At 58.2% G+C, this 51,813-nt stretch carries 43 protein-coding genes, 1 rRNA gene and 1 riboswitch (1 of these 45 cut by a window edge); of the genes, 27 read left to right on the forward strand and 17 right to left on the reverse strand.

Features of this window, described 5'->3' with window-relative positions; genetic code table 11:
* The 3 genes from glmS to J0X19_RS17505 form a co-directional block, all read right to left on the reverse strand.
* Positions 1 to 1,610: the 5' portion of a glutamine--fructose-6-phosphate transaminase (isomerizing) gene (gene glmS, locus J0X19_RS17495; RefSeq protein ID WP_206985721.1), read on the reverse strand. It extends 226 nt beyond the left edge of the window; 1,610 of the gene's 1,836 nt are visible here — the first part of the coding sequence; its start codon is at positions 1,608 to 1,610; its stop codon lies beyond the left edge, outside the window.
* Between the two features lie 105 nt (positions 1,611 to 1,715).
* Positions 1,716 to 3,284, reverse strand: a complete 1,569-nt coding sequence (locus J0X19_RS17500; protein WP_206985722.1) for a DUF4270 family protein — start codon at positions 3,282 to 3,284, stop codon at positions 1,716 to 1,718.
* Positions 3,268 to 4,086 (reverse strand): glycogen/starch synthase, encoded by an 819-nt coding sequence (locus J0X19_RS17505; protein WP_206985723.1) that lies wholly within the window; start codon positions 4,084 to 4,086, stop codon positions 3,268 to 3,270. The genes J0X19_RS17500 and J0X19_RS17505 overlap by 17 nt, the downstream gene beginning before the upstream one ends.
* Positions 4,087 to 4,207: 121 nt before the next feature.
* On the opposite strand from J0X19_RS17505, the gene panC reads away from it, so the two are divergent.
* The 7 genes from panC (at position 4,208) to J0X19_RS17540 (ending at position 10,438) form a co-directional block, all read left to right on the forward strand.
* Positions 4,208 to 5,056, forward strand: a complete 849-nt coding sequence (gene panC / locus J0X19_RS17510) for a pantoate--beta-alanine ligase (protein WP_206985724.1) — start codon at positions 4,208 to 4,210, stop codon at positions 5,054 to 5,056.
* Between the two features lie 132 nt (positions 5,057 to 5,188).
* Entirely contained in the window at positions 5,189 to 5,536 is a 348-nt protein-coding gene (gene panD / locus J0X19_RS17515) for an aspartate 1-decarboxylase (RefSeq protein WP_022825546.1), read from the forward strand.
* Between the two features lie 102 nt (positions 5,537 to 5,638).
* Positions 5,639 to 6,691 (forward strand): lysylphosphatidylglycerol synthase transmembrane domain-containing protein, encoded by a 1,053-nt coding sequence (locus J0X19_RS17520; RefSeq protein ID WP_206985725.1) that lies wholly within the window; start codon positions 5,639 to 5,641, stop codon positions 6,689 to 6,691.
* On the forward strand, positions 6,678 to 7,160 hold the full coding sequence (rfaE2, locus tag J0X19_RS17525; RefSeq protein ID WP_206985726.1) for a D-glycero-beta-D-manno-heptose 1-phosphate adenylyltransferase: 483 nt from the start codon (positions 6,678 to 6,680) through the stop codon (positions 7,158 to 7,160). The genes J0X19_RS17520 and rfaE2 overlap by 14 nt, the downstream gene beginning before the upstream one ends.
* A gap of 88 nt (positions 7,161 to 7,248) precedes the next feature.
* Positions 7,249 to 7,947 (forward strand): zinc metallopeptidase, encoded by a 699-nt coding sequence (locus tag J0X19_RS17530; RefSeq protein ID WP_206985727.1) that lies wholly within the window; start codon positions 7,249 to 7,251, stop codon positions 7,945 to 7,947.
* Positions 7,948 to 8,197: 250 nt separating this feature from the next.
* Positions 8,198 to 9,358, forward strand: coding sequence for an acyl-CoA dehydrogenase (locus tag J0X19_RS17535; RefSeq protein ID WP_206985728.1), 1,161 nt, complete (start codon positions 8,198 to 8,200; stop codon positions 9,356 to 9,358).
* Positions 9,359 to 9,514: 156 nt separating this feature from the next.
* Positions 9,515 to 10,438, forward strand: a complete 924-nt coding sequence (locus J0X19_RS17540; RefSeq protein WP_022825541.1) for a helix-turn-helix domain-containing protein — start codon at positions 9,515 to 9,517, stop codon at positions 10,436 to 10,438.
* Between the two features lie 96 nt (positions 10,439 to 10,534).
* Here the strand turns inward: J0X19_RS17540 and J0X19_RS17545 are convergent, their stop codons facing one another.
* Genes J0X19_RS17545 through J0X19_RS17555 form a run of 3 tightly spaced genes read right to left on the reverse strand, consistent with a single transcriptional unit; the run spans position 10,535 to position 12,422 of the window.
* Positions 10,535 to 11,299, reverse strand: coding sequence for a geranylgeranylglyceryl/heptaprenylglyceryl phosphate synthase (locus tag J0X19_RS17545; protein WP_206985729.1), 765 nt, complete (start codon positions 11,297 to 11,299; stop codon positions 10,535 to 10,537).
* Positions 11,277 to 12,029 carry a hypothetical protein gene (locus J0X19_RS17550; protein WP_206985730.1) on the reverse strand — a complete coding sequence of 251 codons (753 nt, stop codon included), beginning with the start codon at positions 12,027 to 12,029 and terminating at the stop codon, positions 11,277 to 11,279. Before J0X19_RS17550 ends, J0X19_RS17545 begins: the two co-directional genes overlap by 23 nt.
* Before the next feature lie 6 nt (positions 12,030 to 12,035).
* Positions 12,036 to 12,422, reverse strand: a complete 387-nt coding sequence (locus J0X19_RS17555; RefSeq protein ID WP_206985731.1) for a phage holin family protein — start codon at positions 12,420 to 12,422, stop codon at positions 12,036 to 12,038.
* A gap of 148 nt (positions 12,423 to 12,570) precedes the next feature.
* Between J0X19_RS17555 and J0X19_RS17560 the strand changes: the two genes are divergently transcribed.
* A complete protein-coding gene (locus J0X19_RS17560) occupies positions 12,571 to 13,752 on the forward strand; it encodes a J domain-containing protein (RefSeq protein WP_206985732.1) in 1,182 nt (393 codons plus the stop codon).
* Positions 13,753 to 13,877: 125 nt separating this feature from the next.
* On the opposite strand, the gene J0X19_RS17565 is transcribed toward J0X19_RS17560, so the two are convergent.
* The 4 genes from J0X19_RS17565 to J0X19_RS17580 all read right to left on the reverse strand — a co-directional run bounded on the left by J0X19_RS17565 (position 13,878) and on the right by J0X19_RS17580 (position 19,136).
* Positions 13,878 to 14,450, reverse strand: a complete 573-nt coding sequence (locus J0X19_RS17565) for a fasciclin domain-containing protein (RefSeq protein ID WP_206985733.1) — start codon at positions 14,448 to 14,450, stop codon at positions 13,878 to 13,880.
* A 422-nt stretch (positions 14,451 to 14,872) separates the two neighbouring features.
* Positions 14,873 to 15,145: a hypothetical protein gene (locus J0X19_RS17570; RefSeq protein WP_157530825.1), complete on the reverse strand. Its 273-nt coding sequence runs from the start codon at positions 15,143 to 15,145 to the stop codon at positions 14,873 to 14,875.
* Positions 15,146 to 15,301: 156 nt separating this feature from the next.
* The gene (locus tag J0X19_RS17575; protein WP_206985734.1) at positions 15,302 to 17,794 is read right to left on the reverse strand and encodes a DUF5686 and carboxypeptidase-like regulatory domain-containing protein; all 2,493 of its coding nucleotides are present in this window, start codon (positions 17,792 to 17,794) and stop codon (positions 15,302 to 15,304) included.
* Between the two features lie 199 nt (positions 17,795 to 17,993).
* Positions 17,994 to 19,136 carry a PA14 domain-containing protein gene (locus tag J0X19_RS17580; RefSeq protein ID WP_206985735.1) on the reverse strand — a complete coding sequence of 381 codons (1,143 nt, stop codon included), beginning with the start codon at positions 19,134 to 19,136 and terminating at the stop codon, positions 17,994 to 17,996.
* 367 nt (positions 19,137 to 19,503) lie between these two features.
* Positions 19,504 to 19,615: riboswitch (SAM riboswitch) on the forward strand.
* 70 nt (positions 19,616 to 19,685) lie between these two features.
* On the opposite strand from J0X19_RS17580, the gene metH reads away from it, so the two are divergent.
* The 10 genes from metH to J0X19_RS17630 all read left to right on the forward strand — a co-directional run bounded on the left by metH (position 19,686) and on the right by J0X19_RS17630 (position 31,027).
* Positions 19,686 to 23,411: a methionine synthase gene (gene metH, locus J0X19_RS17585; RefSeq protein ID WP_206985736.1), complete on the forward strand. Its 3,726-nt coding sequence runs from the start codon at positions 19,686 to 19,688 to the stop codon at positions 23,409 to 23,411.
* A 166-nt stretch (positions 23,412 to 23,577) separates the two neighbouring features.
* Entirely contained in the window at positions 23,578 to 23,988 is a 411-nt protein-coding gene (locus J0X19_RS17590) for an endonuclease domain-containing protein (protein WP_206985737.1), read from the forward strand.
* A gap of 74 nt (positions 23,989 to 24,062) precedes the next feature.
* On the forward strand, positions 24,063 to 25,019 hold the full coding sequence (metF, locus tag J0X19_RS17595) for a methylenetetrahydrofolate reductase [NAD(P)H] (protein ID WP_206985738.1): 957 nt from the start codon (positions 24,063 to 24,065) through the stop codon (positions 25,017 to 25,019).
* A 105-nt stretch (positions 25,020 to 25,124) separates the two neighbouring features.
* The gene (locus J0X19_RS17600; RefSeq protein ID WP_206985739.1) at positions 25,125 to 25,595 is read left to right on the forward strand and encodes a tetratricopeptide repeat protein; all 471 of its coding nucleotides are present in this window, start codon (positions 25,125 to 25,127) and stop codon (positions 25,593 to 25,595) included.
* Positions 25,596 to 25,850: 255 nt separating this feature from the next.
* On the forward strand, positions 25,851 to 26,435 hold the full coding sequence (locus J0X19_RS17605; RefSeq protein ID WP_206985740.1) for an energy transducer TonB: 585 nt from the start codon (positions 25,851 to 25,853) through the stop codon (positions 26,433 to 26,435).
* A gap of 74 nt (positions 26,436 to 26,509) precedes the next feature.
* Positions 26,510 to 27,049, forward strand: a complete 540-nt coding sequence (locus tag J0X19_RS17610; protein ID WP_206985741.1) for a hypothetical protein — start codon at positions 26,510 to 26,512, stop codon at positions 27,047 to 27,049.
* Positions 27,050 to 27,123: 74 nt separating this feature from the next.
* Positions 27,124 to 28,659, forward strand: coding sequence for an N-acetylmuramoyl-L-alanine amidase (locus J0X19_RS17615; RefSeq protein WP_206985742.1), 1,536 nt, complete (start codon positions 27,124 to 27,126; stop codon positions 28,657 to 28,659).
* Between the two features lie 273 nt (positions 28,660 to 28,932).
* Positions 28,933 to 30,336, forward strand: a complete 1,404-nt coding sequence (locus J0X19_RS17620) for an L-lactate MFS transporter (RefSeq protein ID WP_206985743.1) — start codon at positions 28,933 to 28,935, stop codon at positions 30,334 to 30,336.
* Positions 30,337 to 30,369: 33 nt separating this feature from the next.
* Positions 30,370 to 30,510 carry an MFS transporter small subunit gene (locus J0X19_RS17625; RefSeq protein WP_206985744.1) on the forward strand — a complete coding sequence of 47 codons (141 nt, stop codon included), beginning with the start codon at positions 30,370 to 30,372 and terminating at the stop codon, positions 30,508 to 30,510.
* A gap of 97 nt (positions 30,511 to 30,607) precedes the next feature.
* Positions 30,608 to 31,027, forward strand: a complete 420-nt coding sequence (locus J0X19_RS17630; RefSeq protein ID WP_206985745.1) for a putative signal transducing protein — start codon at positions 30,608 to 30,610, stop codon at positions 31,025 to 31,027.
* A 108-nt stretch (positions 31,028 to 31,135) separates the two neighbouring features.
* Here J0X19_RS17630 and J0X19_RS17635 read toward each other — a convergent pair whose 3' ends face one another.
* Together J0X19_RS17635 and J0X19_RS17640 are read right to left on the reverse strand one after the other, a co-directional pair.
* Positions 31,136 to 34,912, reverse strand: a complete 3,777-nt coding sequence (locus J0X19_RS17635; RefSeq protein ID WP_206985746.1) for a LamG-like jellyroll fold domain-containing protein — start codon at positions 34,910 to 34,912, stop codon at positions 31,136 to 31,138.
* 226 nt (positions 34,913 to 35,138) lie between these two features.
* Complete coding sequence (locus J0X19_RS17640; protein WP_206985747.1) at positions 35,139 to 36,218, reverse strand: acyltransferase family protein; 1,080 nt, start codon at positions 36,216 to 36,218, stop codon at positions 35,139 to 35,141.
* Between the two features lie 345 nt (positions 36,219 to 36,563).
* On the opposite strand from J0X19_RS17640, the gene J0X19_RS17645 reads away from it, so the two are divergent.
* Positions 36,564 to 37,040, forward strand: a complete 477-nt coding sequence (locus J0X19_RS17645) for a hypothetical protein (RefSeq protein ID WP_206985748.1) — start codon at positions 36,564 to 36,566, stop codon at positions 37,038 to 37,040.
* 77 nt (positions 37,041 to 37,117) lie between these two features.
* On the opposite strand, the gene J0X19_RS17650 is transcribed toward J0X19_RS17645, so the two are convergent.
* Positions 37,118 to 38,347: a molybdopterin molybdotransferase MoeA gene (locus tag J0X19_RS17650; protein WP_206985749.1), complete on the reverse strand. Its 1,230-nt coding sequence runs from the start codon at positions 38,345 to 38,347 to the stop codon at positions 37,118 to 37,120.
* Positions 38,348 to 38,526: 179 nt separating this feature from the next.
* Between J0X19_RS17650 and moaC the strand changes: the two genes are divergently transcribed.
* From moaC to J0X19_RS17665, 3 genes are all read left to right on the forward strand, one after another.
* Positions 38,527 to 39,015: a cyclic pyranopterin monophosphate synthase MoaC gene (gene moaC / locus J0X19_RS17655; RefSeq protein WP_206985750.1), complete on the forward strand. Its 489-nt coding sequence runs from the start codon at positions 38,527 to 38,529 to the stop codon at positions 39,013 to 39,015.
* On the forward strand, positions 39,005 to 40,180 hold the full coding sequence (locus J0X19_RS17660; RefSeq protein ID WP_206985751.1) for an NTP transferase domain-containing protein: 1,176 nt from the start codon (positions 39,005 to 39,007) through the stop codon (positions 40,178 to 40,180). Before moaC ends, J0X19_RS17660 begins: the two co-directional genes overlap by 11 nt.
* Before the next feature lie 114 nt (positions 40,181 to 40,294).
* Positions 40,295 to 42,544, forward strand: coding sequence for a S41 family peptidase (locus J0X19_RS17665; protein WP_206985752.1), 2,250 nt, complete (start codon positions 40,295 to 40,297; stop codon positions 42,542 to 42,544).
* Positions 42,545 to 42,574: 30 nt separating this feature from the next.
* On the opposite strand, the gene J0X19_RS17670 is transcribed toward J0X19_RS17665, so the two are convergent.
* On the reverse strand, positions 42,575 to 43,030 hold the full coding sequence (locus J0X19_RS17670; protein WP_242582854.1) for a molybdenum cofactor biosynthesis protein MoaE: 456 nt from the start codon (positions 43,028 to 43,030) through the stop codon (positions 42,575 to 42,577).
* Positions 43,031 to 43,057: 27 nt separating this feature from the next.
* Positions 43,058 to 43,300, reverse strand: a complete 243-nt coding sequence (locus J0X19_RS17675; protein WP_206985753.1) for a MoaD/ThiS family protein — start codon at positions 43,298 to 43,300, stop codon at positions 43,058 to 43,060.
* A gap of 198 nt (positions 43,301 to 43,498) precedes the next feature.
* Between J0X19_RS17675 and moaA the strand changes: the two genes are divergently transcribed.
* A complete protein-coding gene (gene moaA / locus J0X19_RS17680; RefSeq protein ID WP_206985754.1) occupies positions 43,499 to 44,509 on the forward strand; it encodes a GTP 3',8-cyclase MoaA in 1,011 nt (336 codons plus the stop codon).
* Positions 44,510 to 44,534: 25 nt separating this feature from the next.
* Here moaA and J0X19_RS17685 read toward each other — a convergent pair whose 3' ends face one another.
* Positions 44,535 to 45,704 carry a putative sulfate/molybdate transporter gene (locus J0X19_RS17685; RefSeq protein WP_206985755.1) on the reverse strand — a complete coding sequence of 390 codons (1,170 nt, stop codon included), beginning with the start codon at positions 45,702 to 45,704 and terminating at the stop codon, positions 44,535 to 44,537.
* Positions 45,705 to 45,758: 54 nt separating this feature from the next.
* Positions 45,759 to 46,865, reverse strand: a complete 1,107-nt coding sequence (moeB, locus tag J0X19_RS17690; RefSeq protein ID WP_206985756.1) for a molybdopterin-synthase adenylyltransferase MoeB — start codon at positions 46,863 to 46,865, stop codon at positions 45,759 to 45,761.
* Positions 46,866 to 47,041: 176 nt separating this feature from the next.
* Here moeB and fdhD point away from each other — a divergent pair, with 176 nt between their 5' ends.
* The 4 genes from fdhD to J0X19_RS17710 all read left to right on the forward strand — a co-directional run.
* Positions 47,042 to 47,929 (forward strand): formate dehydrogenase accessory sulfurtransferase FdhD, encoded by an 888-nt coding sequence (fdhD, locus tag J0X19_RS17695; protein ID WP_206985757.1) that lies wholly within the window; start codon positions 47,042 to 47,044, stop codon positions 47,927 to 47,929.
* 41 nt (positions 47,930 to 47,970) lie between these two features.
* Positions 47,971 to 48,303 carry a DUF7009 family protein gene (locus J0X19_RS17700; RefSeq protein ID WP_206985758.1) on the forward strand — a complete coding sequence of 111 codons (333 nt, stop codon included), beginning with the start codon at positions 47,971 to 47,973 and terminating at the stop codon, positions 48,301 to 48,303.
* Between the two features lie 54 nt (positions 48,304 to 48,357).
* Entirely contained in the window at positions 48,358 to 50,934 is a 2,577-nt protein-coding gene (locus tag J0X19_RS17705) for an FdhF/YdeP family oxidoreductase (RefSeq protein WP_206985759.1), read from the forward strand.
* Positions 50,935 to 51,654: 720 nt separating this feature from the next.
* Positions 51,655 to 51,813 (forward strand): 16S ribosomal RNA (locus tag J0X19_RS17710); the annotation flags it as partial.

Genomic DNA, 51,813 nt, shown 5'->3' on the forward strand with positions numbered 1-51,813 from the left:
TGGATGTTGCTTACCACTTTCTCGTACGAGCTGTCCTTGGTAGCAATAACTACCACTGGCATGTTCTCGTCGATGAGGGCAATCGGGCCGTGCTTCATTTCGGCGGCCGGGTAGCCTTCGGCGTGGATGTAGCTGATTTCCTTGAGCTTCAGCGCGCCTTCCAAAGCCACTGGAAAGTTGTAGCCCCGGCCCAGGTACAGGAAGTTCGGCACGTCTTTGAACGTCTCGGCAATTACTTCGATTTCGTCGTTGAGCAACAGGGCCTTCTCTACTTTGGCCGGAATGCTGTTGAGCTCCACCATCAGCTCCCGCAGGCGCGTGTCGGAAAGGGTGCCGCGCTTGTGGCCTACAATCATGGCCAGGATGGTTAGAACCGTAACCTGAGCAGTGAAGGCTTTGGTGCTGGCTACCCCAATTTCGGGGCCGGCGTGAGTATAGGCACCAGCGTCGGTGGCGCGGGCAATGCTGCTGCCCACCACATTGCAGATACCAAAGATGGTAGCACCTTTGCTCTTGGCTAGCTCAATAGCCGCTAGCGTATCGGCAGTTTCGCCACTCTGCGAAATAGCAATTACAATGTCGCGCTCCGTAATTACCGGGTTGCGGTAACGGAACTCTGAGGCGTATTCCACTTCCACCGGAATGCGGGCCAGGTCTTCGAGCAGATATTCCGCCACCAAACCGGCGTGCCAGGAAGTACCGCAAGCTACAATTACAATCCGGTCGGCGTTCATGAACTTGCGCTCATAAGCCCGAATGCCACCCATGTTCAAGTGGCCAGCTTCCAGTTCCAAACGGCCACGCATGGAGTCGAGGATGGAACGAGGCTGCTCGAAAATTTCCTTGAGCATGAAATGCTCATAGCCACCTTTCTCAATGCTGTCCAGCTCCATTTCCAGGTGCTGGATATAAGGGGTCTGGTGTACGTCTTCTTTGCTGCGAATGTCGAGCTTACCGTCGCGGATGATGGCAATTTCGTAGTCGTTCACATACACCACTTCGTTGGTGTACTCGATGATGGGCGTGGCATCGGAAGCAATAAAGAACTCGTCTTTGCCCACCCCAATTACCATCGGCGAGCCTTTACGGGCTGCAATCAGCTGATTGGGCTCGTCGCGGCTCAGCACTACAATGGCGTAGGCGCCTACCACTTCGTGCAACGCCAGCCGTACGGCTTCTTCCAGCGTGCAGTGGTTTTGCTTCTGGATCTCCTCAATCAGGTTCACGAATACTTCCGTGTCCGTATCGGAATGGAATACGTGGCCTTGCTGCGTGAGGTGTTGCTTCAGCGCCGCGTAATTCTCAATGATGCCATTGTGGATGATGGCAATTCGCTCGGAGGTGGAGTAGTGCGGGTGAGCGTTGGTGTCGTTGGGTTCACCGTGAGTAGCCCAGCGGGTGTGGCCCATGCCCACGTGGGCGTGGGTGTCTTTTTCGGCAATGAAGCTTTCAAGCTCAGAAACCTTACCCTTCTTCTTATATACGTTCAGGTCGCCGTTGAGCAGCGCTACGCCTGCCGAGTCGTAGCCCCGGTACTCTAGCCGGTGCAGACCTTTAAGAATGATGGGACAAGCTTCCCGATGACCGATATAAGCAACAATTCCGCACATAGTAGTAAGGAAAGCAAAAATGAATTTCGTGGAAAAATCGATAAGCCGCGGCTGGCAAATGCCGTACCGCGGCTTTCGACGCAATGACTTAATTGAAATGCAAGTTTAACGCAACTTGGAATAGTAAACGCGCAACCGGATGTTTTTACCGTCGAGTGCGGCTCTTTCCAGGCCCAATGCGTTGGAATTGCGAAGTATTGGGGAGAATAGGAAAGCGGCTGGAGTAGTTCCGCTTAGCTTATCGTATACATAAGCCTGCACGTAACTCGTCATCAGCAACCCATAGTAGCGGTTGACATCCGAAACGGCGAGGGGCGTTGCAGCGGCGGCATTCTGATAATAGCCGAGATTCTGCGCGTTGTTCTCAATAGATGTTAGGCCGATACCTAACTGGTTCAATCCATCTCTGAGTATAACGCGCTCTACCCGGCTGTTCAAAAACACTCGCCGCAGTGGCTCGTTGTTGGCGTTTACCTCATACAGATAGCCATTGGCAGGAAGGGCAAAAAGCAAATTAGAGGAGGGTTGTACTTGAACCTGCAACTCTGCGCGGTTGATGGCAATAGAAGGGCTGCCGCCAGTGGCTTGTGGCTGAGCCAGTTGCTTCAATTCTGCCAGCCCCGGAATTTCCAGCTTAGCCACAAAGCCGCTACCTGCCTGCATGTAAGCAATGTCGCCGCTGGCGCTGGAAGGAACAGAGCGGGCCGAGTTACTGGCTCCCTGCAACTGATTGAATGGTGCCGCTGGCTCCGTAACAATGCTAGTGAAGTAGCGCGGCGCATTGGCTTTGGTTGCGTAAGCCGCCTGCGTACCAAACGGAATGCTGTAAGTACCCTTAAGCGTACCAGTACCTACTTTCTTGTTGTAGTGGTAGTAAAATACAGCACTCGATACAGAGCCAATAGAAGCAAAGCCAACTACAGCGCTATTGAAGTTGCTTGTCGGCTGTATCATCAAGCCCTTCCAAGCCGCATCTAATTGCGACTGGCTGAAGGAAGTGTTCTTGAGTAACCCGAATACATTGGTAAGCAAGCTATTGCTTGCATTCAGCTTCAGGCGTACAGTCCGGTTTGGCTCCGACAACTTAAAAGTGGAAGTGTCGGTGCTGCTGCTTGGGTCATTGCGCTGCCGTACCGTTCTGGTGCCGTTGAGCCGGGCTGCTACACCCGTGCCAAGGGCGCCAGCCATATCGGCGGCGGCAGTAGAAGCCGAGTTATACACGCCTTGCTCATCAAGCGGAGCCGTCAGCGGATACACATCAACGCGCAGCGGGCTGGCCGCCGAGCCATAAATGGCGGCGGGGGCAAACGGCATTACCAACACCACCGAATCCAACTGCGCATTAGGATTCGTGCCGAGCACGTTAGCTGGCAGCGTATCAGAGGCACTAGGGCTGATTTTCAGGTTGAAATAGCCCTTAGCCGTTGTCGTGCCCAACGCATTGTCGCGCACCCGGCCAATAAGGTAGCTATTGGCCTTCAGGGTGTTAATCGAGTCCTGCAACACCGTAGATGCCGTAACTGGAAAGTCGCGGTACTCGGTGCTGGTGGCGTTGGTGCCGGGCAGTTCCACGCCCAAGTCGCTGGCTTCCTCGCAGCTGGTAGCCGTGAAAAGCAACGCAGTGGAAAGTACAGAAGCCGAAGCCAGTCGGCGGGCGCTAGTTGGCCAATTCATTATAGAGCGCGTAGTAAGAAGTCAGTAGGTTTTCGTCGGCGCCTACTTGCCCGAGCTGTTTGCTGCGCGAGTACTCCGTAAACAACGAGTTTAGGTTGTCGCTGAAGTCTTCGTCGGATTTCACCACGGCGTCGGCATATTCCATGCCTACTTTGATGAAGCCCCCGAAGTCGGCCGTTTTCAAGCAAGCCAACATGTCGTCATCAATGTCCAGCATCTTGGCCTTCTCAATGATGTCGCCCTGGAATTTGAAGTCGAACTCGTTGTTGTAGATAGTGAACACCGATTTAGCGTCCTTGAAAATCGGGTCCTTCTTGTAGGTCGTTTTCAGGTACATCGGAATCAGGCCCGTCATCCAGTCGTTGCAATGCACGATGTCGGGAGCCCAGCCTAGTTTTTTCACCGTTTCCAGCACACCCTTGCAGAAGAAGATGGCGCGCTCGTCGTTGTCGGCGTGAAACTTGTCGTTTTTGTCTACCAGCACCGATTTGCGGTGGAAGTAATCTTCGTTATCAATGAAGTAAACTTGTAGCTTCGCGTTCGGAATGGAAGCTACTTTAATGATAAGGGGCTTTTCGTCTTCGCCAACAGCAATGTTGATACCGGACAGGCGCACCACTTCATGCAAGCGGTTTTTCCGCTCGTTGATGATGCCGAAGCGAGGAACGAAAATGCGAATTTCCATCCCCATCTCCTGCATGCCCTGCGGCAGGCGCCGCAAAAATTCCGCTACTTTGGTGGTTTGCAAAAACGGATCAATTTCCGTGGCCGCGTAGAGGATTCTCAACTTAGAGGAGGACATAGTGCTCGGAAAAAGGGTGGTTAAGATAAGGCAATGCGTTGGGGTGCACAAAATTAAACAAATTTGAGGGAAAATTCAATCAAACTCGTCTGAACCCCCTTTAAGCCGGGTCAACACACCTATGGAGATACTGCACACGGCCGCTACGTTGCAAGCGTATACAGAAACTTGTCGCCGCGCGGGCCAGCGCATTGCACTAGTGCCCACCATGGGCGCCTTGCACGAAGGGCACCTGCAATTGGTACGCGCCGCCGCTACGGCCTGCGACGTGGTGATAGTGAGTGTTTTCGTGAATCCTACGCAGTTCAACAACGCCGAAGATTTTCGGCTGTACCCGCGCCTACCGGAAGAGGATGCCGCTTTGCTGGAACCGGCGGGCTGCACGGTGCTTTTCCTGCCCACCGTAGAAACCATGTACCCGCAGCCGGCGGTGCTACACTTTGATTTTGGGCCGCTGGAGCGCGTGATGGAAGGAGCACACCGGCCGGGCCATTTCAACGGAGTGGCTACGGTGGTCAGCAAATTGTTTCACCTGAGCCGGCCGCATCAGGCCTATTTCGGGCAGAAGGACTGGCAGCAGGTAGCAGTAGTGCGGCAACTGGTAGCCGATTTGTCGTTCGATTTAGAGCTAGTGTCATTCCCCACGGTGCGCGAAGCGGACGGGCTGGCTATGTCGTCGCGGAACCGGCGGCTGTCGGCGGCGGCGCGGGCCGTGGCGCCGCGCCTGCACGAGGCGTTGGAACGGGCCGCCCAGTTAGTGCGGCAAGGCACTCAGTCGCCGGCCGAGGTGCAGCAGGCCGCCGTGGAGCACATTGCCGCCGAGCCGGCTTTCCAGCTGGAATACTTCGAAGTAGCCGATGCACACACCCTGCAACCATTAGCGGAATGGCAACCTAACCGGCCCGTGGTGCTATGCTTGGCCGCGTACCTGGATGGCGTACGCCTGATCGACAACGTAGTGGTGAAATAGTGAGGTGGTGAAATGGTGAGTTGACGTTCTAATGTTGCTATTCACGCAACCAAAACGTCAACTCACCATTTCACCACCTCACTATTTCACCTTGCGTATCTTCGTGCCCTTATTTAACCCCACCCTTTCGTAATGCACATCGAAGTTTTAAAGTCTAAAATTCACCGGGCGAAGGTCACGCAGGCCGAACTGCACTATGTAGGGAGCGTCACCATCGACGAGGACCTGCTGGATGCGGCCAATATGGTGGAAAACGAGAAGGTGACGATTGTGAACGTGAACAACGGGGAGCGTTTCGAAACCTATACCATCCGGGGCGAGCGGGGCTCGGGCATGATTTGCCTGAACGGCCCGGCGGCCCGGCGGGTAGCTGTTGGCGACATTGTTATCATCTTCTCTTACGCTCTCATCGACTTCGCAGAAGCCCGGGCGCACAAGCCCACACTGGTTTTCCCCGATCAGCACAACCGCCTGGTATAACTTACATTGTAGCGCCTTTTTTCGGTTGTCGCCTGTATATTGCCTCTATTCAGGAAAAAATAGGATTTACAACCGTCAATCGACAGCTGATTATTACCGTTCGTGAAGCAACTTCTCACTGTATTGAAGTATGCCCTGCTGCTGGCAGTTTCGGGCCTATTGATGTGGTACGCCTTGCGGGGGCAGGATCTGAGCCGGGTGGGCCAATATATGCGCAGCGCCAACTACTGGTGGCTGGGCCTCACCATCCTGATTTCGGCCATGGGTTACTTCAGCCGGGCCTACCGCTGGAAGATGCAGATTACGCCTACCGGCTACAACCCTGGCTATTGGGCGGTGTATCACGCCATGATGGTGGGGTACCTCGCCAACTTAGTGCTGCCGCGCATGGGCGAGGTAATCCGGTGCTCGGTGCTCCAGCGCAGCAGCAAAGTGCCCGTGCAGGTGGCGCTGGGTACTGTAGTTACGGAGCGGGTAATTGACGTGCTGGTGCTTTTAGGCGTGCTGAGCGCCACGTTGCTGCTCGACTTCAACCGGTTCTGGACGTTTGTAACCGACAAGATTCTGGGCGGACAATACGATGCGCTGGCCCGCAACCGCACGCCGCTCCTGATAGCCGGCGGAATTGCGCTGGTGCTATTGCTGGGCGTGGCGTACACGGTGTTCCGCAACCTGGAGCGCCTACGGCAGAATGAGCTGTTCAACAAGTTTGTGGCACTGGTGAAAGGCTTGCTGGCGGGTGTGTTCAGCGTGCTGAAAATGGAAAACAAGGGCCTGTTTCTGCTCCACACGTTCTTCACGTGGCTGGTGTACTACCTCATGGATTATCTGGCCTTCTTCTGCTTTCCCGAAACCTATGATTTGGGCATGCGGGCAGCCCTGGCCGTACTCACGTTCGGAGCGTTTGGCATGGCGGCGCCGGTGGCCGGCGGTATTGGGCCGTTCCACGTGATGGTGCAGGCCACGTTGCTGGCGTACGGGGTGAGCATGGAGGCCGGTATTGCGTACGCCCTAGTGGTGCACGGCGCCCAAACCCTGCTGGTCGTGCTGATGGGCGGCATCAGCTTTTTAGTAAGCATGGCCAGCTCGGGCCGCAAAGGGCAACTAGACCTGAGCCCAATGGCCGTTTCGATATCCAACGATGCAGTGGAGTAAAGACAAGATTTACGACCGGCCGGCCCTAATTGCGCAGGTGGCTGCCTGGAAAGCGGAAAACCGCAAAGTGGTGTTCACCAACGGCTGCTTCGACCTGCTGCACCTTGGCCATGTGGATTACCTGGAGAAGGCCCGGCACCTCGGCGACGTGCTGGTAGTGGGCGTGAATACCGACGCTTCGGTGAGCTGCCTCAAGCCCGGCCGGCCGCTGCAAGACGAAGTGTCACGCACTCGGATTCTGGCCTCTCTTTTGTTTGTAGATGCCGTAGTGCTCTTCGATGAGCAAACCCCGCTGGCCCTGATAGAAGCCACCGTACCCGACATCCTGGTGAAGGGCGACGACTACACTGTCAGTGGAATTGTGGGCCACGAAGTGGTGTTACAGAACGGTGGGCAGGTGCTTACCGTACCATTGGTAACCGGCTACAGCACCACGCGCATCGTCGAGCGTATTCTAAAAGGAAGCTAGCTACTTGTTTCTGGTTACCGTTGCCTGCGAAGGCAGCGTTGCTGGAGGCAGGAAAACTAGCCGCCAGAAACAAAAACCAGAAACTTCCATGTACTACAATTCGAGTCCTATTTACTTCATCGTCATTTTGGCGATGCTGGTTAGTTGGTTCATTCAGTGGCGCTTGCGTAGCAAGTTCGAGCAATATTCGCAGATCGGCTTGCAGTCCAACCTATCGGGCAAGCAGATTGCCGAGCTGATGCTGGCCGACCACGGTATTACCGATGTGCGGGTTATCAGCACCGAAGGCCGCCTGACCGACCACTACAACCCCGCCGACAAAACCGTCAACCTCAGTGAGTCTGTGTATGCCGAGCGCAGCGCCTCCGCGGCGGCCGTAGCGGCCCACGAGTGCGGCCACGCGGTGCAGCACGCCACGGCCTATGCCGCACTACAGTTCCGGTCGGCTATGGTGCCGGCCCTGAGCAACGTGTCGCGCTTTATGCCCTGGATTTTGCTGGCTGGTGTGCTGATGATCAAAACCACGCTGATTCCGCTGGGAGTAGGTATCGTGCTGTTCTCGCTTACTACCCTCTTCTCGTTCGTTACGCTACCGGTTGAGTTCGATGCCTCCAAGCGCGCCCTGGCCTGGATTGACCGCCGTGGCATCGTGACGCCGCAGGAGCACGCCATGGCGAAAGATGCCTTGTGGTGGGCCGCCATGACGTACGTGGTAGCGGCTATCAGTTCTCTGGCTACGCTGCTGTACTATGTGAGCATCTTCATGGGTAGCCGCGACCGGCGCTAATAGTTCTTTAAGTGCTTTTTCTGAAAGCAAGCCGCCGCTTCACTTGGAGCGGCGGCTTTTTTTAGTGGCTACCACGCCATGCTTGAAACGTTCCGGCTGGTTTTTCGCTTAACCTGCTGACAGGCAAACCAGCAGTTGCCGGTCCCGATAAAAAATAATGGCTTCCACGAATCTATGCTGTATGCCGCGTAAATTCGTGTCATAATCCCCGCAGTTCCATTCCAGGCAACTGGTTAATTCCCCCACTCACATGCTCACTACCACGCAGTCCTCTATTTTTCAGCTCACTGAAGAGCAACTGGCCGTACAGGCCGCCGCGCGCGACTTTGCGCAGTCCGAACTTTGGGCTGGCGTAATCGAGCGGGACGAACACCAGAAGTTTCCGGCCGAGCAAATCAAGAAAATGGGCGAGCTGGGCTTTATGGGCATGATGGTGAGCCCCGAGTACGGCGGCGGCGGCATGGACACCGTGAGCTACGTGCTGGCCATGGAAGAAATTTCCAAAGTGGATGCGTCCTGCTCAGTTATTATGTCGGTGAACAACTCGTTGGTTTGCTGGGGCTTGGAGAAGTATGGCACCGAAGAACAAAAGCGGAAGTACCTGCCCGGCCTGACTTCCGGCGCCATCATTGGCGCCTTCGCCCTCTCTGAGCCGGAAGCCGGTTCCGATGCTACCAGCCAGCGCACCACCGCCGAGGATAAAGGCGACTATTATCTGCTGAACGGCACCAAAAACTGGATTACCAACGGTACCACGGCTTCGGTGTACCTGGTTATTGCCCAAACCAACCCCGAACTCAAGCACCGCGGCATCAACGTGCTGATTGTAGAGAAAGGCATGGATGGCTTCCAGACCGGCCCCAAGGAAAACAAGCTGGGCATCCGGGGCTCCGACACCTGCTCGTTGATGTTCAACGACGTGAAGGTGCCCAAGGAGAACCGCATTGGCGAAGACGGCTTCGGGTTCAAGTTTGCCATGCAGGTGCTGGCCGGCGGCCGCATCGGCATTGCGTCGCAGGCGCTGGGCATTGCTTCCGGGGCCTACGAGCTGTCGTTGAAATATGCCAAAGAGCGTAAGGCCTTTGGCGTGCCGATTTCGCAGCACCAGGCCATTCAGTTCAAGCTGGCCGATATGGCAACCAATATTGACGCTGCCCGCCTGCTGTGCTTGCAAGCCGCTTATGATAAAGACATGCACCAGGATTATGCCAAATCCGGCGCAATGGCCAAGCTGTTTGCTTCCAAAGTAGCCATGGATACCGCCGTAGAAGCGGTTCAGATTCATGGGGGCTACGGCTTTGTGAAGGAGTACCACGTAGAGCGCCTGATGCGTGACGCCAAAATCACGCAGATTTACGAGGGAACCTCTGAAATTCAGAAAATTGTAATCTCGCGGGAAATCCTGAAATAGCCGTAAGTAGCCTAAAAGATGGATTTGTTGCACAAAACCCAGTCAATATTTGGCTGGGTTTTCGTTTTTGTGAATTTTTATATCTTAATTTGCATTACATCAGCTAGGCCGCTCCGCGTCCTTGGATAATCTAAGACCACAACCACCCTTAGTCCAATGGAAGATTATAATAAAGTGATAGAATCGCTTGGTGTGAGATACATCAAAGCGAAGAATCTGGTGCTACAACAGCCCTTTACAGTTCGCAATAACTATGACGTAGGCAACAATCTTATCCTGTTGCATAAGGGCCGTATTACCTTCGGCGAAGAAGAGCAGGTAGTGGAAGAAGGCGAAATGCTGTTCATTCCCGGTGGCCGCGCTACTAAGGTAAACTACGGAGGATCAACGGGTAAGGTCATCACCAACGATGACCTGATCAGCAATAAAGACAAGTTTTTTCATTCTAACTCCGACCTCGACCTAATTGGCGACGCTGAAGAGAGCCACTCTTTTGTGAGCTTTGAGGCCAAGGTGTTCGATTCGGTGAACTTCTTCGCGTCGTTGGACGTGCCGGCGTTCCTGATTGCCAACAACTCCAAGCTGGGCAACCTCATCATCAAGGTGGTGGAGGAGAGCTTGCAGGAGCTGCCCGGCCGGGAGCGGCTGATTACGATTTACACCGAGAATATTGTGGTGGAAATCGTGCGCTACATCCTCAAGAACAAGATGTTTGTAGAGCAGCTGGCTACTAACAGCACCTACTTCAAGGACCCCCGCCTCATCGACCTGTTCAACTACATCAAGGAGAACATCGGTGGCGACCTGTCCAACAAAGTGCTGAGCAACGTGGCCAACGTGAGCGAAGACTATGTAGGGCAGTATTTCAAGATGCTGACCGGCATCAACCCCCAGGACTACATCGAATACCAGCGGATGGAACGCGCCGTGTTCCTGCTGCGCACCACCAAGAAAAGCATCCGCGACATCGGCAAAGAAGTGGGCTACAAAGACACCGCTTATTTCTGCCGCCGCTTCAAGATGATGTTCGGTATTCCGGCCGGTAAAATGCGCCGCCGCGAATCCGCCATGAACATCTAGTGTAGCGCAAGCTGCCGATAAGTACAGCATATAAAAAGCCCCGTGTTGCCTTGAGTGGCGGCACGGGGCTTTTGCTTTGGTAGGCGGTTGTTTTGCCTAGGCTACACTTACCTGATTGAAGCGCTGAACGGCTTTGGAAACCTGTCCCAGAAAGTTGGGGTCTTTCTCAATCTGGTTGCCGATAACTACCACGTCGGCGCCGGCGCTGAGGGCGCTGTGCGCTTTCTCTACGGTATTGATGCCGCCACCAACGATGATGGGCGTTTCCACGGCTTGCCGCACGGCCTGAATCATGGCCGGTGACACGGGGTGCTGGGCGCCGCTGCCACCATCCAGGTACATGAGGCGCAGACCCAGCATTTCGCCGGCCATGGCGGTGCAGGCGGCAATGGTAGGCTTATCGTGGGGGAGGGGCGTAGTGCCGCTCATGTAGCTGGCGGTGGTCTGGCGGCCGGTATCCACTAGCATGTAGCCAGTGGGCAAAATCTCCAGGTTGCTTTGGCGCAGCAGCGGCGCCGCTACTACGTGCTGGCCAATCAGGAAATCGGGGTTGCGGCCCGAAATGAGCGACAACAGCAGGATACCATCAGCCTGCGAATCGAGGTGCAGGCTGTGGCTGGGGAACAGCAACACGGGCACCGCCGAACGGCTCTTCAATAAACGAATGAGGGCAGCCTGGTGAGAGGTCATCACCAAGCTGCCACCCACAAAAAAGTAATCCACTACGTGCTGCGTGCTCAACTGAATGATGTGCTGGCAGCTGGCTTCGTCCAGATTATCGGGGTCGAGGAGGACCGCCAAGGACTTGTGCCCGTGCTTACGGCGTTCGGTTAGAGCATCATAGAGGCTGGTGAGGCGCATGCGCTTCGTCGTGGTGGTAAGTAAAGTCGATGTCCCGGGTTTCCGGCTCCTGCGAAGGAGAGGTTGCAAGGTCGGGATTTTTGAACATCGGCAAATACTCTCCCACTTTTTTAGCCACTACTGCCATCAATACCGCTGTGGCCTGCGCTACCAGCATCTTGCCGGTATCCGACTGCAAAAACGAGCGGAAAGCATCGGCAACAATAGAGGATGCCTCACTGGTATCGTCGGGAGCGTACTGCTGTTGAGCGCGGTGGTTGCGGGCTGGCACTGGCCGGGGCGAATCGAAGCCAAGCGGGCGGAACGGGTCGGTATCCAGGTCGGCGCTTTCGGTGTGGTACACGTCGGGCGCAATGTGGGCCCGCTCCGAGGCGGCTGGCTGCGCGCCCCGGTCGTTGTGGTGGCCGTGGCTGCCTAGCCCCAAGTCGTCGCCCAAGGCTAAATCGGCATCGGAAGTAGTGGGCTTGCGCAGGGCGCGGCTTGCCCGGCGGCTACGTGCGCCTAGCTCCCGGTCGTGCTGGGGCTTGTATTTCTTTTTGCCCCCAAACAGTTTAGACAGCGCCCAAACTCCGGTGAGCACACCCGCACCAATGGCCACGTACTTGCCAATTTGCTGGGTTTTCTCTTTAATTTCTTCTACCTCGCCCAGTAGAGCGCGCTCATATTCCAGCTTCTGGCGTTCCAGAAACTCTTTTTCGTCCTCGAACAAAGGATTCGTTGGTTCGGCCATGTCGGATTAGGCTTGACGTTTATCGGATTTGTAAATCGTGTTGTTGAGCATCTTGTCGGCCAGGCCCTGGAACAGCTTCTTATCGACGCCCACTGCAAAGATGACAAGCAGCACCAGATAAAACGCCGCTACAATGCCGAAGCCCCAATAGGCGCTGTCGAGCACATCGTTGAGTAATAACGCCACGAACAGGTTTAGGAAGACAAAAAACATCAGCCCGATGGCAGCCATCGACACGCCGTGCAGCGTACCAATGAAGCCGGCTTTCACTTTTTCCTGGGTTTCCAGGCGCACCAAATCGATACGCGTATCGAGGTAGCCTTTCAGGTTGCCGAAGATATTATCGGTGCGGGATGTTTTCGTTGAGTCGTCTTCGTCGTTGAAAAGGCTCATATGGAAGGAGAAGATTTGCGGAAAATCGTGTTAGCAGAGTAAGTTTCGAAAACAGCTGCCGGAGCGAGGTTTTCGGATAGCACATTCATACGGGAAAGGCGGCTTCTTGTCTGAAATCTGCCGTACTTTTACGTACTATCACCATCCCTTGAGTCAGAATCATTATCAAGTTCTCGGAGTGCCGGCCACTGCCACCGCTCTTGCTATCAAGCTGGCTTATAAGAAGTTGGCGGTTCAGTTGCATCCGGATAAGCACGGCGGTAGTCCTATATATGAGGAGCGGTTCAAAGCCGTGGCCGTCGCCTACCAGATTCTTGGCGACCCCGCCCGCCGCGCCGCCTACGACTACCAGCTGCGGCAAGTGGAGCAGCGGGCCGCCGAGGCGCAGCGGCAGCAGGAGTACCGGCCGCAGGGGCAGCACATCTACGGCGTGCCCATGCCGCCCCCAGCGCCGCTGCGCACCCGCCGCCCCGCCGGCTCGGCTGAGCGGTACTACCGCAACATCCCGAAACAGCGCCGGTTTACGCGGCGCGACTACCTGCTGACCTTCGGGTTTTTGGCGGCGCTGCTGCTCTTCATGGGAACCGTGAAAGTGGTGATGGACCACGTAACGGCCGTGAGCAACTACGAGGACGGGCTGCGAGCCTACGGCCGCCGGAAATGGGAAACGGCCCATGCCTATTTCACGGAGGCCTTGCACTTCAAGCCAACCTACAAAGAGGCGCTAAAGCGGCGTGGCGAAATCGAACAATTAATCAACCGCAATTACGAGCAAGCAGGCCTCGACTACACTGCCGCCCTGCGCGAAACCGAGCAGCCCGCCGACCGGGCTACCTTGCTATACCGGTTGGGGCAGTGCCAAACGGAGCTAGGCCAGATTGCCAACGCCGAGCGCAACCTAAGCACGGCCGTAACGCTGGACTCCACGCAAAGCGGGGCCTGGCTGACGCGCGGAGCCATCCGGCTGTTCGAGCAGCAGCAGTTTGAGAAGGCCATTCACGATTTTTCGGTGGGGCTGCGTCAGCGTACCACCACCGGTAAGCCGGTGCCAGTGAAATACCTGACGTATCGGGGGCTGGCGTACTACAAGCTCGATGATTTGCTGCAAGCCCGCCAAGATTATCGGCAGGTGCTGGAAGCCAGCCCGAGCAACGGACAAGTGCATTTTCTGTTGGGGCGAATAGCGCAACGGGAAGGCAATGCCCCCGCCGCCTGCGAGTTTTTTCAGCGCGCCCTGCGGCTTGGGTACCTGTATGCCGCCGCCGCCCAGCAGCAAAACTGCCCGCCCCATGTGGCCCCACCAGTAATAGAACTCAGCCCGGAAGAGTAAGTGGCAGGGATACAGACACGTTTACTACCGGTAGTAGCCTAGTCAAAAGGAAAAAGCGCCTTCCCAATTGGAAAGGCGCTTTTTAGTTGTGGTGAAGTAGTACAGAGCTGAACGAGAACTGCCGGTTAGGGCATCAATACTTTGTCGATTACGTGAATCACGCCGTTGCTCTGGATGACGTCGTAGGTGGAGATGGTGGATACGCCGCCTTTCTCATCCACGAGTACCATGTTTTTCGGGCCGTTCATCATGGCCTTCAGGGTACCGCCGCTTACGGTTTTCAGGGTAGCAGTGCCTTTACCGGCTTTAATGGCCGCCATGATTTTGTCGGCAGTCATGTTGCCGGCTACCACGTGGTAGGTCAGGATTTTGGTGAGGGTGGCTTTGCTTTCAGGCTTCACCAGCGTCTCAACGGTACCAGCAGGCAGGGCGTTGAAAGCGGCATTGGTGGGCGCAAATACTGTGAAAGGACCTTTGCCTTGCAGTGTTTCTACAAGGCCGGCAGCCTTCACGGCGGCTACCAATGTGGTGTGGTCGGCCGAGTTAACGGCGTTTTCCACAATATTCTTATTCGGGTACATAGCCTGGCCGCCTACTTGCACGGTGCCGGGCGTCATGGTGGCTTGGGCCGAAGCTGATGTAACTGAAGCGGCACCCAAAAGGGCTACGAAGGCGAAAGAAAGCAGATTTTTCTTCATGACTAAGTTGAGAGGAGGGGATAGTGAAGTTATTTGAAGGCATCTACGCCGCCACTCAATCAACTGGATTTATTGTACCTAAAAAATATTTTGTGCCAACTATTATAACCAGGATACCATGCCCTAAATGGCCTTGCCGAGGACGTTAAAGAATTATTGCCAATCAGCTAGAGCGGTTTCAGGGTCGGGGTACAGGATGCACGCGGTAGGGGCGGGGACAAGCTCCGCCCCGACGCCGGCGCTTTTCACCAAGTCCGTTCGATGACGGGCGGAACCAGCCCCGCCCCGACCTCCAAAACCGCTTTAGTTGCGTAGGTCGCTCAGCCATTGGGCACCCCGAACCAGAGCGGCATGACTACACAGAAACGCCCGGCCTGCTCATGGCAGACCGGGCGCTTGCAGCTTTTATAAGACTCAATGCGTTAGTTCAGCCAAACCGTGAGCAGCACTTCAAAGCGGTGCGGCGCGAAGGCATTGTAAAAGGGTGCTTCGCCCTGAAAGCCCAGCACGTGCACCAAAGCAATGCCTTCGGTGCGCGAGTCAACCACCCGTACGGGGTAGAGCTGGTCTTGCTCGGGCCAGTCGCCTACGTGGTTGAACGGGCGCTGGCTGTTGTCTACGCAGCGGGCGTAATCAACGAATGGGGCGTGCCGAGTGGCTTCGGCGAGGGTCAGGTTATCTACTTCGTATGCCATAGTCTCTTCTACAAAAAGCGACAAGATTTGATTCAGGAACAAGCCGGAAAGCTACCGGACAGTTGCGGCAAGTACACCAGGCAAGCCTTGAAAATGTGCCTGTATGGTTGACCTGCCGCGCGTATTCATAGCCTCCTAAGTCCGCAGTTTACGAAATCAAAGTTTAAATTGAAAACTAAATTTCACGCCGAAGTTGCTGGCACCCGGCGAATTACGATACGTAAGCCGGTGCAGAAAGTCGACGCGTACCACCCGGAAGATATTTTCCACCCCGTAGCCAATTTCGGCGTAGGGCAGGCGGCCCAGCGGCTGAAACCGGGGCAGCGGCTCCCCACTCTCGGGGTCCAGCTCCGGAATGATGGCATTGTTGGCCTGATCGACGCTGCCGTAGAGTGCGTTGCCGGTAGCTACTAAGCGCCAGTTCAGCTTCTTGAGCGCGGGTACCGAGTTCAGCAGGAAGCCTTCAAAATGGTGGTCGAAGCGCAACCCTACGTACCGGTCACTCACAAACTCGAAGTAGCGCATCAGGTTGTAGGCCCCGGCGTTGTAGAACGGCGACTGGTTGCCGAGGTGCGCCTTGAGCACCGGATACGGTACCGTGCTCGGAATGTAACCGGCATCAAGCGTATAGTCGGTGCGGCCGAACTGGCCGAGGCGTACGCTCTGCGTTACCAGCAGATTGAGCTTGTGGTACTGGAAGTCGCCGCCCAGAAACTTGTTGAGCCCCAAGGTGTAGCGCACCGTGAATACCGGCAGCCGCTTGAGGCCAATAGCCGAGCGGTAGTTTTGGGTCTGGCTCTGCACCAGCACTTCGTCGGGCGCGTAGCGCGACTCTACCACCAGCTCCGATACTGCAAAATTGTCGTTGGTAGGCGCCCCTAGCCGGGCCTCGTTGGTGTAGTAGGCAAAATCGTACAGCGGCCGGAACTGCTGCTGCCGGACGGTTACTTTCTGCGTGAAACCCCGAAACAAGTCCGTTTGAAACGACACCGAGGTTAAGTCGCGCAGCAGGGGCCGGCCGTTGTTGATGTTGCCCACACTGGCGGCGGCTTCAAACAGCGGATTTTCCAGCGCGTAGTCGTTGTCAAGAAGCGCCACCTGGTCGATGTCGTGGCGGTGCTCGAAACCGATGGTGGTCCAGGTGCGGCGGTCCAGGATTTTGCTGGTGCGCAGGCCGTACTTGAGGCGGGTATCGCGCAGGCCGTACGCCACGTACACGCGGGCCATCCAGTTGCGGCTGACGTCGGGCGTAGTACGGAAGCCGATGCGGGGCCTGAGCCCCTCAATGTTGTTGTAGCCGAGCGTGGCCAGCACCGGGCCTACGTCAATCTTGCCCACCCGGTAGTAGCCCGTAACCGCCACCGTAGCCAACTCCAGGAAGGACTGCACGGCCGGCAGCTGGCGCACTGTATCGAGTACCGTGAGCGTGGTTTGCTCCTGCACCGACAGCGAATCAGGCCGGTTTCTGTCGAAGAAGGTAGGGTCGCTTTTAAACGCATCGGCGGCCGTTGCCATCGGCACATCGTAGAACTCCAGCGGATGGTACTTGCCGGGCTCGAAGTTGGAGTTGACGGTAGTGAAGCGGGCCATTACCCCGGTGCTTTTGCTGGTAGGCCGCACGCTCACCAGCACGCGGGTGCGCAGCGGTAGCCACGGCCCGGCGGCAGTCGGCGTCAGCTCCTGCCATACCTTAATCTTATCCACGAAGTTGAGGTTGGCATCGGGACTAACGCTCAGGTCGAGGCGGCGCAGGGCGTAGCCGTCCTTGGTAATCCAGATGGTGCCGGTGAAAGCCAGGTCCTGCGGGCGGCGCGGCGTAACGGCCAGCTGGTAGCAGAAATCCTCGCCGATGTACACCGAATCCTGCAGCTCATACTCGTAGGTGAACTTCCAGCCGTCGGCAATCGGCGAAATAAAATCCTTGCCCAGCAGCTGCTGCCAGTTCGGGTAGAAGTCCCAGTCCTGAAACGAGGAGCCCATAATCTGCGACACCACCGAGCCCTCGCGCGGGGCCATGCCGTGCATCTGGTTGCGCTTGATTTCCTCGCGCCGCCGCAACGGCCGCTGGTGCGCGTAGTACCTCGACAGCATTTCGGAGGCGAAGATGGGTACCACGGGCTTGCCGTCGGCCCCGCGTTCTAGGCCCAGGCTGTCGGCCACGGCTATCATCTCGCGCAGCACCTTGCGGCCACTCACCTGCTTGGGCAAGTTGTTGATGCTGATTTCGGTGCGGTTGTAGCTGTCGAACTCGAAGGCGTCGAGGCGCTGCTTGTCGTTGCGGGGCTTGTTCTGCTGCACTCGGCGCATAATGGCGTAGGCCGGGTTTTCGGTGGGGCGCACCACCACTTCGCCCAGTGATACGCCGCTGCCACCCAAGGCAAAGTTGAGGGTTTGTTGCGGGGCCTGGCGGTTGAGTGCTTTCTTGATGGCCTTGAAGCCCATGGCCGAGGCCACAATAGTATCGGCGGGGGCGGTGCTGAGCGTGTAGCGGCCGGCATCGTCGGCGGTGGTGCCGGCAGTGGTGCCCGGCACGAAGATGGAGGCAAACGGTACCGGCTTACCACTAGCCGCCTCCGTGACCTGGCCTTTCACGAGTAGCTGCTGGGCTTGGCTACGCTGCACGCCCGCCAGCAGCAGTACGTGCAACAACAGTAAGTATCGAATAGAAAAGCGCAAGAGTCAGGAACCGATAAACACGTACAAATCAGCGGAAAGCACAGCCCGAAGCCGTAAGATACAGCATACGAGCGGGCCCCGGCAACAGGTTGAGCCGATAAGCTTAATTTAATCCGGAGAGTTCAAGAAGCTCTCAGAAGGTTGCCAATACCCCGCAGATTACCGCTCACTTCTACTGCACTACCACTTCCACCCGGCGGTTGCGGGCCCGCTGTTGCACGTCGCGGTTATCGGCTACCGGGCGCGCCCCGCCGTAGCCGCGGGCCACCAGCCGCACCGAGTCGATGCCCTGCTGCATCAGGTACTGCCGCACCACGCGGGCCCGCTGCTCGGAGAGGCGCAGGTTCAGGGCGGCGTCGCCTACGTTGTCGGTGTGGCCGGCTATTTCCAGTTGCATAGCAGGCTGCTCACGAAGCAGGCGGGCCAGCGCGTTCAGAGTAGGGCGCGAGATGGGCAGCAGCGTGGCCGTACTCTGGGTGAAATACAGATTAGGTAGCGTTACGGCGGCTCCTTTGCTGAATTTGGACGCATCGGGCAACGCCGCCGCCTGAGTGCTTGTGTCCGTTGCAGAAGCAGGCGTAGGTGGTAGCTGGCGAGCTGGTTTCGGCGCTACCCGAACAGGGCGAGCTACTGCCGGTTTTGGTGGCTTAACCGGAGCGGCGGCCGGAGCAGGGCTCGGCTTCGCTAAAACGGGAGGCGTTGCGGCCACTACAACTACCGGAGCAGCAGGAGTAACCTCCTCCTCGTCAGGTATTGGCTTGGCCGTAGTGGGTAAGTTAGTGTAGAGGTACGACGCAGGAATGGGGGCCAGTTCATTGCTGGTTTCCGGTAGTTGCCACTCCAGCGTGGCGCGGGAGTCCCGGCCGGACTGGTAATACTCCACCCGGATGGGGTAGTAGCGCCCGGCCGTCAGAACCAGTTGCGCCGTGTGTTTGCTTACGGCCTGATCCTGCCAGGAATTGAGAATGCGCTGCCCGCCCACCCACACCCGCATGCCGTCGTCGGTGGTAATCTGGAATTTATACGCGCCAGTTACGGGAGCATACACGTGGCCCACCCAGCGCACCGAAAAATACTCACCCGGCACGCCCGGCCCCGGCGACACAAAGTGGTTGCCATCGGGCCCGATAGTCCAGTTGAAATCAATGGTCGGGTCGGTGCGGGTGAGGGCCAGCTTCTCGAAGTTCGTGCCGTTGTAATACTGTGCCCGCAAGCCGGTGCCGAGCGTAACGGGCTTCGGCTGAGCCCCGGCCGAGCCCGTAAGTAACAGCAGACACAGAAGGCAAACCAGGGGAAGGGAAGCAGGCGTTTTCATGGCGGCGAGGGTAGGCTTTCAGGCAGTGAGCAGCGGGCGGCAGTAGCGAAGCAGATAAGTACTGCACCAACTTTATTCATTGAATAAGCAGCTATGCTTCAACGAACTATCGTGCGCCGGCTATATAAGTAGAACTGGAAATTATTGTAGAGCTGCGACACTTGGCTCTGCCGACCTTCGGTTCGCGTATTGGCCTTGCTGACGTTGTTTACTTAGGCAGATCGAACGGCGTGGACGCCAAGACGCGAACCGAAGGTTGGCAGAGATAGGTGTCGCGGCGCTACAATCAAGTTGATAAGGCGCCGCCTGCATAGCAGTATGCAAGGATAGAATTGAAATTCGGAGTTTCCTGGTGTATCTTCGCTGTTACTTATCCAGAAAGACCGAGGGATTGGGCCCTACGACGTCTTGGCAACCTGAGTAAAACAAGGTGCCAACTCCCATTTTGCCGCTACTGTAGCCGCGAAAGAAGATAAGTACGGAACCTGCCCTCGCAGTTTTCTCTTTCTGGATGAGCTAGTTTAACGCCCGCATTCCGAAGGAGAAACCATGAAAACGCACCGCCCCGACTCGCCCCTCTACGATATTCTGGAACGCCGCCTCCTCATCCTGGACGGCGCCATGGGCACCATGATTCAGCGCCACCCGCTGACCGAGGCCGACTTCCGGGGCACCCGTTTCGCCGACCACTCGCACCCTTTACGCGGCAACAACGACCTACTCAGCCTCACCCGCCCCGACATCATCAAGGGCATCCACGCCGAGTACTTCGCCGCCGGGGCCGACATGGTGGAAACCAACACGTTCAGCGGCACCACCATTGCCCAGGCCGACTACGCCTTGGAGCACGTAGTATATGAGCTGAACTACGAGTCGGCGCGGTTGGCCAAGGAAGCCGCCGACGAGTTTACCGCCCAGAACCCCGCCAAGCCGCGCTTCGTGGCCGGCGCCATTGGCCCCACCAACCGTACCGCCTCCCTCTCGCCCGATGTAAACCGCCCCGGCTTTCGTGCTGTGACCTTTGATGAGCTGGCCACTGCCTACCACGAGCAGGTGCGCGGCCTGATTGACGGCGGCTCCGACGCGCTGCTCATCGAAACTATCTTCGACACGCTCAACGCCAAAGCGGCGCTGTACGCGGTGCAGAAGTTCTTCGACGAAGGGGGGCGGGTGGTGCCCGTTATGATTTCGGGTACCATTACCGATGCCTCGGGCCGCACGCTTTCGGGGCAGACGGTGGAAGCCTTCTGGAACTCCATCCGCCACCTGCCGCTGCTGAGTGTGGGGCTGAACTGCGCCCTCGGGGCCGACCAGCTCAAGGTGTACATCAAGGAGCTGAGCCGCATTGCCGACGTGCATATTTCCGCTTACCCCAATGCGGGTCTGCCCAACGCTTTTGGCGGGTATGATGAGTCGGCGCAGGAGTTTGCGGGGGTAGTGGAAGGCTATTTGTCCGACCGACTGGTGACAGTGGTAGGCGGCTGTTGTGGCACCACGCCCCAGCACATTGCCGAGCTGGCCAAGCTAGCCGAGAAGTACGAGCCGCGCCCCTTACCGGAAGTACCGGTTGCCACCCGTTTGAGCGGGTTGGAGCCCTTTGGCATCACGGGAGAAAGCCTGTTTGTGAACGTGGGCGAGCGGTGCAACGTGACCGGCAGCCGCGCCTTTGCTCGCCTCATCCGGACCGGCGCCTACGAGCAGGCTCTGCAAGTGGCCCGCGACCAAGTGGAAGGCGGCGCCCAGGTGATTGACGTGAACATGGACGAAGGCATGCTCGACTCGGAGCAGGCCATGACTACGTTCTTGAACCTGATTGCCTCGGAGCCTGACATTTCGCGGGTGCCGATTATGATTGATTCCTCGAAGTGGAGCGTACTGGAAGCCGGCCTGAAATGCGTGCAAGGCAAGAGCATCGTCAACTCGATTTCCCTCAAGGAAGGCGAGGAGGTATTCAAGCAGCGCGCCCGCACCGTGCGCCAATACGGCGCGGCCGTGGTCGTCATGGCCTTCGACGAAAACGGCCAGGCCGACAGCTACGAGAAGCGCATCGAAATCTGCCAGCGCAGCTACGATATTCTGGTGAACGAAGTCGGCTTTCCGGCCGAGGACATCATCTTCGACCCCAACATCCTGACCGTGGGCACCGGCATGGAGGAACACCGCAACTACGCGCTGGACTTCATCGAGGCCGTCCGCTGGATCAAGCAGAACCTGCCCGGCGCCCTCACCAGCGGCGGCGTCAGCAACATCAGTTTCTCGTACCGCGGCAACGACGTGGTGCGCGAAGCCATGCACTCATCGTTCCTCTACCACGCCATCCGGGCCGGCCTGGACATGGGCATCGTGAACCCCAGCCAGCTGGCCGTGTACGACGAAGTGCCCAAGGACCTGCTGGAGCTGGTAGAAGACGTGCTGCTCAACCGCCGCCCCGACGCCACCGAGCGCCTCGTGGACTTCGCCGACAGCATCAAGGACAAATCAACCAGCAACCAACAATTAGCCACCAACAACCAGGAATGGCGCAGCTTGCCGGTGAAAGAACGCCTGCAACACGCGCTAGTAAAAGGCATTACTGAGTTTATCGACCAGGATACCGAGGAAGTTCGGCAGCTGGTAGGCCGGCCGCTGGAGGTGATTGAGGGCCCGCTGATGGCCGGCATGAACGTGGTGGGTGACCTGTTTGGCGCGGGCAAGATGTTCCTGCCCCAGGTGGTGAAATCGGCCCGCGTGATGAAGAAAGCCGTGGCCTACCTGGAGCCCTACCTGCTGGCCGACAAGCAAAGCGGCGACCGGCAAACCGCTGGCAAAATTCTGCTGGCCACCGTGAAAGGCGACGTGCACGACATCGGCAAGAACATCGTGGGCGTGGTGCTGGCCTGCAACAACTTCGACATTGTGGACCTGGGCGTGATGGTGCCGCTGGAGCGGATTCTGGATGAAGCCCAAAAGCAGCAGGTAGACGTTATTGGGCTGAGCGGCCTGATTACGCCGAGCCTGGACGAAATGGTGTACGTGGCGCAGGAAATGGAGAAGCGCGGTCTTAAAACGCCACTGCTCATCGGGGGGGCTACCACCTCGCGCCTGCACGCCGCCGTGAAAATTGCGCCCAACTACAGCGGCCCCATCGTGCACGTCAACGACGCTTCACGCTCGGTGGGGGTGGCGGCGGCGTTATTGGGCTCGGCCGATGTGGAGTACGCCCGCACCGTGCGCGAAGAATACCGCCAGCTCCGTGAGGACTACGCCGGCCGCCAGCGCGACAAAAACTACCTCACCATTGAGGCCGCCCGCGAGAATGGCTTCAAAGCCGACTGGGAAACCACCCCCATTGTGAAGCCGACTTTCCTCGGTACCAAAGCCCTGGAAGACTACGACTTGGCCGAGCTGGCCGAGTACATCGACTGGACGCCGTTCTTCCAGACCTGGGAGCTGAAAGGCCGCTACCCGCGCATCCTCACCGACGAGAATGTGGGCGAAGCCGCCACCCAGCTCTTCCACGACGCCCAGAAGATGCTCAAGCAAATCATCGACGAGAAGCTGCTCACGGCCCGCGCCGTAGTCGGCTTCTGGCCCGCCAACACCGTCGGCCACGATACCGTGCAGGTGTTCAAGGACGATACCCGCCAGGAAGTAGCCACCGAGTTTTTCACGTTGCGCCAGCAGAGCGAAAAAGCGGCCGGCGTGCCCAACCTCGCCTTCTCCGACTTTGTGGCGCCGCGGGAAACCGGCCGCGCCGACTACATCGGGGGCTTTGCCGTGACGGCCGGTATCGGCATCGAGAAGCACCTGGAAAGGTTTGAGGCCGAGCATGATGACTATTCCAGCATCATGATGAAGGCCCTGGCCGACCGCCTCGCCGAAGCCTTTGCCGAGCGCCTGCACCAGCGGGTGCGGGAAGAGTTTTGGGGCTACGACCCGGCCGAAAACCTCACGAACGAAGACCTCATTCAGGAGAAATACAAAGGCGTGCGGCCCGCGCCCGGCTACCCCGGCTGCCCCGACCACACCGAGAAAATCACCTTGTTTGAGCTGCTCGACGCCGAAACGGCTACCGGTATCCGCCTCACCGAAAACCTGGCCATGTACCCGGCTTCCTCGGTAAGTGGCCTGTACTACGCCCACCCCGACTCACGCTACTTCGGGCTCGGCCGCATCGGCCAAGACCAGGTAGCCGATATAGCGGAGCGCAAGAACATGCCATTGCCGGAGCTGGAACGCTGGCTGATGCCTAACCTGAACTACGAGCCCAGTAGCGTGCCCGTTACGGCGCTGTAGTTGCCTCACCCCCTAGCCCCCTTCCCCTGCTTGATGCGCAGCATGAGGGAGAGGGGAACTAGCTTATGGTTTTCTAGCTCTAACCTCTATTTATTACTTAATGTCACCCAAAGGAAAGCTTGAACGAAAGCCAGCGTTAGAGTTAGAAACTAGTCCTCCTTCTCTTTTGGGAAGGGGGCTAGGGGGTGAGGCAATCGACGCCCGCCTTACCGCCGATAAAACCAACTGGTACCGCCACTTGAAAGGCTTCAGCGCCGAAATGCGCCGCCACCCTACAGAAGCCGAAAATACGCTCTGGCAAGCCCTGCGAAACCGCCAACTGGCTGGTGTCAAATTCCGGCGCCAGCACACCATCGGCCGCTACATTGTCGACTTCGTCAGTACTGACTATCACCTCATTATCGAAGTAGACGGCTGCGTGCATCTAGAAGAAGGCGCGGCAGAATACGATGCTGGTCGGACTCACGACTTGCAGGAGAAAGGCTACCGAACCCTGCGGTTTTCTAATGCACAGATAATAGCCAGATTACCAGACGTTCTGACGCAGATTCAACAAGTCCTTACTGCCACCCCATAAACCCTTAGTTGCTCCCCAGCCGTCAGGCTCCCCCTCTCCCCCGGAGAGGGGGCCGGGGGGTGAGGCAACCACTGATGAAAGTAACCGAACATATAGAGCGTGCCAACGGCAAAACCTTGTTTTCGTTCGAGGTGCTGCCACCCCGCAAAGGGGAGAACATTCAGAACCTGTTCAGCAACATCGAGCCGCTGATGGAGTTCAAGCCGCCGTTTATCGACGTGACGTACCACCGCGAGGAGTACGTGTACCGGCAGCACCCCAACGGGTTTCTGGAAAAGAAAACGGTGCGCAAGCGGCCCGGTACGGTAGGTATTTGCGCGGCCATCAAAAACCGCTTCGATGTGGACACCGTGCCCCATCTGATTTGCGGCGGCTTCTCGAAAGAGGAAACCGAAAACGCCCTCATCGACCTGCACTTCCTCGGCATCGACTCGGTGCTGGCGCTACGCGGCGACCCAATCAAATCGGAAGGCACGTTCAAGCCGCACGAAGACGGCCACGCCTACGCTTCCGACCTGATTGGACAGGTAAAGTCTTTAAACAAAGGCGAATACCTCGATGAGAAGCAGGACGACACCTGGGCCACCAACTTCTGCATCGGTACGGCCGGCTACCCTGAAAAGCACTTCGAGGCCCCCAACTACGGTGCCGACATCCGCTACCTGCGCCACAAAGTGGACCGCGGCGCCGACTACATCGTGACCCAGATGTTTTTCGACAACGAGCATTTCTTTAAGTTCGAGAAAAGCTGCCGCGACGCGGGCATCACCGTGCCCATTATTCCGGGCCTGAAGCCGCTCACCACCAAAAGCCAACTCACCATGCTGCCCCGCACGTTCTTCTTGGACTTGCCCGAGCCGCTGGTAGAAGCCATCAGCCAGTGCCGCGACAACGAAGCGGCCCGGCAAGTCGGCATTGAATGGTGCATCAACCAAAGCAAGGAGCTGATGGCCCACGGCGTGCCCAGCCTGCACTACTACAGCATGGGCAAGTCGGAAAGTATCCGGCGGGTGGCGTCGGAGCTGTTTTAACAGTTCGGTTTTTCGTTGCTGGTTTTTCGTTGGTTGAGAGCAGCAGGTTGCCCAACTTTCTTCGGCGTGTAACGAACAACGAAAAACCAGCAACGAAAAACGAATATGACGACCCTTGATGAGCTGTTCGTGCGGCTGCGCGAAGCTACCACCCCCACCGAAATAGAGAACCTGCAAAACGGCATCTGGCAAATCTGGCTAACTACCGGCGACCTGCTGCTTGATAAGCACTTAGAGGCAGGCATGCGCGCTATGGCCGCCGGCAACTACACCCAGGCCATTGCCGATTTCACTGCCCTGATTGAGTTGCAGCCCGCCTATGCCGAAGGCTGGAACAAGCGGGCTACGGCTTATTACCTGCGCGGCGAGTACCGCGCTTCCCTCGATGATGTGCGCGAAACGCTACGCCGCGAGCCGCGCCATTTTGGGGCGCTGGCCGGCTGGGCCAACATGCTCCGCGCCATTGCCGACGACCGAGGCACCCTGCGCGTGCTGCTCCGGCTGGAAGCCCTGTGTCCGCATTGGCCGGGTTTACAGAGCCAGTTGCGCGAGGTACGTGACCAATTGGGCGAGTAGGGGGAGTAATAGGGTGGGAGTTGTATTTTTAGTTTAATAGGTTAGTTGTATATTTCCGAAGATTAACCGTGCATCTGGTTGCTTTGAAATACGCTTTTTTTGCTCATGTTATTGTTTTGAAGCTAAAAGGGCCTTGAAGAGCAGGATTTTCTGGATTAAGGTTGACTGAGTATTAATTGTATTTAATTAATAAAAAATTACCCTCCGTAGTTCGGCTGTTCCCCCCACAGTCACTACCGCGAGGCCCCACCTTCTATGAAACACTTGTATGCAGTAGTGGTGCTTGGCGCTATGCTTGGGCTTAGCCCGGCGGCACAGGCACAAAAACAACGCACCACCGACACTGAGAGCGGAATGCTGGAGAAAGGCAAAAAAGTAGGTGTCTGGGAGTATTTCAGCCACACCCGCGACGGCCGCCAAGTGCTGGTGCAGCGCTACGACCATACCACCAACAAGCTGGTGTACTACCGGCCGATTGAGGATGTTCCTTACAACGCCGAGGTGACACCCGGCCAGTGGACCCGGACCAATGTGCAGCAGCCCCCGCTTTATATTGGCGGCGAAGCGGCACTGGCCGGGTATATGAGCAAAATGAACTACCCGCAGGCTGCCCAAAACCGTAACATTCAGGGCAAGGTGCTGATTACCTTCATGATTGATACATTGGGCCAGGCTTCCAAACACAAAGTGCTCAACAGCATTGGGGGCGGCTGCGACGAAGAGGCGCTGCGAGTCTGCCAGAGTATCCCGTCGCAATGGGTGCCTGCGCGGTTAGCGGGCCGGGCTGTGCCGGTGATGTACGAGCTGCCGTTCACGTTCCGGTTGCAGAAAGCCAACTAAGCGCACAAGCTACGCTTGAAGCGAGGCGGGTTGCCGGGTAACCTCAACTTGCGGGGCTTGCGTACATTGGGGGCATGAACCCGACTTTTGTTTTCCGCTCCCTGGCAGCCGCCTCGCTCGGCGCCTTTCTGCTGACAGCCTGCGACTCTACGCCGCGTGAGCGGCAGGAGATTGTGCGCGAAGAAGCCCGCAAGCTCGATACGGCCGCCAGCCGGGCCGCCGCCAAACTGCGCGTGGCCGGCCGCCGCGCCGCCCGCTTCGATTCGGTTTCGCGGGCTCGTACCCGCCAGCCGCTCGATGAGGCGGCCAGCGCCACGTTCACCAGCCAATTGCTCGGGACGTATGCTGATGTGGAAAAGCTGACGCCAACTACCATCGAGCCGGCCTTTGTGCAGTTTATGCAGCAGGTGCGGGCCAAGCGCCGCGCCTGGACCCAGCGCGACTGGGACTACGCCACTGCCATTAGCCGCCGCCTCAATGCCCAGTTCCGCGCCATCCGCCTCGATATTAAAGGCCGCGACGAGCTGCACATCCGGGCTCTGCAAACCGAGTTTACCACCCTGGAAACGAGCCGCGACGTGAAAGACCTCGGCCAGGCCATGAAGAAACCGTAAGCAGCACACACTTTGTTATTAGCCCCGCCCTCGTGCGGGGCTTTTGCGTTAAGAGGGCCTATTTGCTGATGTCTATGCTGAAACGCTTGCAGAATTTACTACGGTTGGGGCTGACTGGCACGATGTTGAGTTTTCTGGCGCTAGGTGCCCGCGCCCAAACAACGCCACTCATTTCCACCGTGGAAACCGTACCCGCCCTCGACCAGTGGCTAAGCCCCGGCGACCGGCTGCAAGTGCGCCTGGTGGGCCAGCCCAACGCCCGCGTCACGTTCCTGAACGGCCAACCTCTAACCGAGCTAACACCCGCCCAGGCCAAGGGGCAGGCAGGTGTGTACCAGGATACCTACGTGGTGCAGCCCGGCGACACGCTCAACAACCGGCCCGTTGAGGTGCAAGTCCTTACCGCCGATAGTGTGTTGTCGGTGGGCTTTACCCAGAACAAGGTGCGGTTCTTGAACCCCGGCCAGCCTCAGTTGGCTCGCACGCGCACCTCGTTGGCCTACCTCAACTACGGGCTGGGCGAAGACCGGCTGGGCGGGGCCAAGCTCGGCTACCTCGATTCGTTGGTGGTGTTGCACCTGACGGGCCGGGTGGGGGACAAGTATCGGGTGCAACTGGCGGCGGGGCAGGTGGCGTGGGTGCCGCAGGAGGTGGTGCAACTGCTGCCGCCCGGCGGCTTTGTGCCCACCTCCCTCACCAGTTCCTGGAGCGTATCCGGCGACTCGCTCTACGACTACGTGCGCATGCCCCTCACTGAGCGGCTGCCGTATCGTTCCCAGCTGCTACAAAATCCGGCGCGGCTGGTGGTGGATGTGTTCGGGGCCACTTCCAATACCAACTGGATAACCCAGCGGACCGGGCTGCAAGAGCTGGGAGCCGTGTACTACGAGCAGCCCCAGCCCGACGTGTTCCGGATGGTGCTGCCGCTGCGGCACCGCCAAAGCTGGGGCTACCATATTCGGTACCAAGGCAATGCATTGGTGGTGCAAGTGGCGCGGCCCCCTGCCAAACTGCGGCTGCGTGGCCTGCTGGTAGCTGTTGATGCCGGGCACGGCGGCACTAACGTGGGAGCCGCCGGCGCCAGCGGTGCCCGCGAAAAAGACCTGACCCTGGCCATTGCCCAAAAGCTGCAACAAGAGCTAAAGAAAGCCGGTGCCCAAGTGGTAATGACCCGCGAAACCGACGCCACTCTGGAAATCAGTGAGCGGGTGAACTTGCTGCGGCAGCGGCGGCCGGCACTGCTGGTGAGCATTCACGTCAACTCGGCGGGCAACACTACGGTACAAGGCACTAGCGCCTTTTATCGGTACGTGGCGTTTCGGCCGCTGGCGGCGGCGCTGTACCGGCAGATGCAGGGAACGGGCCTGGTTGGCTGGGGCTTGGTGGGTAACTTCAACTTCGGCCTGAATGGTCCGACTGAATTCCCGAATGCCCTGGTGGAAACGGCCTTCGTCTCCAACCCTGAAGATGAAAAACGCCTCACCAACCCAACTGCTCAGCAGCAAATGGCTAAGGCTATGACCCAGGGTATCAAAGACTTTCTGAAAGCAACCCGCGCCAAAGGCCCGCGCGGCTGGCTCTTGAAACAGCCAGCGCGGGAAGAAGAGTAGCTAACGGCAGGCAACCAGAATAGAAACAGGGTTTTAGGAAAAAAACTGTAGCTACATCTTTTCTGTGGCAAGCCCGTTTACAGCATCTGGTGCAAGGTAGTGGTGCCGTATCAAGCCAGCTATAGCAAGTTAGCTGAAAATAGCTGCCGCCAACTGTTGTGCCCGTAGGTTAGTCCCGTACCTTCCAGATACTTGGCTCGTAGAGCTTCGTTATAGCACCGGCCAAGCAGTTGGCCGTCTCGTTCTTTCTCCTACCCAATTCCCCGTTCGCGCATGGCAAACACCTCCTTTCTTGACCGCAGCCGCACCGTTGCTGGTCCGGGCTACAACCGCTGGCTGGTACCGCCCGCGGCGCTAGCCATTCATCTGGCCATCGGCCAGGCCTATGCGTTCAGCGTGTTCAACAAGCCGCTGGGAGCCCTCATCAGCGGTGACGTAAACAACCCCGCCCCCGACGACTGGACGCCCACCCAAATCGGCATTACCTTCTCCATTGCCATTGTGTTGCTGGGTTTGTCGGCGGCGGTTTTTGGGAAGTGGCTGGAACGAGTGGGGCCGCGCAAGGCCATGCTGGCGTCGGCGTTGTGCTTTGGGGGCGGCTTCCTGATTGGCTCTTTGGGGATTCATCTGCACAATATCTACCTGCTGTATTTCGGGTACGGTTTTGTGGGTGGTATCGGGCTGGGTATCGGGTACATTTCGCCGGTGAGCACGCTCATCAAGTGGTTCCCCGACCGCAAAGGCGTGGCTACCGGCATGGCCATTATGGGTTTTGGGGGCGGCGCCATGATTGGCTCGCCGCTGGCCAACAACCTGATGGGGCAATTCAAGGATTCGGCCCCGCTGGGCGTGGCGCCTACGTTCATTGTGATGGGTGTTATCTACCTGCTGTTCATGCAGTTTGGGGTCTGGACCATTCGGGTGCCGGCCGACGACTGGAAGCCTGCCGGTTACGTGCCCAGCACCGAGCATAACGTGATGATAACCACCGCCAACGTATCGGCCGACAACGCCATCAAAACGCCGCAGTTCTGGCTGCTGTGGGTGGTGCTGCTCACCAACGTGACGGCCGGTATCGGGGTGCTCGAAACGGCCTCACCGCTGATTCAGGAAACATTTTCCGACAATGCAATGGGTGCCGGCCGGGGCGTAACGGCGGCGGCGGCGGCAGGCTTTGTGGGCTTGCTGAGCTTGTTCAACCTGCTGGGCCGGTTCTTCTGGTCGTCGGCCTCCGATAAGCTGGGCCGCAAGGTGACGTACGCCATTTATTTCGGGTTGGGCATCCTGCTTTACGCCTTGGTACCCACGCTGGGGCACGGCGCCCGCCTGACGCTGTTTGTGGTGGTAGCCTGCGTGATTATCAGTATGTACGGCGGGGGCTTTGCTACCATTCCGGCCTACCTCTCCGATATGTTTGGCAAGTACCAGGTGGGTGCTATTCACGGGCGGCTGCTCACGGCCTGGAGCACGGCCGGGGTGCTGGGCCCGCTGATTGTGCACACCATTCATGAGCACGCCAAAGAGCAGGGCCTCAAAGGGGCCGATGCGTATGAAAACGTGTTCTACACTATGGCTGGCGTACTGGTGCTGGGGCTGCTGGCCAACCTGGCGGTGCGCCCCGTAAAGGAGCAGTACTACGAAAAAGGCCCGGTTACCATCGAAGCGGGTGGCCATTAGCCGTCCATTCTCACCCTTCACACTACCTGATTTATGAGCACTACACCCGCTTCCGCAACCACTCCAGAGCCAAGTACCAGCGGCTCGGCTATTTTGGCCTGGCTATATGTTGGCATTCCGCTGGCCTGGGGCGTTTCCCAAACATTCATTAAAGCCCTGGCGCTGTTCAAATAGAACAACTGCTTGGTAGTTGACGGCATTTTTTTATTGCCACTAGAGAGAAGCACCTATTTAGGTGCTTCTTTTGTTTGGTTGGAAACCAAGCCGCCCCATGTCCCACGAATCTGCCGACGAAGCCATTGTTCAGCTGGCTTCTTTCGCCAACTCTATATCGGCACACCTGGCCAAAAACCAGTTGGAAGCTGCTGCTATTCCCTGCTTCCTGAGCAACGAGAACCGGCCCTACGGCCCAATTTCCGGCGGGGTGCGCCTGCACGTGCGGCAGCAGGATGTAGCGGCGGCGCAAGAGGTGCTGCACGCCAGCCAGGTATCTATGCAAGCCCTGCCCACTACCGACGACGAAGCCGCTACTCCTACGGCCCGCTGCCCCCGCTGCCACCACACCGACATCGTCTGCCGCCAACTGCCCGAGCCCAACGACACGCTCCTTACTAAGCTCCGCCTCTGGATATTAGCCCCCGAAAAACCCCAGTGCCACTGCTTCCACTGCGGCCTTGACTTTGAAGGATAATCAGGGTATATAAAACGACTTGTAGCGCGGAAGCCACAGGTACTAAATAGAACGGCCGCTGCACCAATGGTACAGCGGCCGTTTCTGGTTTCAAGCCTGATACGTCGGCTACTTGACAATCAGCAAGCGGGTGGTTTTGGTGGCGCCGGCCGCACGCAGCTGGCACGAATACACGCCGCCGGGCAGCGCGTGGCTGTCGAGCGTAAACTGGTAGCGCTGCTTGGCCTGTACTGGACCTTCGTAAAGGGTGGCTACCACGCGGCCTAGGGTGTTGTATACCAGCACCTTCGCCGGACCGGTCTTCTCGGCTTCGAAGGTGAGCGTGGCTTGTTCGGTGGCTGGGTTTGGATACACCTGCAACTCTTGGGCATCGGCGGAAGCGGCGCCTGAACTGCCGGCTGCCAGACGAGCGGCTGGCTGGCAACTAGCATCTCCGCTTACCATCACCGTCACGGTTTGGGTGCTTACGTTGCCGGCGTTGTCCACGCACCGCAGCGTCACCGGGTTTGGGCCGATGTTGGCGCAGGTGAAGGTTCTGGGGCTGATGCTCATGGACGCAATACCACAGTTGTCGGTGCTGCCATAATCCACATCGGCGGCCTCAATCGTGCGGGTGCCATTCACCAGGTTCACCCCAAAGCCACTAGCCAAAATGGTTGGGGCCGTGTTGTCTACCACCATCACCGTCACGGTTTGGGTGGCTACGTTGCCGGCGTTGTCGGTTACCGTCAGCGTCACTTGGTTGGCACCCATGTTGGCACAGGTGAACGTGCTGGGGCTGATGCGCATGGAGGCAATGCCGCTGCACGCATCGGTGCTGCCGTAGTCTACGTCGGCGGCCTCAATGGTACGCGTGCCGTTGGCTTCCAGCGCCACCATGAAACCGGCGGCTAGTACCACAGGCGGCGTGGTATCGGTGGTGCTGGCCGTAACGGTGAACTGCTGCGTGGCCGTCGCCTGGTTGGCATCGGTAACGGTTATTGAGTACGAGCCGGCCGTGAGGTTGCTTAGGTCTTCGGTGCTGGCCGTGAAGCTGTTAGGGCCGGTCCAGGCATAGCGGTAAGGGGCCGTGCCGCCCTGCACCGTCAGGTTGATGGCGGCGGGCGTGCCACAGGCTGCGTTGGTTACATCGGCCGTGAGCTGGAGGCGAGGCGTAGTATTGAGCAGGGCCGTTATTTCGTCTGGCGTGAGGGCGTAGTTGTACACCCGCAGCTCATCAAGCGCACCCCGGTACGGGGCCGGTGCATTGGTGGAAGTCAGGAATTCCAGCTCTCCGATGTTGCCCACAATCAAGTCACTGGCTTCACCGATGCCCAACGCTTTGGTCCCCATTTCCTTCACCATCACCCCATTCAGGTACACCTGAATTTTCTTGGTAGTCACGTTGCGCAACGCAACCACGTGCACCCATTGTCCGGTGAAGAACGGCGCCCCACCGATTTGCAGCTCGTCTTTGTTTTTGTCGTCGTCGATGGCAAAGCGGAACTGCTTGTTCTTGAACTCGATGTTGAAGCGCTTGCCCGTGGCCCCCGTCACGGTGTTGCGGGTGATGGAGCCTTTGCACAGCAGGTAGGCGCTGGTGTTGTTGTCCTGGGGCAGCAGCGCGGCCCCGGCTTTCATCCAGAAAGACAGCGAGAAAGAGCTCTGGTCGAGGTAGAGCTGGTCCTGGTGCGGAATGCTGACCACGTAGCGGTTTTGGTCGGCGGTAGCAAAGTCGAGGGCGTTGTTGAGCTTGCCGGCCACCCGGATGCTTTGGTCGTCGTCGTCGAGGCCCAGTACGCCGTGATTGGCGTACGTGGATTGGTCGATAATCTGGGTGCCGTCGGCCACGGTTTCATCGAAGCCCCAGTGGCCCACCAGCTGCGGCGGAATGGTGCCCGCCGTCCGGAACGACCACACCGGCCCGTCGGCGGTGCCGCGGTTATTGATAGCCACCACGCGCCAGTAATACGTGGTGGTATCCGTCAGGCCGGTTATCTGGTACGAAGGCGCGGCGGAATACGGCACATCGGCCCGTTTCGTGAGCGTGGTTGGCGAGGTGCCGAAATACACGGCGTACGTGGTGGTATTGGCGCTGCCCGTCCATTTCAGGGCCAGGGCGCCGGCGGTCAGCTCGGCGTATTGCAGGCCATCGGTAGGGGTGGGGGTGGTTACCACGGCCGGGGCCGAGGGCAGGGCCGGCGTTTTGACGGAAACCGGCTGGCTGAACGACGATTCCTCGGTACCCGTCACGGCCTTGAGGCGGTAGTAGTACGTGGTGTTGGGTTGCAGGCCCGCGTTGTCGGTGTAGGTGGTGGCGTTGGCAACGGGCTGGGCAATAGCCGTGTACGCCACACCATCGGCGGAGCGCTCCAGCACAAAATGCGTTTCGTTGGTGGAGTTATCGGTCCAGGTGAGCACCACGGTGCTGCCGGGCGTGGGCAGCTCCACGGTAGTAGCCGAAAGCTGCACGCCAGACGGTGGCTTCACGAAGGCCGGTGGCGTGGTTTTCATCAAGGAGTTGATGTACACCTCGATGTTCAGGTAGGCCGGGGCAGTGGTGCTGTAAGCCACGGCATCGGCACGGTTGTTTTTGTTGAGGCCGTGCGTGTCTTCCCAAGCGTCGGGCATACCGTCCTGGTCGGTATCGAGGGGGGCGGGGGCACCGAATACGTTGCCGAGGCCACCATTGCCGAACGGCAAATCCGACTCGTTGAACACGTAGTAGCCCTGGGTGCCACGGGAACGAACCTCGTCAATCATCAACCCATCCACCTGGTCGCGGCGCGGGTAAGCAGCTCCCACACTGTCGATTACGTGCTGGTAGGCTTGCAGCGCGGTGCGAACGGGTGTGGCGTTGGGGTAGGCAAACGGCTGGCTACGGAAGCCGGGTCCCACAATGCCGGGGTAGCCCACGGTGTCGTAGGGCACCAGGGTGCCGTCGAGCACGCCGTTGCGGTTGTTGTCGAAGTAGTTGCCGCTGCCAAACAGGTTGAACGTGCCGGTGCCGCGCGAAAACGGGGTGGTTTTGTCGGGGGGCGTGAGCGGGCCGCCCACAAAATAGTTGTTGATGATGTTCACCTCCGACACGCCCGCTGAGCCGCCCATAATGTAGGCGTCGCCCGACCAGCCATAGTTCATTTGGTCGCCCAGGCGGTTGCCGTTGCCCCAGTCGTACACCACGTTGTTCACAAACTCGTTCACGCCCTTCACTTTGGGGTTGCGCGTTTTGTTGCTGATGTAGAGGTTGCCCACCAAACTCACTTTGCCGCCATCGGGCGTCTGAATCAGGCCGCCCGCCGAGTGGTTGGCGCGGTGCAGCCCCTGCCCGATAATGGAGTTCTGCACGGTGATGTTGTCGGGCGCAGTGCCTTTGCCGTCCCAGTTGATGGAAAACACCTCATCCATACCCCAGGAAACCGACATGTGGTCGAGGATGATATTCGAGCCGTTGGATAAGCCCGAGGCGTCGTTGCCTTGGTTGCCGGTGGCGCCCAGCCGCACCCGCAGGTAGCGGCAAATGGTATTGTTGGAGCCCGTAAACGTGATGCGCTTGTTGAAGAACACCACTCCGTCGCCGGGGGCGGTTTGGCCGGCAATGGTGGTGTTGGGCGCTACCTGCACGTTGCTTTGCAGCGTGATGATGCCGCCCACCGCAAAGGTCACGAACCGGCCGGGCTGGCTCACGGCGTCGCGGAACGAGCCAGGGCCGGCGTCGTTGAGGTTGGTTACCACGTACACTTGCGGGGTGCTGGCGCCGCGGGCCCCGGTGGCAAAGCGCCCAAAGCCCCCAGCCCCCGGAAAGGCTACGGTTTGGGCCTGCGTGGGCGCCGCGGTCAGCAGCCCCAGGCCTAGTGCAAAGCCTGCCGCAAGCCGGCGGGCCATACCAGAAGTAAAAGTTCTCATAGAAGAATAGAAGGGTGGAAAGTCGGATTACTGCGCTGAAAGTAACGGCTCACTCACTTTTCACTCTCCTGTAGCGTACTGCTTTGTTCTTGCTAATGAGTTGTTTATAAGTTCAGTGCTAGCTTCTTGAATAAATGAAAAAACGTCTTTGTCTTGTCTGATATGGACGCCTAGCAGCTAGTAACAGAAAAGAGCCGTTGCTCATCAAGCTTCCAACTGGCTTCCACTAGCGGGTACGCGTCAGGAACCGGTAAGCCGGCTGCTCTACCCACTTGTGCACCACTACGGCCAGCAGCAGCGTGACACAGAAGATGGGAAAGCCGTACCACTGCTGGCCGGGCGCAAGCTGCTGGCGCTCCAGCAAGGTTTCTTCGGCCATGAACAGCGGCAGCTGCACCACATAAAAGCAGTAGCTGATGCGGCCGGCGTACACCAGCCACGGATGCGCCAACAGCTTCACTACCTTGGTTTTCTCGGGTTGCACAGCTACGGCCAGCAGCACTACCACGGCAGGTACCACCAGCCAGTTGTGCACCACAAACCCCAGCAGTTTCGACCCGAAAAACACGATGTACCCCACGGCCAACGCCACTATTAGCAACGCCTTCCATTCCGCAGGTCGCCAGTTAAATCGAAAAACCAATATGCCCGCTACCACCCCGCTGACGAACTCCGACACCCTGAACAGCGGGTGGCTGTACATCAGCACATACGAAACGTGTTCAGGCCAAAGCGTATAAGCCGCCCCGCCCAGCGTACCTACCAGCACCACCACGGCCAGCACCACCCACAGCACGGCCTGGCGCCGGATACGCAGCAGCAACGGTAGCAAAAACGGAAACACCAGATAGAAGAACACCTCCACCGCCACCGACCAGGCCCCGTTGCTGTACCACAGCATTGAAATGGAAGGGAAAAGCACCTGCGTCATGGTAAGGTTGGTAACCGCCAGCACGCCCATATCGGGGGGCCAGCTGTGCTGCACGGTGCATACCAGGGCCGTAAGCAGCATACCCACCAGGTACACCGGATAGATGCGGGCAAAACGCTTGCGCATAAACGCGGCGTAGGAACCAACACTGGGGTGCCCGGCAGCCGTGATGGTGCGCAACTGGCTGTAAGTAAGCACAAAGCCCGATAGCACGAAGAAGATGGTAACCCCGAAAGCGCCGTGCGAAAACACGTTATAAAGCGGCCCGAACTGCCACAGAAAAGTAAGCGGCGTGCGGAGGTCAACGTGAAACCAGAACACCAACAATGCCGCCACGCCACGCAGCCCGGTCAGGGCCAATAATTCGTTTTTCAATAGGGATAATCGGCTCAGCCGGCAGTATATACCCGGCGAAGATAACCAGAATCGATGGAGCATGAGGTAGCCTTGAGCTGCTACCGCGTATGATAGTAAACAAGCTGAACAGTACCTGTAGCGAAGCTACCTGCCAACCTGTACTTTTGCCACTGGCCGCTTACGTAGCGCACCACGTAGCCTTGCACTTGAAATGACTTTGGCTGCTGGGCAGAATAGCGCAGCAGTTGAAATCATAAACTTTGCTATTGTCGTACGTAAGCACGCCGCACCGTTCTATCCTACCTCGGCCAACAACCTTGCTTTCTGAGCTTGCTGGCCAGCCACACCTGGGCTTTTTCAGCCGTGATTTTCCGCACCATTCCCGATTTCTGCTTGCAGTATGACGAACCGTTGGCTGTACTCCGCATGGAGTGGGTGGCCGGCCCCGACATGCGCTGCCTCCGCACCAGCGCCAGCCAGCTGATGTCGCTCATCGGCGAGTTGGGCGTCCTCCATTTACTGCTCGATATGGACAGCGTGCCCGAATTGCCGGTGGCCGACCAATGGTGGCTTGGCGAGTACTGGATGCCGCAGCTGGTGGCACTGCCACTGGAGCGGCTGGTATTAGTTATTGCCAGTAGCCAGGTGCACAACCAATTAGCCATTGATGCCCTCCACACCTTGGTGCAGCCCACCATCCGCTTCGACGCCCAATACTTCTCCGACTCAGCTTCGGGCATGGACTGGCTCATCGACGGCTCGGAGCGGCTGCCTGCTCTGGAAGTGGAATGGGCCAACCGGCACGAAGCAACCCCTGATTCCTATGCCATAAGCTACTAGCTGTTATTCCGCTTCCAGTGGAGCTAAAGCCAAAAAACGTAGCGCGGAAGCCACAGTGTATGCAGGGGTGAGAAATACTACCGAAACCGCCACGCGGGCAGCACCGAGCCCGCCGGGAAAAGGTCGGTTTCAGGGGGAAGCTCCAGGAAGGCGTTGCTGGTCAACAGGCTAGCTAAGTCGCCGGAACCGCCGGCCCGCTCGGGGTACGCCAGCAGCCGGCCTTCGGCGGAATATGCTAAGCGCACCAGCAGGAAGTGCGTGAGCTTAGGCCGGAAATTGACCTCGGAGGCCAGTACGGCAGCAACCGCCCCGGCTTCCGGCAACGTAGTGCCACTGGGTTGCTGCACGGCCAGCAGCCACGGCCGGGCGTAGCGCTGGAAGTTCACAAACGTGGAAACCGGATTGCCGGGCAACGCAAACACCACCGCGCCGCCCGCCAGCTGCCCAAACCAGAACGGCTTGCCGGGCCGCTGCTGCACCTCATGAAACACCTGCTCCACGCCCAACTCACGTAGCACTTCCGGCAGAAAATCGGCCTTGCCCTTCGATACGCCCCCGCTCAGAATAACGGCGTCAAAATCAGCCAACAACGGCTGCAAGCCCCGGCGCAACACAGTTACGTCGTCGTTGAAATGGAAGGCCTGGGTGATGGCGCCGGTAGCATCGGCGGCGGCTTGCAGCATCAGGGCGTTGGAGCGCCGGATTTGGTGGGGGAGGGGCTGCTGGCTAATGGGCACTAGCTCGTCGCCGGTGCTCACCACGGCCACCCGCGGGCGGCGCGTGACGGCTACGGTGCTGGCCCCAACGGTGGCGGCCACGGCCAGCTCGGCGGCGCCCAGGTGGGTGCCGGCCGGTAGCAGCAAGTCGCCCTGCTGGCGGTCGGCGGCGCGGGGGTGCACATTGAAGCCTGCTTGGGGGGGCACTACCTGCACGGTGGCCAGGCGCTGGCCGGTACCAGCGTCGGTACGAAACGTCAGGTCTTCGTACCGAATAACGGTATCGGTGCCCGGCGGCAGCATGGCCCCCGTCATGATTTCCACGGCCGCCTGCGGGTCGGTGAGTTCAAGGGGGGCTTGGCCGGCAAACTGGGTGTGGGCCACCGGAAACTCGCGCTGCCCAGCTTCCAGCGCGGCAAAACGTACCGCCATACCATCCATAGCCACCCGGTTGAACGGCGGAAAGTCCCGGTCGGCGTAGAGGTTTTCGCGCAGAATACGACCCGCTGCCAAGGGCAAAGTCAGAAACTCGGCTGACAAAGGACGAACGGTGGCCGCTACGCGGCGGGTGGCTTCTTCAACGGGGAGCATAGCAAGGCGAAATCTGGAGGAGCGGCGCAACTTTGCGCCAACTGGTTGGCGTGCCTACGCGGGAAGCGGCAGGAAAAGCCATAACCAAGAAAGCAAAGTTGAAACCTAGTGGTTTGTTGAGCAACGGCAACAACCCGGCGCAAATATGCGTCTCTAGAGCCTTGCAATCCTTTCTGCTGATGTCTGATTCTTCTAAACTTACCCACCTCAACGCGGCCGGCCAGCCCGCTATGGTGGATGTGGGCGCCAAAACCGCCACCCGCCGCGTAGCCCGAGCCCGCAGCCGCGTAGTACTCGGCCCCGAAATTCTGGCTTTGGTGCAAGACGGCGACCTGCCCACCCGCAAAGGTCCCGTGTTCCAAACCGCTATTCTGGCGGGCATCATGGGGGCCAAGCGCACTTCCGAGCTGATTCCGCTGTGCCACCCCCTCGGCCTCGACGACTGCCAGGTGCGCATTGAGGTGGAAGGTCCCGACGCTGTGTTGATTGAATGCACGGCCAGCGTAACCGGCAAAACCGGCGTGGAAATGGAAGCCCTAACCGGCGCATCGGTGGCGGCACTTACCATCTACGATATGTGTAAAGCCCTGTCGCACAACATTGTGATTCAGGAAACCCGGCTGCTCAGCAAAACGGGCGGCAAACAAGACTTCCACCATGCCGACTAACATTCCCGCCACCCCGTACCGCAAGCACGCCCAGCTGGCCCGCCCCGCCGTGGGTGAGTTTCACCGCCACGAGCTGGCTATTTTAGGAGCGCCCTGCGGCAAGATAAAGGAGCTGGTAACGCGCCTGTTGCCCCACCTGGAGCCCGTATTGCGCGTGGCCTACGTGGATGCCGACCACGCCGCCGGCGACGACGCGGCGCAAGGCGGAGCAGGCGGGCAAGATGCCATTCTGCAAGCCGGTGCAAGCGCCGAGCTAACCGACAAAATCACGTTCACGCGGCTGGACCTGAAACGGGGCTTCGACAAGTTTGCGCAGCAGGAGTGGCTACACCACCAGAGCTTGGTGCTGGTCAACGGCAACCACTTCCGGGCCCGCCAGCAAATTGCTATCCTCGACCCGGCCAAGCCCCTGCAAAAAAAGCTGGACCGCCTCACCGATGTCCGCCTGTTGCTACTCCCCGAAGGCGTAACCGAAGTGCCTGATTACCTGCAAGAACACTTGGCAAGTGCCGGCGTGCCCATACTGCCGCTAGCCGATACGGAAGCCATTGCCGCGCTGGTGTTGCAAGAGTGGCGGCAGCAACGCCCACCCGTCCGGGGCTTGGTGCTGGCCGGCGGCCAAAGCCAGCGCATGGGTGAAGACAAAGGCCGGCTGGCGTACCACGGCCAGGAACAGCGGGCGTATGCCGCCAAGCTGTTGGCGCCGTTCTGCGAAGACGTGTTGGTATCGTGCCGGCCCGAGCAGGTGGCCGAGCTGGAAGCCGCCGGTTTGGCGCCCCTGCCCGATACGTTTGCCGGGCTGGGCCCGATGAGCGGCATCCTCTCCGCATTTCAACTCGACCCCGATGCCGCCTGGTTGGTAGTGGCCTGCGACTTGCCGTTTCTGTCGGAAACCACGCTCACGCACTTGCTACAGCACCGCCACGCCGGCCGCATGGCTACTGCCTATCAAAGCCCTGAGAATGAATGGCCTGAGCCGTTGATTACTATCTGGGAGCCAAGAGCCTACGGTACGCTGCTGCGTTTCCTGAGCATCGGATACTCCTGTCCGCGCAAGGCCCTCATCAACTTTGATATTGAGCTGCTGCACGCCCCGGCCCCGGCCGAGCTGCGTAACATCAACACCCCCGAGCAACGCGACGCTGCCACCCAGGAACTAGGCTAGAGTGGTTTTGCAGCATCGGTGAGTGCGCGGGAAACGGGTTTCGTAAAATGTTAAAGCGGACTGCTACCTTTTAGTATCTTCTTGACTCTATGTAGCATACTTCCTTTCCTTTCTATGAAACTATCCTACTTCGCACTGGCATTGCATCTGGGCTGCGCCACCACCTCCCTGGCGCAAACAACTGCCCCGGCGGCTACCTATGATTTCGAATACAAGGCGGGTAAGCTGCCGGCTACGTGGTACACCAACAACGGCCAGGGCTATACCGTCACGCTCGATTCGGTGGTGCATCACCAGGGCCGGTATGCGCTGCGGATGCAGGACAGCAAGGCCACGGCCGGGCAGTTTGGCGTGGCAACGCTCCGGATTCCGGCGCAGTACCAGGGCAAGTCGATTACGCTGAAGGGGTTCATCAGAACCGAAGGCGTATCGGAGCAAGGCTCGGCGGCAATTTGGCTGCGCGAGGACGGCCCTAATGGCTCGGTGGCCTTCAAAAACACCCAGGATCAGCCCATGCGGGGTACCACCGATTGGCGGCAGTTCAGCATCACGCTGCCGCTGGAGGAAAAGGCCGAAGCCATCCTGTTTGGCGGCATCCTGACCGGTACCGGCACCGCCTGGTTCGACGACCTGGAGCTGACCATTGATGGCAAACCCTTGCCTGCCCTCGCCACACGACCTGTTAGTATCAAGCCAGCGGCGCAAGACACTGCGTTTCAACAGGCTTCGGGTATTACGTTTCCTGAGAAGCTCACCCAGCAGCAACTGGAAAACCTGGCGGTGCTGGGCCGGGTGTGGGGCTTTGTGAAGTACTACCACCCAGCCGTAGCCGCCGGCAATTTCAACATGGACGCCGAGCTGTTTCGGGTGCTGCCTTCCGTGCTGGCCGCACCCAACGAAAAAAGCCGTAGCCAACTTCTCAGCACCTGGGTAGCCAAGTTTGGGGAGGTGCCGGTGTGTAAAACGTGCAAAGAGCTACCCGCCAACAAAGTGCGCCTGCAACCCGATCTGGCGTGGCTATCAGACAAGAAGCAGCTCAGTGAAACGCTGCGCATCCACCTTGCCTACCTGCGCCAGAACCGTAACCAAGGGGAGCATTACTATCTCAATACGGTGCCAAACACCGGCAACCCTTTGTTCCAGCACGAGGCCTCCTATGGGCGCGCCAAATTACCTGATGCCGGATTGCGCCTGCTGGCGCTTTACCGCTACTGGAACATAATTGCCTATTTCTTTCCCTACCGCTACGCTATTGGGGAAGACTGGCAGCAGGTGCTACCAGAGTTTATTCCCAAGCTGACCAGTGCGGATACTGCCGAGCAATACCGGCTTGCCCTACTAGCCCTGATTGCCCGCATCCACGATACGCACGCCAATATCTACCAGGATGAGGTGCTGACCGAGCACAATGGCAAGTTATACGCGCCGGTCCGCCTTCGCTTCGTGGAAAACCAGGCCGTGGTAACGGAGTATTACGATGCCGCGCTTGGCAAAGCATCGGGGCTGCAACCCGGCGACGTGGTAGTGAAAATCAATGGCGTGCCGGTGCCGGAGCTGGTGAAAAAGTGGCAGCCCATTGCCCCGGCTTCCAACGAGCCTACGCAGCTGCGCAACATTGCCAACCTGCTGCTGCGCGGCAACACAGAGCAGGTGCCCCTGGTAGTGCGCCGCGACGGCAAGGAATTTCCAGTGACCATCAGCCGCTACGAAAGCACCAAGCTCAACTTGAAATCGAACTGGGGTACGCTAGACCCAGAGGCTTCGGCCTGGCGCTTGCTGCCGGGCAACATTGGCTACCTCGCGCTGGGCACCATCAAGAAAGACAAGCTGCCGGAAATTATGCAGGCCGCGGAAAACACCAAAGGAATGGTGATTGATATTCGCAATTACCCGTCTGAGTTTGTGGTCTTTGCCCTGTCGCAATACCTGGTGCAAAAGCCCACCCCGTTTGTGCTGTTCAGTGGTCCGAGCATAACCTATCCGGGTACCTTCCCCCTCATGGAAAAGCCGATTTCGGTGGCGCCCGGTAAAGTGAAGCCTTACCCTGGTAAAATAATTATTCTGGTAAATGAAATCTCGCAGAGCCAAGCCGAGTACACCACTATGGCTCTGCGCACTGCTCCCAACGCCACCGTTATCGGCAGCACCACGGCCGGCGCCGACGGCGACGTGTCCACTATCGTCTTACCCGGCGGCATTTCCACTAGAATTAGCGGCTTGGGCGTGTATTATCCCGATGGCCGCGAAACCCAGCGGGTTGGCATCATACCCGATATTGAGGTGAAGCCGACCATTAAAGGCATCAAAGAAGGCCGAGACGAAGTGCTGGAAAAAGCCGTGCAGCTGATTGAAACGGCCGGGTAAGCCAGTTGTGCCGAGCGTACAGAACGACGGTTAGGGATGCGCAGCCACCCATACGTCGCCATCTTCGTAAAACTCCTTTTTCCAGATAGTTACCACCTGCTTCAGCGTGTCGATAATGTACTGGCAGGCGGCAAAGCTCTCGGCGCGGTGCGGCGTAGATACGGCTACCACCACGGCCACGTCGCCGATTTGCAGGGTGCCTTTGCGGTGTACTACGGCTACTCTCTCCAGCATCGGCCACTGCTCTTTGGCTTGGTCGGCCACCTTGCGGAGCTGATGCAGAGCCATGCTGTCGTAGGCTTCGTATTCGAGGCGCACCACCGGGCGGCCAGTGCTTTTGTTGCGTACCGTGCCAATAAACGTGTTAACGGCGCCCGCCCCATCCGACTGCACTAAGTCCAGGGTTGCGGCCACGTTAATGGGTTGGTCGGTAAGGTCGATGGTAATCAAGGCAATGGATTCAGGAGGTACGTAGGTAAACAGCAAACTGGCAGCAACACTATTCGGGGCAGTTTAGCCGCCGGCCACGGGCGGAATCAGGGCAATTTCGTCTCGCTCGTGCAGGAGTTGGGTGTCTTCGGCGTACTCATTGTTCACCGCTACTGCCAAGCTGCTCAGGCCCCGCAATCCTGGGTACTGCGTGCGAAGCTGCTCCAGCAGGGCCTGCACCGGCTGGTCGGCGGGGGTAGTTACTTCCAGCACGGGCTGGCCTACTATTTCTTTGGCGATGCCAAAAAGAGCTATTTTCAAGTTCATATCACCGATGGTTTAAGCAGATTCCAAATTGAGGCGCGCAACTCTGAAACCGGAGGCGGCCGTATCTGGTTATCTGAGCCCAGCCTAAGTGGGCGGCCTCGGTCCCGAGTACGCAGCCTCTAGAAAAATGGCTGTTTTTACGAAAATAAGGGTGGCCGGTCATCGGTTGCGACGGGTTTTGCGTATTGTCTGATTTGTATGGCTGCTTCGTCTGTTTTGTTTGATAACCATGGTCGTCCGCTCGAATATGTGCGGCTTGCCGTGACGGACCGTTGCAACCTGCGCTGCTTCTATTGCATGCCCGAAGAAGGCATCAAGTACATGCCCAAGCAGCAGCTCCTGACCTACGAGGAAATGGAGCGGCTGGTAGGCTTGATGGCCGGCTTGGGCGTGCGCAAAGTGCGCCTGACCGGCGGCGAGCCATTCGTGCGGCGCGACTTGGTACCCTTCATGGCCCGCCTGGCCGACATTCCCGGCATCGATGATATCAGCCTGACTACCAACGGCGTGCTGACCGCGCCCTACGTGCCGGAGTTGGCCCGTATTGGGGTGAAAGCCGTCAACCTTAGCCTTGATACCCTCGACCAAGAGCGTTTTGCGCGCATCACCCGCCGCGACGAGTTGCCGCGCGTGATGGATACGTTTCATGCGCTGCTAGCCGCGGATATTCAAGTGAAAATCAACGCAGTGGTAATGGATGGCCAGAACACCCAAGACATTATTCCGCTGGCCGAATTGACCCGGGATTTACCGGTGGAAGTGCGCTTCATCGAGGAAATGCCGTTCAATGGGGGCAGCCACACCGCCACGCCGGCCACGCTACCCTGGCACCACCGCCGCATTCGGGAGCACCTGGAAGAACATTTCGGTGCATTAGTGCCGCTAACTGGCGCAGCCGGCGCCACGGCCTCCGAGTACGCAGTGGCCGGGCACGTAGGCCGCATCGGCATTATTGCCGCCTATTCGCGTACGTTCTGCGGTACCTGCAACCGGATTCGACTCACGGCGGAAGGCGGCCTCAAAACCTGCCTCTACGACCAAGGCGTGCTCGACGTGCGGGCCCTGCTCCGTGGCGGCTCCTCCGACGCCGACATCGTAGCCGCCCTAACCTCCGCCTTCAAGTACCGCGCTGCTAATGGCTTCGAGGCCGAGCAGCAACGCCCCTTGCACCAACTCAGCTTCGAGTCGATGAGCACAATTGGTGGGTAGCCTGAAATTGGGCTTGCCGAATTACTTATTGCTTGCCAATGCCTACCCAACCGCGCTGCATAGCATAATACAGGGCCGTGCCGGTTATCAGGCCCACCAGGTAGCCGTAGGGTAGCCCCGCGCAAAGCAAGCCAGTCAGCAGAGCCAACAGCAGGCTAGACCGGGTAGTGGCAATGTCGCGTAGCAGCGCCGCTAAAGTAAGGGCTTCAAACAGCAGTAGTACGCCCAGAATAGGTAGCGGGAATATCTGCACCACTTGCTGAAAACCCTGGCTGAAAAATAAGCCCAGCACCAGAAACAGTAACCCATACAGCACCACCGAGCCGCCGGTACGGGCCCCAAACGCATAGTGCCCCACCATGCCGCCCGAGCCGTGGCACACCGGAAAGCCCCCCAGAAACGGATTCACGAGGTTCATGAGGGCATACGTAAAGCTGATTTGCTTCACGGTTAGGTTGCGCTCCGGGAAATAATCTTGGGCTATCTGGCGAGTAGCCAGAATGGAATTGCCGAGCGACAACGGAATTTGGGGCAACGCCAGCAACACGGCCCCCGTCAGAATATCGGCCGTGGCGGGAGTATGCCAGGTGGGCAGGTGCAGGCCCAGGGCCTGCTGAGCGGTGGCAAAATCGAGCTTGAACAGCAACCCGTAGCTGACCCCCAGCACAATAACCACCAGCGCGGCCGGCCAGCGGCGGTTACCCAGCAGCACCACCGTAACGATAAAGCCCGCGGCGGCCAAAGCGTACCCCGGCAACCCATCGGAAGGCACGTATTCCTTGAGTGCCAGCGTGGCCAGCTGCAACGCCAGCCCAAACTGAATGCCGCGCACCACTGGCTTAGGCACCAGGCGGGCCAGCACATCAATCAGCCCGGTGATGGATAGCACAAACATGCTGACCCCAATGGCCAAACCGCCGCCGTAAATCACCCGGCCCGGAATTTTCTGAGCAATAACCAGCGCGGCAAAAGCTTTAAGCGGCTGCACCGGCATCGGCATCCCGTACCACACCCCCGAAAACACCTGCATCAGCCCAAACATCACCAGCACCCCGGCACTATCAGTCCCCGAAGCGGCCAGCACCCCAATCAGCAGCGGCAGGTCGGTGCCTAAATCACCCAAGGCCCCGGCTAGTTCGTTGCGGTCAAAGCGTAGGCGGGGGCGGCGGGGGAGGGGAGGCGCAGTAAGCGGCATACAAAGGCAAGTGGTGAAAAGCAGGGAAGCTGGAAGGTAGATGGGGCGGCAGAGCTAGTTCACGTTTTCCTGTACGCTCAGCAGGTCCCAGGCCTCAATACCGCCATCCAGGTTGAGCAGGTTAGCAAAGCCAAATTCGGTTTGCAGCCGCTCAATGGCCTGCGTACTGCGGCGCCCCGAGCGGCAATACACCACTACCGGATGGTGGCGCGGAATGGAAGCAACGCCTTTTTCCAGGCTGCCCAGCGGCAACAGCGTAGCGCCCGGCAGATGTCCGGCCGTAAACTCGTGTGGTTCGCGCACATCCAGCAGAAAAGGCGCGTGCTCCGACTCCAGCTGCTGTTGCAGGTCGGCGGCCGAAATGGCGTTTATGCCCACCCCGCACAGGTCGGCGTAGTCGGTGGGGTCGGCGGTGCGCAGGTTGATGGCAGCTTGCTCGGGCCGGCGCGCAAACTTCATCACGCGCGTCTGAAACGAAAGCACGTCCAGCACCCACAGTCGCCCGCTCAGCACCTCCCCAATGCCCAGCAGCACCTTCAGCGTTTCGGCAGCCTGTGCGGTGCCCACCAGGCCGGGCAACACACCCAGCACGCCGGTAGCATCACAGTTAGGAGCCTCTTTGGCCGATGGCGGCTGCGGAAACAGACACCGGTACGTGGGCCCACCCTGGTAGTTGAATACCGAAACCTGCCCCTCGAACTTGTAAATGGCCCCCGAAATCAAAGGCTTATTGAAGGTCACGCAGGCATCGTTGAGCAGGTAGCGCGTCGGGAAGTTGTCGGACCCATCCACCACCACATCATACGTATCCACCACCTCCCGCACGTTGCCCAGGGTTACGCGGCACGTGTGTACCTCGGTGCGTACCAGCGGGTTGATGTTGCGCACGGCGCGGCTGGCCACTTCCGCTTTGAAGTGCCCTAAGTCACCGGGGCCATACAAAATCTGGCGCTGAAGGTTGCTGATTTCCACTTTGTCGGCGTCGGCAATGCCCAGGGTGCCCACGCCCGCCGCTGCCAGGTATTGCAATATCGGGCAGCCCAGCCCGCCGGCACCTACCACCAGCACCCGGGCGTTTTTGAGGCGGAGCTGCCCGGCTTCGCCGATTTCGGGGAGCTGCAAATGGCGGCGGTAGCGGTTGCGTTCTTCGGAAGTAAGCACGGCGAGAAGCTGTTTAAAGAGGATGCGTTGAAAGGGTAGCAGCAAAGGTTGCCCCGTGCTTTAGCTGAAAGCGGCAGCGGGCCGTACCTATAGTCTTGCCTAAAACCTCTATCTGCGTGGGAAGGTTAACTACTTACCGCGTAAGTGCTCAACCCGCTGCTTAATATACTGTCTCCGTGAAAGTTTTCCTCCCACCCACCAGCTACGAATACGCCACGGTGCACAAAGTGCAGGCCGCTGAGGTAACTACCGCCTCGGATGTGCTGGCCGTGGAAGAACCCCTGGAAATCAGGGTGGGCTACGGAGCCAGCGGCCAGCGGGAGCACCGCACCCTGTCCATCACCATGCGCACCCCCGGCCACGACTTCGAGCTGGCGGCCGGCTTTCTGCTCACCGAAGGCATCATCCGCAACCGGCAGGAGCTGCACGGCGTCATCTACTGCCCCGATGTAGAGAAGGAAGAGGAGCGCGAAAACGTGGTGCGTGCCGAGCTAGCCCCCACCGCCACCCCCGACCTGCCCCGCCTGGAACGGCACTTCTACACCAGCAGTAGCTGCGGCGTGTGCGGCAAAACCAGCATCGAGGCCGTAAATGCCGCCACCTGCCCCGTGCTGCCCACCGATGGCCCCTACGTTTCTTCTGCCCTGATTCACGAGTTGCCGGCTCGGCAGCGGGCAGCCCAAGCCTTGTTCGAGCAAACCGGTGGTCTGCACGCCGCCGCCCTGTTTTCACCAACTGGCGAGTTGTTGCTGCTCCGCGAAGATGTAGGCCGCCATAACGCCCTCGACAAAGTAATTGGGGCGGCGCTGTTGCAAGAGTGGCTGCCTTTGCACCAGCACATGGTACTGGTAAGCGGCCGGGCCAGCTTTGAGCTGGTGCAGAAAGCCGCCGTGGCCGGTATTCCCATTCTGGCCGCTGTTGGTGCGCCTAGCTCCCTGGCTGTTTCCGCGGCCCGCAGTTTCGGCATGACGGTATGCGGCTTTGTGCGCCAGAACCGTTACAACGTCTACTGCCACGAGTGGCGCCTGCAAGACCTGCAACCTTCGGCACCAGACTCGGAATAACACAGCGTGTCAGTTAGTTGAAAATCAGTAAATCACTACTTATGAAGCTTCGCCTCGAAGATAATACCGTCCGCCTCCGTCTGTCGTCGGAAGAAGTAACAACCTTCCAGCAGCAAGGCCGCCTCGAAACTGTGGTGCCGCTCGGGCCATCCGTATCCGATAGGATCGTGTACGCCATCCAGCGCGACGAAACGGCCCCCAACTCCGACCTGAACGTTTCCTACACCGCTGGCCGGGTGGTAGTGCGCCTGCCGCCCCAGGTAGCCGACGACTGGACCGCCTCAGAAGAAGTAAGCCTGCGCGGTACTGTCTCCTTCACCGACAACCAAGTGCTACATATCCTAGTAGAAAAGGACTTGGGCTGTAAGCACTAACCACTTGCTCTTTGTTGTCTACCAAAATCCCACCGCCGTATTTCCCCCCAAGCCATGGAAGATTCCCCCATTACCGACCCCGGCAAAGCCAACGACCAGCACGCCCAAAAAGCCAGCAACGTCCCAAAGAGCGGTGAGCGGCCCAATCAAGGCGAAGCGCCCGCGCCCGACCACTACCATACCAACTCCAATAACCCATCCATGGCTGAGCACGAAGCCAGCGCCGATGCGCCCAAGCGGCATATTCCGGCCCCCGATACGGCAAACGCCAAATACTTGCACCCCATCCTGGCCCAACCGCCCGAAGAGCTGACCGGTTTGCGGCTGGAAGGCCGGGCCAAAGTGGCGGCTGGCGTTACGGCCGTTATCAAGTCCATGCAGTTCAGCTGGTCTGAAGGTGGTATGACCCGGGGCACCAAGGCGTTGCTTGGTTTGAACCAGAAAGACGGCTTCGACTGCTCTAGCTGCGCTTGGCCCGACCCCGACGACCACCGCTCCGTAGCCGAGTTCTGCGAGAACGGCGCCAAAGCCACCGCTTCCGATGCCGACGACCGTTCTGCCGGCCCCGATTTTTTTGCTAAGCATACGCTCACGGAACTCTCCCACCTTACCGACCGGGACCAGAACAATACCGGCCGCCTGACGCACCCCCTCGTAAAGCGCCCCGGCTCCGACTATTACACCCGCATCGAGTGGCCGGAAGCCTTCCAGATTGTGGCCGATGAGCTCAATGCGCTGTCCTCACCCGACGAAGCCGTGTTCTATACCTCTGGTAAAGTGCCCAACGAACCGGCCTTCCTGTTCCAGCTCTTTGCCCGGCAGTTCGGTACCAACAACCTGCCCGACTGCTCCAACATGTGCCACGAAAGCAGCGGCTCCGCACTTAGCCCCACCTTAGGCCTAGGCAAAGGCTCGGTCACGCTCAACGATATTTATGAGGCCGAAGTCATCCTTATCATCGGGCAGAACCCCGGCACCAACCACCCGCGCATGCTCACGGCTTTGCAAAAAGCCAAGCGCAACGGGGCTAAAATTATCAGTGTCAACCCCCTGATTGAAGCCGGCCTCAACCACTTCAAAAACCCTCAGGACTTCATGAATCCGCTCAGAGCTCTTGGGGCTTTGATGGGCGACGGTACCCCCATTACGGACTTGTACCTGCAAGTGCGCGTAAACGGCGACATGGCGCTACTACGCGGCATTATGAAGCACTTGTTTGAAGCCGAAGACTTAAATGCAGGCCAGGTAATTGACCGGCCTTTCATCGACAAGTACACTACCGGTTTCGAGGAGTTCGAGCAGAACATCCGCAATACCAGTTGGGAAGACATCGAGGAGGTGAGCGGCATTTCGCGGGCTCAGCTTTTAGAAGCGGCCAATATGCTCGCTACCAAGCAGAAAATCATCACTTGCTGGGCAATGGGAGTTACGCAGCAGAAAAATGGCGTACAAACCATCCAGGAAATCGTCAACCTGCAACTAATGAAGGGGGCCATCGGCAAACCTGGGGCCGGTACCTGCCCAGTCCGCGGCCACTCCAACGTGCAAGGCGACCGGACTATGGGTATCTGGGAGCGAGTCAGTTCCGATTTTCTTGACTCCCTGGAAAAGGAGTTCAAATTCACGGCTCCCCGCAAAGACGGCTTCGATGTAGTAGAAAGCATCAAAGCTATGGTTGAGGGCCGCACCAAAGTCTATTTCAGCCTTGGGGGCAATTTGCTAGCCGCCGGCCCCGATACCGAACTGATTGCCGAGGGCATGCGCAAGCAGAACCTCACGGTCTTTGTAGGTACCAAGCTCAACCGAGGGCACCTTGTTACCGGCAAAACCAGTCTGTTGCTACCATGCTTCACCCACGTTGATATGGATATGCAACGTGCCGGCCACCAAATGACTTCCTGCGAAAATTCTATGGGTGTCGTCAGCCAAAACAAGGGCACTCTAGTGCCATTGGCCGGCGAGATGCTCAGCGAGGTAGCCATCATCAGCGGAGTAGCCATTGCCACCCTCGGCGACCGGACCACCACCGACTGGGTAGCCATGACAGAAAACTACGACGTCATCCGTGACCATATTAGCCGCGTTATTCCTGGGTTCGAGAATTTCAACGAAAAGCTTCGGCGCCCCGGTGGTTTTTATCTGCCTAATGGCCCCAGGGAGCGGAAGTTCACTACCAAGAATGGGAAGGCGAATTTCACAGCCACTGCTATGGTTAAGCACACACTTGAGCCTGGCCAGCTAGTGCTCATGACAGTACGCAGCCACGACCAGTTCAACACCACTATCTACGAGTACAACGACCGGTATCGTGGTATCCACAACGAGCGGCGCGTTCTATTCATGAACCCTGAAGACATTGCCGACCGTGGTTTAAAGGCAAAAGACCTCATCGATATAACCAGCCACTTTGAAGGTGAACAGCGCACCATCGAAAAGTTCATCGCCGTCCCCTACGACATCCCACGGGGCAACGTCGCTGCATATTTTCCTGAAGCCAATCCACTAGTACCTATTTCTAGTGTGGCAGAAGTCAGCAATACCCCTACTTCCAAGTACGTAGTCGTAACTGTAGTGGCAGCAAAAGAGGCAACCACTACCCGCCGTCCGAAACAAATAGCCGCCGAAGTGTAGCTATATAATTACAGTGAACTTCATAGGAGATGAATCAATAGGTATCAGAGAAACCACTCTGTTCTGTTAAATTGAATGGTAAAGCCTGTTGTTCGGTCGTTTATACACGGCCGAGCAATGGGCTTTCCTGATGAAAAAAATGCTTTGTGCAACATACTTATAATGAGCACACAATTAGCCTACTATCTGTTGTTCAGGAGAAGGATATCGTAAAAAAAGAAGGATAGAGCCTTGTGCGTAGAAGAAGGCCTAGTATATTTGCACCCCGCTTCGAGAGGAAGCAGCTATAAATGGAGTCGAATAAGCTTGAGAAAAATATTTCTCAGGTACTTGACAAGGAATAAAATAGATTGCTACATTTGCACCCCGCTTCAATAGGAAGCAGGAAATACGAGTAAGAGAAAAGAAAGTTTATAAATATTTTAAACTTTCTTGCTTTTAGAAAAAAGTATCTTACCTTTGCAACCCCGAACGAAACGGCGCTCGGTGAAAACAAAAAAAGGCTGCTTAAATAGGCGGCCACACGGTTCTTCCAGCGGGAAGGGCATACGTTCTTTGAATGTTTGAGACAAACAAATGGTAAGTGTTTGTGGCTGATCCACTGGATTGGCCGCAAATACAAAAAAACCAAGCACACGAATTAAAAGACGACAACGTCAAATAATGAGCAAGGTCAGCACTCGACATCGTCTCATCTTCGGATGAGATTAGGATTTTTATACAATGGAGAGTTTGATCCTGGCTCAGGATGAACGCTAGCGGCAGGCCTAATACATGCAAGTCGAACGGATGTAGCAATACATTAGTGGCGCACGGGTGCGTAACGCGTAACCAACCTACCGACAACTGGGGGATAGCCCGCCGAAAGGCGGATTAATA

It is taken from the genome of Hymenobacter telluris (assembly GCF_017313265.1).
Lineage (GTDB): Bacteria > Bacteroidota > Bacteroidia > Cytophagales > Hymenobacteraceae > Hymenobacter > Hymenobacter telluris.

Excerpts from the sequence above, each read along its gene's own strand:
- J0X19_RS17500 (WP_206985722.1), bottom strand. The coding sequence starts at position 3,284 with ATGAATTGGCCAACTAGCGCCCGCCGACTGGCTTCGGCTTCTGTACTT.
- J0X19_RS17505 (WP_206985723.1), bottom strand. The coding sequence starts at position 4,086 with ATGTCCTCCTCTAAGTTGAGAATCCTCTACGCGGCCACGGAAATTGAT.
- panC (WP_206985724.1), top strand. The coding sequence starts at position 4,208 with ATGGAGATACTGCACACGGCCGCTACGTTGCAAGCGTATACAGAAACT.
- panD (WP_022825546.1), top strand. The coding sequence starts at position 5,189 with ATGCACATCGAAGTTTTAAAGTCTAAAATTCACCGGGCGAAGGTCACG.
- rfaE2 (WP_206985726.1), top strand. The coding sequence starts at position 6,678 with ATGCAGTGGAGTAAAGACAAGATTTACGACCGGCCGGCCCTAATTGCG.
- J0X19_RS17530 (WP_206985727.1), top strand. The coding sequence starts at position 7,249 with ATGTACTACAATTCGAGTCCTATTTACTTCATCGTCATTTTGGCGATG.
- J0X19_RS17535 (WP_206985728.1), top strand. The coding sequence starts at position 8,198 with ATGCTCACTACCACGCAGTCCTCTATTTTTCAGCTCACTGAAGAGCAA.
- J0X19_RS17540 (WP_022825541.1), top strand. The coding sequence starts at position 9,515 with ATGGAAGATTATAATAAAGTGATAGAATCGCTTGGTGTGAGATACATC.
- J0X19_RS17545 (WP_206985729.1), bottom strand. The coding sequence starts at position 11,299 with ATGCGCCTCACCAGCCTCTATGATGCTCTAACCGAACGCCGTAAGCAC.
- J0X19_RS17550 (WP_206985730.1), bottom strand. The coding sequence starts at position 12,029 with ATGGCCGAACCAACGAATCCTTTGTTCGAGGACGAAAAAGAGTTTCTG.
- J0X19_RS17555 (WP_206985731.1), bottom strand. The coding sequence starts at position 12,422 with ATGAGCCTTTTCAACGACGAAGACGACTCAACGAAAACATCCCGCACC.
- J0X19_RS17565 (WP_206985733.1), bottom strand. The coding sequence starts at position 14,450 with ATGAAGAAAAATCTGCTTTCTTTCGCCTTCGTAGCCCTTTTGGGTGCC.
- J0X19_RS17570 (WP_157530825.1), bottom strand. The coding sequence starts at position 15,145 with ATGGCATACGAAGTAGATAACCTGACCCTCGCCGAAGCCACTCGGCAC.
- J0X19_RS17580 (WP_206985735.1), bottom strand. The coding sequence starts at position 19,136 with ATGAAAACGCCTGCTTCCCTTCCCCTGGTTTGCCTTCTGTGTCTGCTG.
- metH (WP_206985736.1), top strand. The coding sequence starts at position 19,686 with ATGAAAACGCACCGCCCCGACTCGCCCCTCTACGATATTCTGGAACGC.
- metF (WP_206985738.1), top strand. The coding sequence starts at position 24,063 with ATGAAAGTAACCGAACATATAGAGCGTGCCAACGGCAAAACCTTGTTT.
- J0X19_RS17600 (WP_206985739.1), top strand. The coding sequence starts at position 25,125 with ATGACGACCCTTGATGAGCTGTTCGTGCGGCTGCGCGAAGCTACCACC.
- J0X19_RS17605 (WP_206985740.1), top strand. The coding sequence starts at position 25,851 with ATGAAACACTTGTATGCAGTAGTGGTGCTTGGCGCTATGCTTGGGCTT.
- J0X19_RS17610 (WP_206985741.1), top strand. The coding sequence starts at position 26,510 with ATGAACCCGACTTTTGTTTTCCGCTCCCTGGCAGCCGCCTCGCTCGGC.
- J0X19_RS17615 (WP_206985742.1), top strand. The coding sequence starts at position 27,124 with ATGCTGAAACGCTTGCAGAATTTACTACGGTTGGGGCTGACTGGCACG.
- J0X19_RS17620 (WP_206985743.1), top strand. The coding sequence starts at position 28,933 with ATGGCAAACACCTCCTTTCTTGACCGCAGCCGCACCGTTGCTGGTCCG.
- J0X19_RS17625 (WP_206985744.1), top strand. The coding sequence starts at position 30,370 with ATGAGCACTACACCCGCTTCCGCAACCACTCCAGAGCCAAGTACCAGC.
- J0X19_RS17630 (WP_206985745.1), top strand. The coding sequence starts at position 30,608 with ATGTCCCACGAATCTGCCGACGAAGCCATTGTTCAGCTGGCTTCTTTC.
- J0X19_RS17635 (WP_206985746.1), bottom strand. The coding sequence starts at position 34,912 with ATGAGAACTTTTACTTCTGGTATGGCCCGCCGGCTTGCGGCAGGCTTT.
- J0X19_RS17650 (WP_206985749.1), bottom strand. The coding sequence starts at position 38,347 with ATGCTCCCCGTTGAAGAAGCCACCCGCCGCGTAGCGGCCACCGTTCGT.
- moaC (WP_206985750.1), top strand. The coding sequence starts at position 38,527 with ATGTCTGATTCTTCTAAACTTACCCACCTCAACGCGGCCGGCCAGCCC.
- J0X19_RS17660 (WP_206985751.1), top strand. The coding sequence starts at position 39,005 with ATGCCGACTAACATTCCCGCCACCCCGTACCGCAAGCACGCCCAGCTG.
- J0X19_RS17665 (WP_206985752.1), top strand. The coding sequence starts at position 40,295 with ATGAAACTATCCTACTTCGCACTGGCATTGCATCTGGGCTGCGCCACC.
- J0X19_RS17675 (WP_206985753.1), bottom strand. The coding sequence starts at position 43,300 with ATGAACTTGAAAATAGCTCTTTTTGGCATCGCCAAAGAAATAGTAGGC.
- moaA (WP_206985754.1), top strand. The coding sequence starts at position 43,499 with ATGGCTGCTTCGTCTGTTTTGTTTGATAACCATGGTCGTCCGCTCGAA.
- J0X19_RS17685 (WP_206985755.1), bottom strand. The coding sequence starts at position 45,704 with ATGCCGCTTACTGCGCCTCCCCTCCCCCGCCGCCCCCGCCTACGCTTT.
- J0X19_RS17700 (WP_206985758.1), top strand. The coding sequence starts at position 47,971 with ATGAAGCTTCGCCTCGAAGATAATACCGTCCGCCTCCGTCTGTCGTCG.
- J0X19_RS17705 (WP_206985759.1), top strand. The coding sequence starts at position 48,358 with ATGGAAGATTCCCCCATTACCGACCCCGGCAAAGCCAACGACCAGCAC.